At 65.1% G+C, this 57,671-nt stretch carries 39 protein-coding genes and 1 pseudogene (1 of these 40 running past the window's edge); 18 read left to right on the top strand and 22 right to left on the bottom strand.

Annotated features, from left to right (window positions below):
* From FRC98_RS16150 to FRC98_RS21655, 5 genes are all read right to left on the bottom strand, one after another.
* Positions 1-96, bottom strand: the 5' end (the start) of a protein-coding gene (locus FRC98_RS16150) for an efflux RND transporter periplasmic adaptor subunit (RefSeq protein WP_230467706.1). It extends 1,149 nt beyond the left edge of the window; 96 of the gene's 1,245 nt are visible here — the first part of the coding sequence; the start codon lies at positions 94-96; its stop codon lies off the left edge, out of view.
* Between the two features lie 38 nt (positions 97-134).
* Complete coding sequence (locus tag FRC98_RS16145) at positions 135-1,520, bottom strand: TolC family protein (RefSeq protein WP_146982481.1); 1,386 nt, start codon at positions 1,518-1,520, stop codon at positions 135-137.
* A gap of 12 nt (positions 1,521-1,532) precedes the next feature.
* Positions 1,533-2,537, bottom strand: a complete 1,005-nt coding sequence (locus tag FRC98_RS16140) for a M56 family metallopeptidase (protein ID WP_146982480.1) — start codon at positions 2,535-2,537, stop codon at positions 1,533-1,535.
* Positions 2,530-2,952 (bottom strand): BlaI/MecI/CopY family transcriptional regulator, encoded by a 423-nt coding sequence (locus tag FRC98_RS16135; protein WP_146982479.1) that lies wholly within the window; start codon positions 2,950-2,952, stop codon positions 2,530-2,532. Before FRC98_RS16135 ends, FRC98_RS16140 begins: the two co-directional genes overlap by 8 nt.
* Positions 2,953-3,234: 282 nt before the next feature.
* A complete protein-coding gene (locus FRC98_RS21655; RefSeq protein WP_230467690.1) occupies positions 3,235-3,393 on the bottom strand; it encodes a hypothetical protein in 159 nt (52 codons plus the stop codon).
* Positions 3,394-3,610: 217 nt separating this feature from the next.
* On the opposite strand from FRC98_RS21655, the gene FRC98_RS16130 reads away from it, so the two are divergent.
* A complete protein-coding gene (locus FRC98_RS16130; protein ID WP_230467689.1) occupies positions 3,611-4,408 on the top strand; it encodes a M48 family metallopeptidase in 798 nt (265 codons plus the stop codon).
* Positions 4,409-4,505: 97 nt separating this feature from the next.
* Here FRC98_RS16130 and FRC98_RS16125 read toward each other — a convergent pair whose 3' ends face one another.
* Together FRC98_RS16125 and FRC98_RS16120 are read right to left on the bottom strand one after the other, a co-directional pair.
* A complete protein-coding gene (locus FRC98_RS16125; RefSeq protein WP_146982478.1) occupies positions 4,506-6,083 on the bottom strand; it encodes a tetratricopeptide repeat protein in 1,578 nt (525 codons plus the stop codon).
* 317 nt (positions 6,084-6,400) lie between these two features.
* Positions 6,401-6,913 carry a hypothetical protein gene (locus FRC98_RS16120; RefSeq protein WP_146982477.1) on the bottom strand — a complete coding sequence of 171 codons (513 nt, stop codon included), beginning with the start codon at positions 6,911-6,913 and terminating at the stop codon, positions 6,401-6,403.
* 364 nt (positions 6,914-7,277) lie between these two features.
* Here FRC98_RS16120 and FRC98_RS16115 point away from each other — a divergent pair, with 364 nt between their 5' ends.
* On the top strand, positions 7,278-8,297 hold the full coding sequence (locus tag FRC98_RS16115) for an isocitrate/isopropylmalate dehydrogenase family protein (protein WP_146982476.1): 1,020 nt from the start codon (positions 7,278-7,280) through the stop codon (positions 8,295-8,297).
* Positions 8,298-9,096: 799 nt separating this feature from the next.
* On the opposite strand, the gene FRC98_RS16110 is transcribed toward FRC98_RS16115, so the two are convergent.
* Positions 9,097-11,574 (bottom strand): ATP-dependent helicase, encoded by a 2,478-nt coding sequence (locus FRC98_RS16110; RefSeq protein ID WP_230467688.1) that lies wholly within the window; start codon positions 11,572-11,574, stop codon positions 9,097-9,099.
* Positions 11,575-11,924: 350 nt separating this feature from the next.
* Between FRC98_RS16110 and FRC98_RS16105 the strand changes: the two genes are divergently transcribed.
* Positions 11,925-12,725 carry a GNAT family N-acetyltransferase gene (locus FRC98_RS16105; protein ID WP_146982474.1) on the top strand — a complete coding sequence of 267 codons (801 nt, stop codon included), beginning with the start codon at positions 11,925-11,927 and terminating at the stop codon, positions 12,723-12,725.
* Between the two features lie 98 nt (positions 12,726-12,823).
* Here FRC98_RS16105 and FRC98_RS16100 read toward each other — a convergent pair whose 3' ends face one another.
* Positions 12,824-13,234: a TraR/DksA family transcriptional regulator gene (locus FRC98_RS16100; RefSeq protein WP_146982473.1), complete on the bottom strand. Its 411-nt coding sequence runs from the start codon at positions 13,232-13,234 to the stop codon at positions 12,824-12,826.
* A gap of 403 nt (positions 13,235-13,637) precedes the next feature.
* Here FRC98_RS16100 and FRC98_RS16095 point away from each other — a divergent pair, with 403 nt between their 5' ends.
* A complete protein-coding gene (locus tag FRC98_RS16095) occupies positions 13,638-14,042 on the top strand; it encodes a PEGA domain-containing protein (RefSeq protein ID WP_230467687.1) in 405 nt (134 codons plus the stop codon).
* 178 nt (positions 14,043-14,220) lie between these two features.
* Positions 14,221-16,263, top strand: coding sequence for a hypothetical protein (locus FRC98_RS16090; protein ID WP_146982471.1), 2,043 nt, complete (start codon positions 14,221-14,223; stop codon positions 16,261-16,263).
* Positions 16,264-16,360: 97 nt separating this feature from the next.
* Here the strand turns inward: FRC98_RS16090 and FRC98_RS16085 are convergent, their stop codons facing one another.
* From FRC98_RS16085 to cheB, 3 genes are all read right to left on the bottom strand, one after another.
* Positions 16,361-17,803 carry a type 1 periplasmic-binding domain-containing protein gene (locus FRC98_RS16085; protein ID WP_146982470.1) on the bottom strand — a complete coding sequence of 481 codons (1,443 nt, stop codon included), beginning with the start codon at positions 17,801-17,803 and terminating at the stop codon, positions 16,361-16,363.
* A 300-nt stretch (positions 17,804-18,103) separates the two neighbouring features.
* Entirely contained in the window at positions 18,104-19,504 is a 1,401-nt protein-coding gene (locus tag FRC98_RS16080; RefSeq protein ID WP_146982469.1) for a CheR family methyltransferase, read from the bottom strand.
* On the bottom strand, positions 19,501-20,571 hold the full coding sequence (gene cheB, locus FRC98_RS16075) for a chemotaxis-specific protein-glutamate methyltransferase CheB (protein WP_146982468.1): 1,071 nt from the start codon (positions 20,569-20,571) through the stop codon (positions 19,501-19,503). The genes FRC98_RS16080 and cheB overlap by 4 nt, the downstream gene beginning before the upstream one ends.
* Before the next feature lie 371 nt (positions 20,572-20,942).
* Here cheB and FRC98_RS16070 point away from each other — a divergent pair, with 371 nt between their 5' ends.
* From FRC98_RS16070 to FRC98_RS16060, 3 genes are all read left to right on the top strand, one after another.
* Positions 20,943-21,629 carry a hypothetical protein gene (locus FRC98_RS16070; RefSeq protein WP_146982467.1) on the top strand — a complete coding sequence of 229 codons (687 nt, stop codon included), beginning with the start codon at positions 20,943-20,945 and terminating at the stop codon, positions 21,627-21,629.
* Between the two features lie 57 nt (positions 21,630-21,686).
* Entirely contained in the window at positions 21,687-23,285 is a 1,599-nt protein-coding gene (locus tag FRC98_RS16065) for a vWA domain-containing protein (protein WP_146982466.1), read from the top strand.
* Positions 23,286-23,422: 137 nt separating this feature from the next.
* Positions 23,423-24,988: an aldehyde dehydrogenase family protein gene (locus FRC98_RS16060; RefSeq protein ID WP_146982465.1), complete on the top strand. Its 1,566-nt coding sequence runs from the start codon at positions 23,423-23,425 to the stop codon at positions 24,986-24,988.
* 60 nt (positions 24,989-25,048) lie between these two features.
* On the opposite strand, the gene FRC98_RS16055 is transcribed toward FRC98_RS16060, so the two are convergent.
* The 3 genes from FRC98_RS16055 to FRC98_RS16045 all read right to left on the bottom strand — a co-directional run bounded on the left by FRC98_RS16055 (position 25,049) and on the right by FRC98_RS16045 (position 29,716).
* A complete protein-coding gene (locus FRC98_RS16055; protein WP_146982464.1) occupies positions 25,049-25,774 on the bottom strand; it encodes a polyprenol monophosphomannose synthase in 726 nt (241 codons plus the stop codon).
* Positions 25,775-25,826: 52 nt separating this feature from the next.
* Complete coding sequence (locus tag FRC98_RS16050) at positions 25,827-27,218, bottom strand: sigma 54-interacting transcriptional regulator (RefSeq protein WP_146982463.1); 1,392 nt, start codon at positions 27,216-27,218, stop codon at positions 25,827-25,829.
* Between the two features lie 113 nt (positions 27,219-27,331).
* Positions 27,332-29,716, bottom strand: coding sequence for a serine/threonine-protein kinase (locus tag FRC98_RS16045; RefSeq protein ID WP_146982462.1), 2,385 nt, complete (start codon positions 29,714-29,716; stop codon positions 27,332-27,334).
* 125 nt (positions 29,717-29,841) lie between these two features.
* On the opposite strand from FRC98_RS16045, the gene FRC98_RS16040 reads away from it, so the two are divergent.
* The 4 genes from FRC98_RS16040 to FRC98_RS16025 all read left to right on the top strand — a co-directional run bounded on the left by FRC98_RS16040 (position 29,842) and on the right by FRC98_RS16025 (position 33,078).
* Entirely contained in the window at positions 29,842-30,360 is a 519-nt protein-coding gene (locus tag FRC98_RS16040; RefSeq protein ID WP_230467686.1) for a DUF4442 domain-containing protein, read from the top strand.
* Positions 30,360-30,572 (top strand): hypothetical protein, encoded by a 213-nt coding sequence (locus FRC98_RS16035; protein ID WP_146982460.1) that lies wholly within the window; start codon positions 30,360-30,362, stop codon positions 30,570-30,572. Before FRC98_RS16040 ends, FRC98_RS16035 begins: the two co-directional genes overlap by 1 nt.
* An 82-nt stretch (positions 30,573-30,654) precedes the next feature.
* Positions 30,655-32,205 (top strand): D-alanyl-D-alanine carboxypeptidase/D-alanyl-D-alanine endopeptidase, encoded by a 1,551-nt coding sequence (gene dacB / locus FRC98_RS16030; protein ID WP_146982459.1) that lies wholly within the window; start codon positions 30,655-30,657, stop codon positions 32,203-32,205.
* A 3-nt stretch (positions 32,206-32,208) separates the two neighbouring features.
* Positions 32,209-33,078, top strand: a complete 870-nt coding sequence (locus FRC98_RS16025) for a class II glutamine amidotransferase (protein WP_146982458.1) — start codon at positions 32,209-32,211, stop codon at positions 33,076-33,078.
* Positions 33,079-33,125: 47 nt separating this feature from the next.
* Here FRC98_RS16025 and dnaK read toward each other — a convergent pair.
* The 5 genes and pseudogenes from dnaK to FRC98_RS16000 all read right to left on the bottom strand — a co-directional run.
* A pseudogene (gene dnaK / locus FRC98_RS16020) lies at positions 33,126-34,670 on the bottom strand (molecular chaperone DnaK); the annotation flags it as partial.
* 149 nt (positions 34,671-34,819) lie between these two features.
* Positions 34,820-37,198 (bottom strand): DUF4388 domain-containing protein, encoded by a 2,379-nt coding sequence (locus FRC98_RS16015; protein WP_146982456.1) that lies wholly within the window; start codon positions 37,196-37,198, stop codon positions 34,820-34,822.
* A 77-nt stretch (positions 37,199-37,275) separates the two neighbouring features.
* Positions 37,276-41,328 carry a tetratricopeptide repeat protein gene (locus FRC98_RS16010; protein WP_146982455.1) on the bottom strand — a complete coding sequence of 1,351 codons (4,053 nt, stop codon included), beginning with the start codon at positions 41,326-41,328 and terminating at the stop codon, positions 37,276-37,278.
* 230 nt (positions 41,329-41,558) lie between these two features.
* Positions 41,559-43,805: a helicase-associated domain-containing protein gene (locus tag FRC98_RS16005; protein ID WP_230467705.1), complete on the bottom strand. Its 2,247-nt coding sequence runs from the start codon at positions 43,803-43,805 to the stop codon at positions 41,559-41,561.
* Between the two features lie 2 nt (positions 43,806-43,807).
* Positions 43,808-44,032 (bottom strand): hypothetical protein, encoded by a 225-nt coding sequence (locus FRC98_RS16000; RefSeq protein WP_146982453.1) that lies wholly within the window; start codon positions 44,030-44,032, stop codon positions 43,808-43,810.
* A gap of 232 nt (positions 44,033-44,264) precedes the next feature.
* Here FRC98_RS16000 and FRC98_RS15995 point away from each other — a divergent pair, with 232 nt between their 5' ends.
* The 3 genes from FRC98_RS15995 (at position 44,265) to FRC98_RS15985 (ending at position 47,170) form a co-directional block, all read left to right on the top strand.
* Complete coding sequence (locus FRC98_RS15995; RefSeq protein WP_146982452.1) at positions 44,265-45,173, top strand: hydroxymethylglutaryl-CoA lyase; 909 nt, start codon at positions 44,265-44,267, stop codon at positions 45,171-45,173.
* Complete coding sequence (locus FRC98_RS15990; RefSeq protein ID WP_146982451.1) at positions 45,170-46,201, top strand: polyprenyl synthetase family protein; 1,032 nt, start codon at positions 45,170-45,172, stop codon at positions 46,199-46,201. The genes FRC98_RS15995 and FRC98_RS15990 overlap by 4 nt, the downstream gene beginning before the upstream one ends.
* Before the next feature lie 78 nt (positions 46,202-46,279).
* A complete protein-coding gene (locus FRC98_RS15985; protein ID WP_146982450.1) occupies positions 46,280-47,170 on the top strand; it encodes a tryptophan 2,3-dioxygenase in 891 nt (296 codons plus the stop codon).
* Positions 47,171-47,462: 292 nt separating this feature from the next.
* Here the strand turns inward: FRC98_RS15985 and FRC98_RS15980 are convergent, their stop codons facing one another.
* The gene (locus tag FRC98_RS15980) at positions 47,463-51,410 is read right to left on the bottom strand and encodes a serine/threonine-protein kinase (RefSeq protein ID WP_146982449.1); all 3,948 of its coding nucleotides are present in this window, start codon (positions 51,408-51,410) and stop codon (positions 47,463-47,465) included.
* 381 nt (positions 51,411-51,791) lie between these two features.
* Between FRC98_RS15980 and FRC98_RS21650 the strand changes: the two genes are divergently transcribed.
* From FRC98_RS21650 to FRC98_RS15960, 3 genes are all read left to right on the top strand, one after another.
* Positions 51,792-52,856 (top strand): hypothetical protein, encoded by a 1,065-nt coding sequence (locus FRC98_RS21650; RefSeq protein ID WP_230467685.1) that lies wholly within the window; start codon positions 51,792-51,794, stop codon positions 52,854-52,856.
* A gap of 66 nt (positions 52,857-52,922) precedes the next feature.
* A complete protein-coding gene (locus FRC98_RS15965; protein WP_146982446.1) occupies positions 52,923-54,011 on the top strand; it encodes a thermonuclease family protein in 1,089 nt (362 codons plus the stop codon).
* 405 nt (positions 54,012-54,416) lie between these two features.
* Positions 54,417-55,481 carry a ChaN family lipoprotein gene (locus FRC98_RS15960; protein ID WP_146982445.1) on the top strand — a complete coding sequence of 355 codons (1,065 nt, stop codon included), beginning with the start codon at positions 54,417-54,419 and terminating at the stop codon, positions 55,479-55,481.
* Positions 55,482-55,490: 9 nt separating this feature from the next.
* Here FRC98_RS15960 and pyrG read toward each other — a convergent pair whose 3' ends face one another.
* Positions 55,491-57,128 carry a CTP synthase gene (pyrG, locus tag FRC98_RS15955; RefSeq protein ID WP_146982444.1) on the bottom strand — a complete coding sequence of 546 codons (1,638 nt, stop codon included), beginning with the start codon at positions 57,126-57,128 and terminating at the stop codon, positions 55,491-55,493.
* Positions 57,129-57,671: the final 543 nt, after the last annotated feature.

Genomic DNA, 57,671 nt, shown 5'->3' with positions numbered 1-57,671 from the left:
GTGCTCCTCACCCTCGTGCTCATCGTGGTCGGCGTGGGACTTATGTGATTCCTCGGGGTGCTCCGGGGGGACGGACGTATCGCATCCCGTTCCCATCACCAGAGCACATACTATGAGGGGTAGTAGGTGTGTTTTCATGGGGTATTCTCGGTGTCGTTGGTCCAGATTTCTGTGCCTACGAGTCCTTCAAGCATCGCGGCGCTTTCGTAATAGGTGATGCGCGCATCGATGTACTGACCGGTGGCGTTAAGGAGTCGCTCCCGGGTTTGCGAGACCTGATGCACGTCGACCTCGCCCAACTCGAAGGCGCGCTGCAGCAAGGCGAGGTTCTCCTCGAGTTGAGGAACCACGCTGGTCTCATAAAGCGTGACGCGTTCGGCCGCAGCGTTCATTGCGATGGCCGCTTCGGTCAGCTCCGCGCGCAATCTCGCTGCGGTGGCAGCGCGCTCGCTGTCGGCGATCTGAAGTCTGGCTTGAGCCAGAGCTCGCCCCTCCTGATTTCTGCGCCAGAAGGGAAGGGGAAGGCTCATGTTAATGAGCCACAGGTTGGTGCCCGCCTCCGGGCCGAGTGCGGCCTCGCGACCGAACGAAAGTCCGAGCGTGGGCTCGGGCCAGGCTTCGCGATGCTCGAGCGCCAGACGGCGTTGCTCGGCGAGCACCGCAAGCTCGCGTGTGCGGAGCTCCGGATGATGCTCGGCCATCAACGTGAGTAAGTCGGAGGGATTCGGTGCGGCACGGAGCGGTGGCAGTGTGCCCTCAACAGGGGGGAGTTCGAGTTGCGGCCACCCGATCACGGCGGCAAGGCGAGTGGTGAGCCCCTCCAGCGATCGTCTGGCTTCGATTACGGCCTCGCGCGTCTGCGCCAGGTCCGCTTCGGCCACGAGCAGGATCAGTGGCGATGACTCTCCCGCTTCGACCTGGCGCGCGGCGATATCTCGCATGGACTCGGCAAATTCGACGAAGCGCTCGGCTTGTTCCAGTCGCTCGCGAACAAGCAGAATATCCACAAAGAGTCTGTGCACCTCGACATGCACGCTCCAACGAACCTCTTGGACATCGGCTTCTCGCAGCTTCTGTTGGTCCCGAGCAGCGTCAAGTCGAAGACCGGGTTCGCCGGCGATTTCGAGGCGCTGCTGAATGGAGGCTTCAAACTCAAAAGCGCTCGCGCCAGCCGCGCGGCGTTGCCCCACACCAAAACTCAACTCGGGATTGTCCGGGAAAAGGATCTTCGCTCCGCTCACCTGCGCATCAGCGATGCCCATGCGGGCCAACACGGTTTGGATTGCCGGCGATTCGCTGTCGGCGAAGACGAGCAGCTCCTCAAGTGTCATCGCGGAGGCCGCAGACGGATCAACGGGCTCACCGGTCGGTACGTAGGGCCGGGTAAGCTCGGCCGGGGCGAATTTGCCGGGCTCAGGGAGTTGGGTTTCGGCGTCGATTGTGGCGCACGAAAAGAGTAAAGTACTACCGGCGATAGTAGTAAGGCGCGCAACTTTTTTCGCGAAAGAAAGGTCGAGCATTCAAACCTCAGGTCACTGGTGGAGATGGAGCACGCGCTCAACTTCGAAGTGGAAGTGTTCGAGCAGGCCGAAGCCCTCCAGATGAGGCACGCCGAAGATGGCGAGGGCCGTAAGCAGGAGGATGATATGTCCCAACGTCTTTACAGGTGCAGGCGGTCCGTCGAGTAGAAGTGTGACTCGGAGTCGAAGCGCGATCGCATTGTCACCGCATAAGGCAGCGGCGTTTGGGAGCAGCGCGCCACAGCGAAATCGGGCGGCCTTGACGATGCTCTCGGCAAGCGCCAGGGGTTCTCCGCCGTGATGAACGGCCTCTGTATCGCAGAGCGCCTCTCGAGCGCTGCGCCAACGAGCGAAGTCTGCCTGGAGCAACGATCCCGCTGGATTAACGCTCAGACACAGCCTGATCATGAAGCTGCGCAGAGTATCGAGCCCGGTGATGTGCGCATACTCGTGCAGGAGCGCGGCCCGCAACATCGAGGCGTCCGCGTCTCTGACAAAGCACGCATCCATCACGACGATGGGCCGCAAGAGCCCGAGCGTGAAAATGGGCTCGGTGGAGTGTTCGACTACGGCGATGCGAAGCGAGCGCAAATACGCATCGTTTCTGGCGATCAAGCCAATGCTTTGGCTCAATTCATGCGCATCACCGAGGCGGTGCAACGGTGTTTGTGGCCACTCTCGCCAGAGCCGCACGCCGACGGTCAAAACGATGCCTGCCAGCATGAATCCCAGAAGCATAAACGTGTCGACACAGGTCGTTGCCACATGATCCATCAGACAGGGATCTGCGGCGATGCCCGGTTCACTCTGATGCAATGCAGACGAGGTCAGCCATAAAATCGGCAGAAGAGTTGGCGCAACGAGCCAGCCAAAGGTTGTCTCGGAGCCAAAATTCGCCCAGGACGACGTGCGTCGACGGCTCCAGGCCAGCGCTCCACGGCAGAGGAGCGTTAATAACGGGATCACAACAAAGAAGGTCGTCGCTACTGCCGCCAGCGGGAAATACACTTCATTCATCGTGTTTTCTCCGCTTGCGGATCAAGGCTTCGAGGCGGTCGAGCTCATCGTGGTCAGCCTGGGCGACCCGCTCCACGAGAAGAGCAACGGCCGCTTTCTGTCCAACCGGTGGGAGGCTCTCCAATACTTCTCGCGTCATCGCCTCAATGAACTCGGTACGGCTCATGATCGCGGTGTAGAGGTAGCGTCGTCCTTCTTTGCGGCGCGTTAAAAGATCTTTGTCGTAGAGTCGGCTTATGGTCGTCATGACCGTCGTGTATGCGATCTCGCGCTGGGTCTCGAGGATTCGGTGGACGTCCGCTACAGCGAATTCTTCCCAGCCTTCGTCCCAGACGATCTCCATAATCTCGGCTTCGAGGTCGAAGAGCGAGGTGCGAAGCCCCTGTTGCTCGGGTCGAATTCGGATGCCTTTCACGATGAACTCCAGATCAGGGTACGAGGGGCGGTCACCTGTGCCGCCCCATATCTTACGAGCGGCGATAGTAGATGTCAAATACGATTGACGGTAGTAGATGGGCGTCCGTCTGTTCGCTTGCAATCGAGGGCACGCTCACCAGCGCAGGGACAGAATCTACTCACGGGAAAGACGTTGCACCCGTCAACGCTCTTACGCTTGTGCGACAAAAAAGCGCCGCTTTCGCGGCGCTTTTTGGCGACTGGAGGTTCACCGGATGAAGATCCGTAAGGTGTGGTGAGGCTAGTCCTCGTCAGCCTGCGCCTCTTCGGCCTCGGTGAGCATCGCCTCGACCTCGGCGACGTGTTCGGGCTCCATGCCCTCGATCATCTCGCCAAGGGCGCGGCGGGCTTCAAGCGGGGTCATGCGTTCTTTTGCGAACTCTACGCAGATCAGACACATAGCTCTCTCCGAAGTTGGGCGTTGAGGCGCGTCTCGGTGTGAGGAAGCGCACCTCGGGGTTGCGAGTAAGAAACGCAGGGTAGACGCGGCGGCATTCCACGGCCAGTGGCCTTCGAGGTTGTCGGCGCGCGTTGCTTGATTAAATCTATACGCGCTTGATGCGTCTTTAAATGACTGTGTGGCCCGGGAGCGGGCTTCGATGAGGCTGGAGGAAGCAATGCGACGATGGATGACGATGGTGTTGATGGTGCTCACGCTGGGGTCGGGCGTGAACGCGCTGGGTTGTGCGACCACCCCGGGGCGGGCGGCGGCCGATGCGCTGGTACCGATCAGCGATGAGGTGGCCATGGGCCGCCAGATGGCCGATGAGCTGGAGAAGGAGCTTACGATGCACCCGGACGCCGAGGTGCAGCGCTATGTGCAGCAGCTCGGTGAGCAGGTGGTGCGCGCGGTGCCCAACCGCCCAAGCGGGCTGGCGTTCAGGTTTAAGGTGGTCGACGACCCCTCGCAGATCAACGCGTTTGCGATCCCGGGCGGCGGTATCTACGTCTACTCCGGGCTCTTGCGGGCGATGGAGAGCGAGTCGGAGCTTGTCGCGGTGCTCTCCCATGAGGTGGCGCATGTGACGCGCCGCCATATCGCGCAGCGTCTTGTGACGGCCTATGGCATCGACGCGCTGGCGCAGCTCGCGCTGGGGCAGAACCCCGGGCTGCTCGGTCAGCTGGTGGGGGCGGTGGCCGCCCAGGGCTTTATGCTCAAGTACAGCCGTGATCATGAGCGCGACGCCGATGAGTGGGGGCTGCGTTATATGGTGCGTATGGATTACGACCCGCACGGCTTTGTGACCTTCTTCAGAAAGCTCGAGGGCGACGGGCCGCAGCTTCCCGAGTTTTTGCTCACCCACCCTCACGCCGATGATCGCATTGAGCGCATCGAAGCGCTCATCGCTCAGCTGCCGCAGACGCCGACCCGCGATGGGCGAGAGGCGTTTCAGGCGATGAAGCCGAAGTTCTGATGGCGTCTGCGTACGACGCGTTTTGCTGATCAAAAAAGCCGCCCCTTCGGGCGGCTTTTTTGCGGGTGGCGAGCTGCGACTCAGGCGATTGCCCGTCTCAGTTAGGCGCGTCGAAGCCCAGCTCGGCGAGGATCTCGTCGAGGGTTTCTTGCACGTCTTTTCGGTGCTCCCAGTTTTCGGGGGCGCACTCCAGGGCGGCGGCCAGGTCGCTTGCGGCCTGTTCGTTTTCTTCGGCAGCGATCCACATCGCGGCGCGCTTGAGGTAGGGCGTGGGGTAGTAGGGATCGATCTCGATGGCGCGCTCCCAATCCTCAATGGCGCCTTCCAGGTCGCCGTCGATCATGCGGGCGCCGCCGCGGTTGGCCAGTGCTTCGACATCGTCGGGGGCGAGCTCCAGGGCGGCGTCGTAGTCGGCGATGGCGCCTTTGAAGTCCTGGTCGAGCAGGCGGGCGTGGGCGCGGTTGTAGTAGTGCATCGGCTCGGAGGGCTCAAAACCGATGGCGAGCCCGAAGTCGGCGGCGGCTTTCTGGGGCTCCTCGAGCTGGAGGTAGAGGTAGCCGCGGGCGGCGTAGACGTCGACGAAGTCGGGCTTGATCTGAATGGCCTTCTCGTAGTCTTGCAGCGCGTAGCCCAGCTCGCCTAGCACCCGGCGCACGTTGCCGCGCTGGAAGAGGGCGATGAGGTGGCGGTCGTTGAGCTCCAGCGCGCGGTTGAGGTCGGCCATGGCACCGGAGAAGTTGTTGCTGGCAAAGCGGGCGACGGCGCGGTTGATCCAGAGGTCGGCGTCGTCGTCGACCTGTTCGAGGGCGGCGTCGTAGTCGGCGATGGCGGCTTCGACCTGGCCGAGCGCGTGGTGGGTGAGCGCGCGGTTGATGCGAGCGGCCACCGAGGTCGGGTCGAGCTTAAGGGCGCGATCGAAGTCGTCCTGGGCGCCGCGCAGATCTTCGAGGGCGCCGCGGGCGATGCCTCGCTCGACGAGCGCGTCGATGTCCTCGGGGTTGAGCTCGACGAAGCGGGAGAGGAGGGCCTCGGCCGACTGGACGTCGCCAAGCTGCATGCGCTCATCGGCCAGGTTGCGAAGGGCGTTCGGGTCGTCGCGATCAAAGCCTTCCGGGAGGTCGATGGCGTCGAGGGCGCTGAGCTCGCCCCGGCGCACGCCTTCGTCGAAGCCGGCGACGATGGCGTCCATCTGGGAGCTGACAAAGGCGGTGAAGGCTTCGTGGTGCTCTCGGAGCACGGCCAGCGGCGCATCGACCCGGGACTGCAGCGTGTCGAGATCGGCGTGGAGGTCGATGTCGGTGTCGGCCGCCTTACTAAAGGCGCTCAGCCAGGCTTCGCCCGAGATCTCATCAAGCGCCGGGGCGTCTTCGGCGAGCAGGGCTTTGAGCTCGGGGAAGATCGCGTCGAAGTCGCGCTCATCGGCGCTGACCAGCTCCAGGTGCATCGAGGCGGTCACAAAGGCGCGGGGTGCGCGGCGGGGTGCGGCCACAAAGAGCAGCCAGGTGGCAGTGAGTACGGCGCGGGCGACGTCTTCATCTTCGCGGGCCGCAGCGGGAAGATCGCCGGTGCGCGAGAAGAGTTGAATGGCGGCCACCAGCGCGCGATCGCTGAGCGCGTGCTCCTGCTGGGCGGTCTCAATGAGGTGGGCGATGGCGTCAAAAGGAAGCGTGGTCATCAAAGAGCTCGGGGGTCAGGCGCGGAAAGAGCCCGCGGTGGGCGCGAGGGCATAACGTGCGCGGATCTAACCCGATGTGAAGCTCAGGACAACCATCGCCGCAGGAGCACGGCGCGCCGCGAGGGCTCAGGAGGGCAGCGCCCAGGTCCATACCGAGGTCAGGGCAAGGGTCAGCAAAAGCACCAGTGAGATAAGCAGGCGGACCAACGAGGTTGTTGCCATAGGTGCCTCCAACGTCAAAACAGGGGTGTCTGGCGGCCCGGGGCCGCGGCGCGGCCGCGCAAGATGGCAGTGGCGGGATCTGCGCCGGGCACCCTTTAGAAGTCGATGCGCAGCAGCGGGACGCGCACCGTTTTAGGAAGCTCGTGCTCCAGCATGTAGCGGCGCGCGGCCAGGGCGTCGGCGTTGCGCTCCTCGCGCACGACCAGCTCGACGGCGCCCGCGGCCGTACCGACCAGGATGCCGCCGCCGGCGAAGTAGGCGATGGTCCAGGGCGTATATTCTCGCCCCGAGAGCAGGTAGACGCCCGTGCCCACAAGACCGCCGGTGATGCCGCCCAGAAAGGCGTTTCTGGCGAGCACGCCCATGTAGTTGGGCGACTCCGGCTCGGTGATGATGGTCTGGCGTTCGCGTTCCTGGGTGCCCTCGACCGGGTCAGTTTCGCGTTCGCGTTCCTCGATGACGCGATCTTCGACGCGTTGAACGTCAGCCTCGGGAGTCGTGTCGGCCGCAGCCGGTTCGGCGGCGCGCGCATGTGCGGAGAACGCGGTGATGGCCAGCGCGACAAGGCTCAGCATCACCAGCCATCGGGGTGCCCAGGATAGTGCCATGGTGGACCTCCTTATGCGGCGTGAGACGTTCGGCCCACGAGGCGCACCGCGGACCGGTTCCCCCCGAGTCGAGCCGAGATCACTATTCACACTATGAATGTAATTCCGAGGTGCTCATCACCAAAAAGTTTCCCTTGCAACCGCCGCAGAAGTGCGACCGGGGTGGGCTCAGGAGGCAGGGGGATAAGCTCAGGCGGCGGGCCCCTTTTCGGGGCTATTGACCCCGATGGTGGGGCTCTTCTATGGTGTCGCCGCCGCGCGCCCCTTAAAAGGTGCAAGACGCCTCAGGCGCGCGCGATGAAGCTATCGAATAAGGTCAATGACGCCGCGTAAGAAGCGCGGCGATCACGTAAAGGGAGTTGTCATGAGCCGTAAAGTGTCCCTGATTCGCGGTGACGGGATTGGACCGGAGATCGTCGACGCGACGGTCTCGGTGATCGAGGCCCTCGGGGTCGATCTGGAGTGGGAAGAAGTTCGCGCCGGCTCGGGGGCTTATAAGGATCTGGGCACTCCGCTTCCCGAAGAGACGCTTCTGAGCATCGCCCGCAACCAGTGCGTGCTTAAGGGGCCGCTGGAGACGCCGATCGGCACCGGCTTCCGCAGCATCAACGTGGCGATCCGCAAGCATTTCGATATGTACGCCAACGTGCGCCCGGCCAAGATCTCGCCGGCGATGACCACGCGCTTCTCCGACACCAACGTGGACATGGTGATCGTGCGCGAGAACACCGAAGGCGCCTATGCGGGTATTGAGCACGTGATCCCGCCGAACCGTGCCGCGGCCGAGACGATCATCCTGATCACGCGCTGGGCCTGTGAGCGCATCGTGCGCTACGCCTTCGAGTACGCGCGCCGCGAGGGCCGCTCCAAGGTCACGCTGGTGCATAAGGCCAACATCCTCAAGGAGTCCAACGGGCTGCTGCTGGAGGTCGGCCAGACGATCGCGCGTGAGTACGACGACATCGAGTTCGAAGACATGATCGTCGACAACTGCTGCATGCAGATGGTCATTCGTCCGGAGCGTTTTGACGTGATCGTCACGGAAAACCTCTTTGGCGACATCCTCTCCGACCTGGCCGCCGGCCTTATCGGCGGGCTGGGTCTGACCCCGGGCGCGAACATCGGTGAGGGCGCCGCGATGTTTGAAGCCGTGCACGGTACCGCGCCGGACATCGCCGGTCAGGGCATCGCCAACCCCACCGCGCTGATGCGTTCGGCGGGCATGATGCTGGGTCACCTGGGTTATGTGAACGAAGGGAAGTTGCTGGAGAAGGCCATCACCAAGGCGCTGGCCAGCCCCTCGACGCGTACCGGTGACCTGGGCGGAACGGCCAACACCAAGGCCTACACCCAGGCGCTGATCTCGGCGATTCAGGAAGGTTAAGACCTTTCGGCCGGCGGCATCGTTTGTGCGAGGTCGTTCGTTTAGGTCGCTTTTGAGAGGCGGCTCAGCTTGAGCAGGTCGCTTCTGTGACGCGGCGCAACTTGAGCAGGTCGCTTCTGTGACGCCGCTTTTAAAGGGTCATAAAAAACGCCCACCCGGAGCTCCGGGTGGGCGTTTTTTATGGCGCCAATTCTCATCGATCGGTGACCGTGGGTCGGTCTGGGAGGTGACCGTGGGTCAGCTGAAAAAGTGACCGTGGGTCGGTTTGGGAGGTGACCGTGGGTCGGTTTGGGAGGTGACCGTGGGGCGGCTGAAAAGGTGACCGTGGGTCGGTCTGGGAGGTGACCGTGGGTCGGTCTTTAGGGTGACCGTGGGTCGGTTGGGAGGTGACCGTGGGTCGGTCTTTAGGGTGACCGTGGGTCAGAAAAAGTGACCGTGGGTCGGCTGAAAAGGTGACCGTGGGTCGGTTGGGAGGTGACCGTGGGTCGGTAAAAAAGGTGACTGTGGGTCGGTTGAGAGGTGACCGTGGGTCGGTTTGGGAGGTGACCGTGGGTCGGTTTGGGAGGTGACCGTGGGTCGGTCTGGGAGGTGACCGTGGGTCGGTTGGGAGGTGACCGTGGGTCGGTTTGGGAGGTGACCGTGGGTCAGCTGAAAAGGTGACCGTGGGTCGGCTGAAAAGGTGACCGTGGGTCGGTCTTTAGGGTGACCGTGGGTCAGCTGAAAAAGTGACCGTGGGTCGGTCTTTAGGGTGACCGTGGGTCGGCTGAAAAAGTGACCGTGGGTCACATGCGTGGGTCGATTATCCCAACACTTTCAAGAACTTGCGAATCACCGTCTGCTGACCTACCGCCGGAAAGTCGACGGTCAGTCGGGCTTTGTCGCCGGAGCCCGAGACGCCCACGACCTCGCCAATGCCGAAGCGGGTGTGGCTGACGGTCACGCCGATGAGCTGGTCGTCGCCGGAGGGGGTGTGGGTGACGTCCCACTCCTGCGGGGTCTGCGAGAAGCTCGACTCCCAGTCGGGGGTGTCCTGGGCCAGGTGCTCGTCGGAGGCCGGGGCCTGGTTGAAGTCGTAGGCCGCCGCGCCCTGGGAGGGGATATGCGGCTCGGGGAACTCGCCGTGGGGGGCGCCCAGACGTTTTCGACGGTCGCGGGCGTAGTCGAGCTCTTTTGCGGCGCTGCGCGGGTCGATGATGAGGCGGCTCGGATCGATGTCGAGCAAGAAGCGGCTGGGTTCGGTGTCTTTGAACTGCCCGTAGACGCGCCGCCGGCGCGCGTTGGTCATGTACAGACGATCTTCGGCGCGGGTGATGGCCACGTAGGCCAGCCGGCGCTCCTCGGCGAGCTCCTCGCTGTCGCCGGGGTCGCGCAGGCTGGGGAAGGTCTCTTCTTCGAGGCCGGCGACAAAGACCGTGGGGAACTCCAGGCCTTTGGAGCCGTGAATCGTCATCATGGTCACCGCCTGACCGGGGCCGTCGTCGCCGTCGGTGGATTGCACAAGCGCTGAGCGGTCGAGGAAGGCGCGCAGCCGAAGCGAGGCCGGGGCGGTGGTGAGCAGATCGTCGATGTCGTCGGGCATCGCCTCCTGCACTGAGGCGATGAGCGCGTCGCTGTTGGGATCCTGCTCGAACTCCTCAATGGCGCTTAACAACTCGCCGACGTTGCGGGTGCGATCTTCGGCGCTCTCGGAGTCGGTGCGCTCAAGGTGCTCGAAGTAGGCGATGCGCTCGATGAGGCGCTCAAGCACCGGGGTGAGCTCGTCGTAGTGGAGAAGATCGTCGCGGGTGGCCTCCAAGATCGTCCAAAAATCCTCGATGCCGCGGCGCGAGACGCCGCTGAGCTCCTCGACGCTCTCCACCAGCAGGCGCTCGGTGGCGTTGGAGGGTCGAGGGCGACGCGCGGCGAAGAGGTCGTTCTGGGCGGGGCGATCTTCCAAAGCGAGGAGGAGCGCGCCCTGCAGGCTCTCAACGCCGGGCACAGACGTTGCGGCGGCCAACTTCTCGAGCGTGGTCTTGCCCACGCCGCGGCGCGGGGTGTTGATGACGCGGGCGGTGGCCACATCATCGCGGGGGTTGAGCGCGCAGCGCAGGTACGCCAGCAGATCTTTGATCTCCTCGCGCGCATAAAAGCTCAGGCCCCCGATGATGCGGTAGGGGATGCCCCACTGGCGCAGCTGCTCCTCGAAGAGGCGGCCCTGGGCGTTGGTGCGGTAGAAGATCGCCACGTCGTCGAAGTTGCCGCCCTGGCGCGCCATATCGAAGATCGTCTCGGCCACATAGGCCGCCTCCTCACGATCGTCGGCGCCGGTAAACGCCACGATGGGCTCGCCGCCCTGGCGCTCGGTCCAGAGCTTTTTGGCGTGGCGGCGATCGTTGCGGGCGATGACGTCGTTGGCGGCCTCCAGGATCACGGAGGTGGAGCGGTAGTTTTGCTCGAGTTTGACCCGGGCAGCTTTTTCGTTGGCGTCTTCAAACCCTAAGATGTTGGCCACGGTGGCGCCGCGCCAGCGGTAGATGGCCTGGTCGTCGTCGCCGACCACGGTGAGGTTGTTGTGGGCGACGGTCAGGTGGTCGAGCAGCTCGTACTGAGCGGGGTTGGTGTCCTGGAACTCGTCGACGAGCACGTGCTGCCAGCGCTTGCTGTATTGTTTCGCGAGTTCGGGGTGCTCGCGAAAGAGCACGAGCACGCCCAGGATGAGATCACCAAAATCGACGGCGCCGGCATGGGTGAGGGCGCGCTGGTAGTTGGCATAGAGCTCGGCGTCGGCCTCGGCGCGGGCGTCATGGGCGTGTTCGTGGGCCTGGGTGGGTGTCCAGCCGCGGTTTTTGCAGGCGTCGATGTAGCTCTGCAGACGGCGCACGTCGGCGCGGGCGCGCTCATCGCCGGCTTCATCGAGGATGCGGGTGATCAGCCGGCGCTGGTCGGCGTCGTCGTAGATCGAGAAGTTCCAGTCCAGGCCGGCCGCCGGGGCGTGTCGGCGCAGAATCCGCGCGCCCAGGCTGTGGAAGGTGCTGATGGTGACCTGGCCACCCTGGCCCTGGCCGTCGAGGAGCTGGTCGACGCGCTCGCGCATCTCCTGGGCGGCCTTGTTGGTAAAGGTCATCGCCACGATCTGATGCGGTGCGACGCCCTGCTCGGCGATAAGATACGCGATGCGGTGGGTGAGCACGCGGGTCTTGCCGCTGCCCGCGCCGGCGAGCACCAGCAGGGGGCCGGCCGGGTGGGTGACGGCCTGGCGCTGATCGGGGTTGAGGTGTTGAAGCCAGTCCTGAGTCATTGTCATCACATGCAAAAGAACTTCGGGGCTGCAAATTTGTTCCGTTGGTGTTATGACCTGTGGCCTGAGGATTGGCAAGGCGCGCGGGAATGCAACGCCGCGGCGCTTATGTTTACCCGGGGGAAACGCCCCCACAGCAGCGCCCGAGGCGAGTTGTCGTCTTCGGGCGCCCCACGTAAACTTGAGTCTGGTTGTCGACAATCGCCCGCCTGCCCGGCAGCCGGCGCGGTGACGACCACGGACGCGGCCGCCGCCACTGAGGCGCCACGCGCCGCGATTTTTTTCGCCTACACCCCCGTTTCGCTCCCTGCTGGAGTGTGGCGGGGCGGGCGTGCAACCGGAGTGCCCCCATGGCTGTCGAAGAGCTTACCGAGCGCGAAGAGCTGCGAGAGTTTTTGGTGCAGGATCGACTGGCCAACGCTTATTTGCTCGGCAACCTCGATCCCTCTTATTTCCAGTTCTGCCGCTGGTACGGCTCACGCGATGAGCAGGGCAAGATCGCCAACCTGATGCTGGTTTACCGGGGCCTGAGCCTGCCGGTGGTCTTTACCAGCGGGCGTGGCGAGGATCTGCCCGACTTTCTGCAGGCCTGCTACGAGGTGGTGCCGGAGCGTTTTCATTTCCATGTGCTGGAGACGCAGATGGCCGATCTGACCTCGACCTTTGAGGTGGGGCAGGCCGAGGCGATGATCCGCATGGGGCTTGAGCGGGAGCATTTTGAGCCGGGGGTGCGCGATGAGCGCGTGGAGCGTCTGGGCCATCGCGACACCGCCCAGATCATGGCGCTCTATGAGCATTATCCCGACAACTTCTTTGAGCCCTACCAGCTGGAGACGGGGCTTTACTTCGGGATTCGCGATGAGGAGGGCGATCTGGTGAGCATTGCCGGGGTGCATGTGGTCAGTGAGACGCATGATATCGCGGTGATCGGCAACCTGGTGACCCACTCCGAGCGGCGGGGCCAGGGTCTGGCGACGGCGTGTACCGCGCGACTTCTCGAAGAGCTCTTTGAGCGCGTCTCGCTGGTGGCGCTTAACGTGCAGGTGGAGAACGCCCCGGCGATTCGCATGTATGAGAACTTCGGGTTTCGGGCCAACAACCGCTTCTATGAGGGGCGGTGGTCGAAGGCCGCCGAGCGCGCGCGGGCCTGAGCAAAGAAGCAAGCAACAGGTTCGAGGGGTCATGAAAAAAGCCACCATCCGCCGGGCGGATGGTGGCTTTTTGCTGTGCGGGGTGTCGCGCTTAAACCTTACTCCAGTGCCGAGAACATGCCCGGGCGCACGGCGTGCTGGCGGCGCTCTTCGCGCTCCTGGTCTTCTTTGCACTCGATGCAGAGCTCGGCCATGGGGCGGGCGCGCAGGCGCGCCTTTCCGATGGGGTCGCCGCATTCGTCGCAGTAGCCGTATTCGCCGGTGTCCAGACGGAAGATGGCGTCGTTGACCTTGTTGAGGAGGTTGCGCTCGCGGTCCTGGAGGCGAAGTTCGGTGGCGTTGCCCTGCTCGTCGGTGGACTCGTCGATGGAGTCGCGGGGCTCACGGTCGTTGTCGCGCAGCTCGTTGCGGGTGAGGTTGTTGCTGCGCACCAGCTCCTGGCGTTGGGCCTCCAGCGCAAGGCGCATCTCTTCGAGGAACTCTTCGGAGTAGTCGTCGTTCTGGCTCATGGGTGACCTCGTCGTTACGTCGTTGGGGCGGCGCGCCTTCGGCGCTGGCCGTCCAGCTCAGGCCGAATATAGGCAGCAGACGCCGGCAGCGTACTTCAAAGGTGCTCCGGATCCCAGAGGCGGGTGGGGGAGCGGGCAGGGCAATCGCAAAGTTTTATAAGGCTTTTTATGGAGAACTCACCCAATTTGTGGGGAGGGGGCTTGTGCCCCTCCGGAACTCCCAAGGCGGGGACCCACAAGGGGTCCCCCTACGGTGGCGGGTGGTGGGGACCGACTTTGCGATTGCCCCGGGGGGAGCGGGGCGGAAGTTGAAGCCCGGGGCGAATCATGCCACGATGCGCGCCGGTTGTGGGCGAGCCTTCGATTGGTTGTCCCGGATGATGCGAATGCGATGAGGGTTAGCGTGCTGAAGCGTGTGCTACAGACAGGTTTGCTGGCGCTGGTGCTGATGATGAGCAGCGCGTGCGCGTCGACGACGCTGGTGGAATCACAACCGGCCGGGGCGACGCTGATCCTTGATGGCGAGCGCTACGCCGGGCAGACCCCGGTGCAGATTCGCGACCTGCCCTGGGTGTTCAGCTCCCGCACCTATCAGCTCTCGATGGAAGGGTATCACCCGAGAGTGGTAGAGCTTGAGGCCACGGCCAGCTCCAAGAGCTGGGTGACGTGCGTGTGCACCGCGGGCATCATGTGGCCGCTGGTCTTTTTTGGTCGCTATCCCTCCGATGTTGTGGTGCGGCTGAGTCCGATCGAAGCGCCGGCGCGCGCGGAGTTCAAGCCCCAACCCTCGGTGAGCTTTCCCCTCTGAGTTCACCTCGCGCTATGCTTGTTTAAGTCCGCACCCGATGCGGCGCTACCGGTCCACTCGATCCTTTTGAAAAGATTGAGGGTTTCTGGTAGCACTCTTCTGGCCTGTAACGGGCTCCCACCTGCATTTTCCCTCCTGCTGCACTCCTCTTCGCAGCCCTCCAGCACGCGGAAGTTCTATGATCACGATCCCGAAGCGATTGACGCATCTCACGTTTGCGCTGGCGCTCATGGCGCTCTCGCCGGCCTGCTCCGATCCCGATGGTGAGGGGCAGCTGCCCGATACCGATGTGGAGCTGCCGGACGTCGGTGATGCTGGCGATACCGATGCCGACGTGCCGGATGTTGAGCCCGACGTCGACGCGCCGGATGTTGAGCCCGACGTGGAGCCGGATGCTGAGGAGATCGGTTATTGCGACCCGCAGGGCGAGGGCTGGGAGCGCGATGCCGATCAGGACGGGCTCTCCGACTGTGAGGAGCGCGAGCTGTGCACCGATGAGTTCGATCACGACAGTGACGGCGACACGCTCAGCGACCTGGAGGAGCTGCAACTGGGCACCGATCCCTGTTCGGCGGACAGCGACGGCGACGGGGTGAGCGATGAGGAGGAGGAGCTGCTGGAGCTCGACCCGCTCAACGCCTGCACCTTCCCGGCGCAGTATTACCCCGATCCGACGGCCTGCTCCGACGGCGACCTCTGGGCGGTGAGCGCGTGTGATGAGCCGGCCAGTGAGCCGACGGAGTTCTTTGTAAACGGGGTAGGGAACTGGGGGCTGGGTCTTCCGCCGGCCTATTCGAACTACACCAACCTGACGATCGAAGGCGCCAGCGTGGAGAACCGTCACGCCGCGGCGGTCTACGATGACCCGGCCAATGAGATCGCCGGTTTTGTGCTGGCGCAGGCCCCCGACGGCGTCAGCTCGGCGGTGCAGGCAGTGCAGGCCAAGCGACAGCTCTTGAGCGGCGTGGGCAACCTCGTCCAGGAGGTCATCGGCGGGGAGTTCAACACCCACGATTATAATACCGCGGCGGTGAGCCGTTACCTGATCCGTTCGCCGCAGCTGCGCTCGGCGCGCGCGATGCGTGACGCGTTGCTGGTGGCCACCGCGCCCTTTGGTAGCGCGGACATCAGCGGGCTTCCGGCGACCAGCGGTAATACCTACACCGACTACCGTGTCTACCTGACGACGGTGCTTCGCGATGGCCAGCTGATTACGCTTGTGGCGCTGGCGCCGGCCGAGAAGTACGAGCTTCAGGATAAGACGAAGTTCCGCATGGACGACTTGACCAACACCACCGCGCTGGCCACTGCGACGGCCAACGACGTGCTGCGCTGCACGCGTTTTCCGCCGGCCGATGAGATTCCGCAGGTGGAGTTTCTGTGGGTGCTCGACCAGTCGGGCTCCATGACGGATGACTTCGATCGGGTGCGCGATGTGGCCGAAGGGTTCTTTGCGGAGCTGCGCAATACGCCGCTCGATTATCGCCTGGGTGTGACCAACATGTGGGATGGTGGCGAGGGCAAGCTGCGCAGCCCGCCGGCCTGGCACCGCGATCAGGCCAGCTTCCTCAATGAGATTGAGGAGTGGGTTGTGGACTGTCAGGGCTGCTCCGGAAGCTCGGGCGGCTCGGAGTACGGGATTCAGAACGCACGCAGCGCGCTGGAGTACATGAGCACCAACCTGGCGCCGGCCGAGGAGCGTATTCGCCCCAACGCCGAGGTGGTCACAGTGATGATGAGCGATGAGGAGGCTCAGACCTTCCAGGGCACTTCGCTGAGCTCGCCGCAGGGGCAGGCGCTGATGAGTGACTTCATCGGCTACTTCACCGGGCGGACCACGATCTTCTCGATCGTCACCAATGATGGTGAGGCCTACCGTCAGGTCGCGACGGCCACCGGCGGCAACTACTACTCACTCGACTCACCGAACATCGAGGAGTCGATCAACGACATCATTATCGCGGCGACCGGTCGGGCGGCGAACTACGTGTTGTCGGATGTGCCGCTCTCCAGCTCGTTGCGCGTCTTTAAGGACGGGCAGTGGGTGCCGCGCAGCCGGGTCAACGGTTTTGATTATTTTGCGTCGACCAACTCCATCGCGTTCTTCGGGGACTTCCGCCCCAGCGATGATGATCCGGAGGATGCGCCGATCAATTACGTGTCGGTCTCCTACCGTCACTTCCAGGTGAACACCAAGCCCGGGAGCGCCGGCGCGCAGTGATTGTGATGCGTTGAGGATCTGTTGAAGAAGCAAAAAAGCGGCCCCGATTTCGGGGCCGCTTTTTTGTGTCCTGCGGATGTGCGTGATGTCCGTCGCCTCAGATTTCGGCGTCGGGGTGGGCGATGCCGGTGGCGTTGAAGAGGGCGGAGATGAAGGCGTCGCGCGCGATGGTGGCGCGGGCGATGGGGCCGGTGAACCAGGCGTGCGCCAGCGCGTTGAGGTGGGCCTCATCGTCGCCGGGAGCGAACTGTTGAAGCAGGTGGGCGAGCCCGCGGCAGCCCCAGTCGTTGGCAGCGGCGAAGGCGTCCGGTTCGTCGAAGCTGGCGATGAGCTGGCGCACCGCGTCGTCGGGGTGGGAAGCGAAGGGGGCGATGAGCTCGCCGGCGCTCTGTCGGTCGAGATCGCCGAGTTCCACAGCGTGGCGGATCTCCACCAGGGTGTGCACCAGGGCCACGCGCTCTTCGATGGAGGCGGCGCGGTCGGTGGCGAAGCGCTCCAGGCCGCGGGCGATGTGCTCGGGGCTCAACCTGTCGTCGACGGCGACGCTCAGCGGAAGTCCGCTGATGCCGGGGGAGGCAAGGCCACGGTCGAGGAGGGCCTCGTGCTGGCCGACTTCGACGAGGAGCTCGGGGAGGTTGTCGTCTTCGCCCAGCGCGAGCTGGAAGGCGAGCTCGGCGGGGTAGCGGTCGATGAGGGTGGAGGCGTCGAGGAGGAGCTCTTCGTCTTCGAGCTCTTCGCTCTCCCAGGCCAGGAGCGCGGCGCTGGTGGCCAGGGCGGCGGCCATATCGAAGCCGTCGCGATCGCGCACCGTGCGCATCACCGCCAGGGTGTGGACCCAGGAGGTCAGGCCGTAGCAGCTCAAGAAGTCGGCCACGGCGCGGTCGTCGCCCAGCCAGGTGCGCTCCAGCTCGCCGAGCATCAGCTGGCGAGCGAAGCGATGAGGCGCGAGCGAAGCGAGCGCGCCGTCGATGGCGGCGCGTTGCTCCAGGCTGAGCTCATCGTGAAGTTCCTGGCGCCACTCGGTGATCGCATCAAAAAGTTCTGGAGCGTGGGCCAGCGCCGAGGCGCGGGCCACGGTGATGAGCTCCTCGGGGCTGGCGAGCTCTTCGAGGGCTTCGAGGAGCTCCTCGGGGTCGACGGCGGCCAGCAGGGAGGCTGCGGCCAGGCCGGTGTCGCTCTCATCGATGAGCTCGACGAGGGCCTCGTGGTACCAGTCGACGCCGGCCAGAAAGAGCGCGCGGGTCACAGTGGGGGCCTGGGCCTCGTCGGTGAGGGCGGCGTCGACGGCGTCTTCCTGGGGGCCGTGCTCATTGGAGGCGATCAGCGCCCAGATCCACGCCGGAGTGTCGGGGGAATTGGCCTTGAGAGCGAGCAGGGCTTTGCCGCAGGCGTCGCGAAGTGGCGTGTGGGCGAGGAGCAGCGCGGCGAGCACCGGGCCATCCTGAGGGCTCTCAAGAAGCGTGGTGAGCTCTTCGGAGGAGAGCTTCGGGGTTTCGCCTTGGAGCAGCGTTGAGACGATCGTGGACAGGGCTCCCGACATGGTGCCTCCGCAGGGTGGAAAGAGGGGGAAGTTAGGCGCGAGCGTGGCGCTCGCCAGGGCCTTCTCTGCCTTTCGCCGGGGAGCTTGTCAAAGGGCGGGGGGGCGGGTCGAAAAAAGGTGGCGCAAGAAAAGCCAGAGCGCCCTGTCATCCCGACAGGGCGCTCTGGCCGAAAGGAGGTGCCATGCGTTAGAGCAGCGTCGCCTGAGATCGCGGACAGGCGGCGCCAGCTCCGACCTCGTTGCCGAGGTATAGAAGGAACCGGGGAGGGGGCGGGTTCATTCCGGCCGCGAGGAAAAAAGTTACAACTCGCTTACCACCGAGAGGGCGCGGTGGGCGTCCTGGTGGGCCTGCTGGCGGGCGTCTTCCAGGGGGCCAATCAGGCGCGGGATGACCCGGGAGTGGCGCAGGGGCTCGGGGCTTGCAGCCAGCCCTTCGAGCGTCTGTCGCCAGGCACGGCGGGCGGCGTCGTGCTCGCCAAAAGTCTCATAGATACGGGCCGCGCCCCAGGCGGCCACCCAGTGAAAGGGCTCCAGAAAGAGGGCTTTCTGGTAGGCTTTGAGCGCGGAGTGGCCGGCGTCGAGCTGGTCGAGCACCTGCCCGAGCAGGCAGTGGCCTTCCACCACAAAAGGATCGTAGCTGGTGGCGGCCTCCAGGCAGGCCATCGCCAGACGAAGTTCCCCCTGGCGCATATGGGCGCCGGCGGTCTCCAGCAGATCGACGACGGTGTCGTTAAGACCGACCTCGCTGGTGGGCTCATCAAGTCCGCTGTATTCGGGGGCGGGGGGCTCGAGAAGATCGTCGAGGGCGCTCTCGCTGAACGTCCAGGCGCCGGGCTCAATGGTCTGGCCGGGTTTGGTCTCGTGGCGCCGGTACAAAAAGCCCTCGCCATGGCGGGTGGCGCGCAGGCGCGGGCTCTCGGTGTTGAGCTGCTCCACGTGGATCTGCTCGGAGGAGCCGAGCATCAGGTAGCCGTCGCAGGCCAGGGCATCGGCCAGATGCCCGACCACCGTGGCGGAGGCCCGGGGGGTGAAGTAGATGAGGACGTTGCGGCAGAGGATCACATCCCAGCGCATATCCGCGCGGCGCGAGCGCGGCGCAGTGTGCAAAAGGTTATGATGATCAAAACGCACCCGCTCCAGATCGGGATGATCGATGGCAAAGGTGTGCTCGTCGATCGGGCGCAGAAAGGTGTCGCGGCGCGTCTCATCGAGGCGGCGCAGGCTCCAGGTGCCGTAGTGGCCGCGGCGCGCCACGCTTAAGAACTCGGTGTTGACGTCGGTGCCCAACACGTCGGCCGGGATGTTCTCTTCGCTGGCGATCATCGCCACGGTGTAGGCTTCTTCGCCGGTGGAGACGCCGGCGCACCAGATCTGCAGAGGGCGCTCGGCGGTGGCCGAGGCGCCGAGGTTGCGCAGGATCGAGCGCAGCGCGAGGAGCTGAGGCTCATCGCGCCAGAAGGCGGTGAGCCCGTTGGTGATCAGGTTGACCAGGCGCTGGGGCTCTGCGGCGGTGGAGGAGAGGTCCTGGAGGGCCTCGACGTAGGTGAGGGGATCGTCGTAGCCGAGCGCTTCGGCGCGGCGCGCGAAGGTCTCGGCGATGCGCGTGGGCGCGGCGCCGCGCAGCGCAAAGCCGGTCCAGCGCTCGAAGAGGTCACAGGCCTGGGTGATGACCTGGCGCCGTTGGTAGCGGCCCTGATTCATCGCGACTCCCGCTGCTCGATGGCCTCGACTTCGCGGATGAGCGCCTCGGCGATCTGGTCGAGCTCCACCACCTTGTCGACCACACCGTGGGCGATGGCCGAGCGGGGCATGCCGTAGACCACCGAGCTGGCTTCGTCCTGCGCCAGCGTGGTGCAGCCGGTGTGGTGCAGGGCGGTGAGCCCGACGGTGCCATCATCGCCCATGCCGCTTAAGATCACGCCGATGGCCCGGGGGGCGGCATGGCGCGCAAGGCTTGTGAGCAGGCGGTCGCCGCTGGGGCAGTGCCCGCCCACCGGGGGGCCTTCGGTGACGCTGAGTTTAAGATCGGGCTCCAGCATCATATGGCGCTCAGTCGGCGCGATGTAGAGGTGGCCGCGTTTCAGGCCGATGCCTTCAAAGGCTTCCACCACCGTGAGCGGACTGTGGTTATCGAGCCAGTGTGCCAGGTGGGTGGAGAAGCCGTGGGTGATGTGCTGGACGACCACCACCGCCGCGGGGAAATCGGCAGGAAGTTGGCCAACGATGCGGGCCAGCGCCTTGGGGCCGCCGGTGGAGGCGACCACCCCGACGACGGCCACCGGGCGGTCGGCGGCGTCGGTTTTTGCGCTCTTTGCGGCGCGCCGAGGCCCCTCGACACGCTGGCGCTTGCGGCCGCGTACATGGCGCACCACCGGAATCTGGGAGAGCAGCCGAATCTTGCGCAAGAGGGCCTCGCGCTCTTCTTCCGGGAAGGGCAGGCTCTGCGGCTTGGGCATCAGATCGAGCGCCCCGGCCGAGAGCGCTTTAAAGGAGAGGTCGACCCCACCGCGGTGCGGATCGGCGGTGACCACCAGGATCGGCGTGGGACAGCGCGCCATGATCGCCTCGGTGGCCGCCAGCCCATCCTGGCGCGGCATGTGGATGTCCATCAGCACAAGATCGGGGCGATGCTCCTCGCAGAGGTTGACCACGTCGACGCCGTTGTCGGTCATGGCCACAATCTCGATGCCCGGCTCGGCGCGGAGCACGTCGACCAGGACTTCGGCGAAGATCGCGCTGTCTTCTGCGATGACGATGCGTAAGCTCATGAAAACTCTATGGATTCTAGCAGTGGGTGCGGGCAGGCAGTGCGGCCGGGGGAGCTTTAGCCGCGCTAAAAGACGTGTGACTATACCCGCTCATTCCGCGCAGGTGAATCACCAAGCCGGGGCAGGCGCAGCCCCGGTGGTTGGCCCGCGCTCCGGGGGCGTCTGGGAGGCGGCCGGCCCCGGCGTTCGGGTCCACCCTTCGGGTTGGATGACAGGGCCGGGGCGAAGGCGTATCATCCGGCCGATGCGGGCTGTGGCCCCCCGAGGTGAACGCCGGTTGTCGACTCGAGAAGAGATCGTTAGATTGCGCCGCCTCTGGCCCCCGCCCCCCGCGGGCGCGGGCACTGGATTTCCCCCGATGGATCTCGTTTATGGCTGACAGTCAACGCTTGCGCTCGGTGCCCGAAGGCATCCAGTTGATCTCGGAGGTCGCCGCCGAGCTCGCCAGGCGCGACGAGGCCCCGGTGACCGTGCTGGGCGTGACGACCTATTTTCCGATGGACGTCGACAGCATCGCCCGGGTGCTCGAAGGCATCGAAGAGCTCGACGGTGTTGAGCGCATTCAGCTCGATAAACTCGCCGCATACGAGATCGCCCGCCCCGAGCGTTTTCTGCCCGGGCCGCTCGATATTGAGGAGCAGGCCCACCTGGAGAAGGCGCCGGCCTTTATGCGCGCGGTCGCAAGCCTCAAGCAGGACGCCGACTGGGTCAAAAAGGTGCGCGAGCAGCACGAGCTTCTGCGCATCGCCTCGGCCGCGCGCGAGCCGCGCGTGGAGCTGGGGTATCTGACCAGCCGCACCGATTTGCCCTCGGCGAAAGTTCAGAGCTTGCTCAACGATTTCGGGGCCGAAGGTTATATCGAGGTCACCGTCGATGAGGACGCCGACGCGCTCTATTATACCTTCCCGAAGCTGAACTACTCGCGCCGGCGCTTCCAGCGCAATATGGCGCTCTTGGAGAGCCTGGAGCCGGCGCCGCCGACGCGCATCTCGATGTGGATCTTCGTAGCGCTCTTCGCGACGATTCTCCTGATTGTGATCATCTTCCTCAGGTTGTGACGCGTCATCGCGCGTGGCCTGCGGGGGAGTTCTTCTAACCTGGCTCAAGGTGCGGCCATGACTCGACCTTTCGACCGATGGATGCGCGGCGCGCTGGCGCTGGGCGCGGCCTGGATGATCGCCGGCTGCGGCGATGATGACGGTACTCCGGCGCCGGAGAACGATGCCGGCGTCAGGGATGTGGGCGGTGGCGCGGATGTGGCGCGCGAGCCCGGGCTGGAACTTCGGCCAAGCGCGCTGCGACTTCTGCCCCCCCGCCCCCTTACGTGTGAGGGCAGCCGAGAGGCGCGTTTTCCCTTTGTGATCTTCAGCCAGGAGGGCCCGGCGGTGGCCGCCGGCGATATGCTCGACGGCGAGATGATCTGGCCCAATGAGACGCTGCGGGCCGGCCACCTCGGCGTTGATGCGGGCTACCTGGCGCAGTCCGGGCCGGCCTGTGAGACGGCCGAGGACTGCGGGGAGGGGCTCAGTTGCACGGCCGCCGAGGTGGGTGACGCCTTTCGCTACTGCGCGCGTCCCACCTCCGTGAGCTTTACCCCCGGCAGCGTGCGTCAGGAGTGGAGCCTGGGGCGAGAGGGCTCGCCGGAGCTTGCGTTGAGCGTGTTGATCCAGAACACCGCCAGCCTGGACGGGCGGATGCCCGTCTCGGCGGGCTCGCTCTATGACGAGAGCGGCGCGCAGGCGCTCAGCGCCAATCCGGGGCGCGCCACCGACGCCGAGCTTCGCCACCGCCAGATGATCCAGGACTTTTTGATCTCGCTGGCCGGTCGTTTCACCGGCGAAAACGCCGCGGTGAGCCTGTGGTTTTACGGCGGCGATGTGGGCGCGCAGACGCGCCCGCTGACGCCCAGCGGAGGCGGGGAGCTTTCCAACTACCTCACCCGCGATCTCGACAGCCTCACCGCGCGTCTCTCTGAGCTTCCCACGCTGATCCCGCGTGAGGCCAACGTCTATCAGGCGATTTTGCGCGTGCTCGACCGCGACCTGGGGCTGGAGGAGTACGACGAGGCCGAGAAGGCGCTCATCGTCTTCACCGACACTCCCAATCAGGTGTTTGACACCGAGGCCGACGCCGAGGTGGTGCGTGCGCGCCTGGAGGCCACCGGGGTGCGCCTGATGATCGTGCACCTGGATCCGGCGCTCGATGCCTCGACCCTGCGCGATCTTCCCAGCCAGTGGGGCGGCAATCAGGCCTGCCGCGAGGATGCGAGCTGCGGCGCGCCCACCTGCGAAGATCAGAGCAGCTGCCAGCCTCATGAGCGCTGCCGCCCGGCGACGGTGTATGCCGAAGAAGAGGGCGGGGCGGTGACGTTGACCGATGCGTCTTACTGCATGCCCGAGCGCGACGCCGACGGGCGTGTGGGTCCGGTGCAGGAGTATGCGGAGCTGGCCTGCGCAAGCGGCGGCCACTACTTCTACGCCGCTGGCGTCGACGACATGGTGGGGGCCTGGAACGTGTTGGCGCCGGCGTTGCAGTCGACCTGGTCGGTGGAGGGCACCCTGCCTGCGCTCGACGCGCTGCAGGGGCCGGGCTTTGGTCGTCTCAGCGGCGGTTTTTCGGCGCGTGTGGGGCCGGTGCATCTGGGCGATCGGCTGCGACCGGCCTTGCAGTCGCGCGTGAGCGCGGACAGTCGCCCGGCGATGCTGCTTCCCTGAGGTTGAGATCAGGAGCGCCCGCAGCCCTTGCTGGACGCGGCGCTCTTTGTGTTTATTAGTTCCGCGCGCTCGCTCGCCATCTCGGGCGCGCGCGTCTTCGACTCCTCTTTATCCGACGTCGCCATCAGGACCCGACTATGTCTGCTCAAGCCGCAAGCGCCGAAGTCTCCGCCGGTGTGATCGAGAAGTTCAGCCCCGTTGATGGAGCCCACCTGGGCAACTTCCCCATCACCTCCGCAGGCGACGTGACCCGGGCGGTTGCGGCGGCCCGCGAGGCTTTTCCGGCCTGGCGCGACCTCACGCTGGACCAGCGCTTTGCCTACCTCGATCGCCTCCGCGATCTTGTCAGCGCCGAGGGCGAGTCCTTTGCGAAGATCATCAGCGACGATACCGGCAAACCTCTGCTCGACTCGCTGCTCACCGAGCTGATGGCGATCCCGCTTTTCATCGATTATTACAAAAAAGAGGCGCCGAAGGCCCTCAAACGCAAAAAACTCTCTCGCCAGCTCTTCTTTCCCACCAAAACCAGCTACGTCGAGTACGCGCCGATGGGGGTGATCGGGGTGATCTCCCCGTGGAACTTCCCCTTTCAGCTCTCGATGATTCCGGTGCTCTCGGCGCTGGTGGCGGGCAACACCGTGGTGCTCAAACCCTCGGAGGTCACCCCGCTTACGGGCGAGCTGATGCGCGAGATTTTTAAGCGCGTGGGCTTCCCCGAGGGCGTGGTCTCGGTGGTGCATGGCGATGGTTCTACCGGCGCGGCGTTGTGCAAAGCCGACATCGACAAGATCTTCTTCACTGGCTCGGTGGCCACCGGCCGCAAGGTGATGGCCGCTGCTGCCGAGAAGCCCATCCCGGTGGAGCTGGAGCTCGGCGGCAAAGACGCCATGATCGTCTGCCACGACGCCAACTTAGAGCGCGCCGCACGCGCGGCGGTCTGGGGCGGCTTCTTGAACTGCGGCCAGATGTGCATCTCGGTGGAGCGCCTTTTTGTGGTCGAGGCGGTCTACGACGAATTTCTGGCGCTGGTGCGCACCGAGATCGAGCGCATGCGCGTGGGCGGCCCCGATGAGGGCTCCGATATGGGGCCGCTGACCTTCAGCGCACAGATGGGCACGGTGGTGCGCCACCTCAACGACGCCCGCGAGCGCGGCGCGACCATCGCCATGGGCGGCCGCCCCATCGAGGGGCCCGGACAGTTCTTTGAGCCCACGCTCGTGCTCGACGTCACCGAAGACATGGAGATCTACCGCGAAGAGACCTTCGGTCCGGTGCTCCCGGTGATTCGTGTGGCTGACGAAGAAGAGGCCCTGCGCATGGCCAACGACCACCAGTATGGCCTGACCGGCAGCGTGTGGACGCGCGATGTGTCGCGTGGTCTGGAGCTCGCCAGCCGCATGGAGTCGGGGCAGTGCTCGGTCAACGATCTGGTGCAGTCGGTGGGCAACCCGGCGCTCCCCTTCGGTGGGGTCAAGCGCAGCGGCTTTGGCCGCTACCACGGCCCCGAAGGCCTCTACGCCTTCATGAACCAGAAGGCGATCATGGTGGACCGGGGTCTGCTCGATGTGGAGCCCTTCTGGTACCCCTACGCGCCCAAATACGAGGCGATGCTGGGCACCTTCCGCAACCTGATGGGCGGCAAGATGGTGGGCGCGCTGACCAACTTCTACGACATGCACAAGATCACCAAACGCCGCGGCTAAAGCCGCGACGGTGGTAAACAAAAAAGACCTGCCGGGGGCAGGTCTTTTTTTGTCGTATGCTCAGCGCTTGAGGCGAATCTTCCAGACCCGCGTGAGCGCCTCGGCCGCGATATCCGGCGTCATCTTGGAGTCGCCCACCTGGCGGTCGGGGAAGATGATGGGCACCTCCACAATGCGAAAGCCCTTCTGATGCGCGCGGTATTTGAGTTCGATCTGAAAGACGTAGCCCGACGCCTCAATGCGGTCGAGATCGATGGTCTCGAGCACCTTGCGGCGCCAGCCCACAAAGCCGGCGGTCAGGTCGCGGATGTCCACCCCGAGTACCAGGCGCGCGTAGAAGCCGCCGCCGCGCGAGAGCAGGCGCCGAAAGAGTCCCCAGTCCTGCGTGGCGCCGCCGGCGACGTAACGCGAGCCGATGGCCACATCGAAGAGGTCGAGCTGTTTGAGGAGCTCCGGCAGGTCTTCGGGGCGGTGGCTGAAGTCGGCGTCCATCTCGACGATCTTCTCAAACCCCTCGGCCAGCGCCCACTTGAAGCCGGCGATATAGGCGCGGCCCAGCCCCTCTTTGGCGGTGCGGTGCATCACGTGAATGCGCTCATCGCCCGCCGCCAGCGCGTCGGCCAGCTCGCCGGTGCCGTCGGGGGAGCCGTCGTCGATGACGAGGATGTGCACCCGGGGGCAGCGGCTTAAGATCGCCTCGGTGATAGGCCCGATGTTGCCGGCCTCATTGTAGGTGGGGATGCAGATCAGGGTGTCGCGCGCAGGCGTCGGTGAGGCTTCAGACATCAACCATCTCAAAGCAGAAGGGGTTAGAGCGGGGCGAAGCGTGATGCGACTCTCAGGAGATCCCGAGATCTTCGCGGGTTAGATCCAGCTTTTTGAGGATGTATTCGACGCTCTTTCGGTGCACGCCGGCGATGCGCGCGGCTTTGGACACGTTGCCGCCGGTGCGCTCCAGGAGCCGTCCCCAGTACTCTTTTTCAAAGTGTTCGATCAGCCGGTTTTTGGCGTCTTTGAAGGGGAGGTTCTCTTGCAGCGCGGTCTCCACCATGGGCAGGCTGGACTCCTCAATGGCCTCGGGCACCTCGGTGGCGGAGGGCTCGCCGGCGTTGAGGTAGCGGGTCTCAATGGCGTCGCCCTGGGTCAGGAGCACGGCGCGCTCAATGAAGTTCTTGAGCTCGCGCACGTTGCCCGGCCAGCGGTGGCGCTTGAGTTTTTCCATCGTCTTATACGCGATGTCGACATCATCGCGGCCGGTCATCTCGTTGGCCTGGCGCAGGAAGTGCTCCACCAGAAGCGGGATGTCATCGGGGCGGTCGCGCAGAGGCGGCAGGTTCACCCGGATCACGGCGAAGCGGTAGTAGAGGTCTTCGCGGAAGTTGCCCTCTTTGACTTCGCTTAAGAGGTTGCGGTTGGTCGCGGCGACGATGCGCACGTCGGTTTTGACGCTCTGGTTGCTGCCGACCGGCTTGATCTCGCGTTTTTCCAGCGCGCGCAGCAGCTTGGGCTGCAGATCGACGGCCAGCTCACCGAGCTCGTCCAGGAAGAGGGTGCCGCCGCGGGCGGCCTCAAAGGCGCCTTTGCGCGAGCCGGTGGCGCCGGTGAACGCGCCTTTGACGTGGCCGAAGAGCTCCGACTCGATGAGCTCGCGGGCGATGGCCGAGCAGTCCAGCACGATGAAGGGGCCATCTTTGCGCGGGCTGTTCATGTGGATCGCTTCGGCGACGAGCTCCTTACCCGTACCCGACTCGCCCTCAATGAGGACGGTGGCGTCGGTGGGGGAGACGCGCTCGAGGATCGAGAAGATCTCGCGCATCGCGCGGCTCTTACCGAGCATGTTCCCAAAACGGTCGCTGCCGGAGAAACGCACCTCGACCTTCTCGTCGGTCAGGCAGAACTGCAGGGTGGTGTCGCCAAGCTGGAAACGCACGCGGTCGGCCAGGAAGATATCGACGGTGCGCAGCCCCTCGACGAAGGTGCCGTTTTTGGAGCCGCGGTCGACCAGGCGGTAGCCGCTCTCGTCGACGACGATCGCCGCATGCACCCGACTCACCGCCGGGTCGTTGAGCGAGATGTCGCAGTCCGGCGAGCTGCCGATCAGAAGTTCGGCGCGCTCAAAGACGCTGGAGAGGCCTTTGTCGGGGCCCTCGATCACTTCAACGCGGAAGCGCTGCAGCTCAAGCTGCTCGGCGCCGTCGTCCAGAAAGATGGTGCGTGTTGCGTCGCTCATATCGAAAGATCCAGGAGACGTGGTGTCGAAAATGGGTCCAGAGGGCCGCTACCATAGCGAGGGGGGCGTCGCGTCACAAGGCGGCGGGCGCTCTTCTTGCGGGCGCGCTGCGCTCAGCGCTCTTCGTCCCAGACGACCAGGTGGGCGCAGTCTTCGCCGGGCTCAATGGTGACGTTGAAGCGCTCTTCGCGGTCGGCCTCGGGGTTGCGCACCGTGACAGTGTGGGGGCCGGGGCTCAAAGGGTGGTTGCGCAGCGTCATATGACGTCCGGAGAGCCACTTGCCGTCGATGGCGATCTCGTTGTGGGCAGGGTAAATGGCCCGGAAGTTGAGGCAACCCCGGGGGCTCTCTTCGAGGTTTATGGGAAGCTCATCGCCTTCAAGGGTGGCTGGGTTGAGATCCAGGCGCAGCGCTTTGTAGCCCGGGGCGCGGGCTTCAACAATGGCGCTGCGTCCGCGGGGAAGTTGCACCCGGCGGGCGCCGGAGCCGAGCACGCGGCCGTTGAGCGAGAGCTCGGCGTCGGGCGGTGAGGGGACCAGGCGCACGCTGACGCCTTTGCGTAGCGCGGCGTTGACCAGCGTGGGGCGGCTGCGATCGTCGGCGACGTTTTCGGTCTTGCCAGGGGTGCGGCCGGAGAGCTCGGCCAGGGCGCGATCCTGGAGGCAGGAGAGGTTGAGCGAGACGATCTCACGCTGGTGACCGTAACTTAAGGTGTAATAGGCGGTGGAGCAGCCCTCGTAGGCCGCTGAGAGGGCCGCCACTTCGCCCTCGCCGAGGGTGAGGGTGACGGGGGCTTCACCCAGGTCCTCGCCATTGGCGCTGACCCTGGCGGCCTGTGGCGTGGTCTCCACGCGGAAGGTGCGGGGCGGGGCGGCGTCGGGCTCAAGCTGCAGGTCACGCTCATTGAGCATCACGTGCTGGCCCGCGGCGAGCTTCACACGCAGATTGCGGGGCTGGTGGCCGTCGAGCAGAAGCTCCACGCGGTAATCCCCGGGCTCAAGCGTGAGCGTCTGCGGGGTGCGGCGTCCGGCGAGCTCTTCGCCATCAAGGCGGATGGTCGCGCCGGGGGGATCGCTCTCCAGGGTGAGGTTGGCGTCGCGCATGGAGGGGAGCACAAAGGCCGCGACAAGGAGTGCAGCGAGCGCCGCGAGACTCAACCCCACCCACACGCCAACCCGTCGCCGCGGGGCCGGCTGCGGCATCGCGTCGTCGGGGTCTGCACCGGCGAGGACGTGGGGCTCGGGAAGCGTCGTGGGCGTGGGTGTGGCGATGGGCTGGCGCGTCGCGGTCTCCGGCGATGCGACCGGTTCAGACTCCGGCGTAAGCAGTCGCGAGGCGGTGGGGGCGTGCGCGATCTCGGCGACCTCCTGCTCGGAGAGCTCGGCCAGCCCCCCGGGCTGCGCTGTGCCAGACTCGGAGGTGGGCGAATCGCCTTTTGTTTGCGCCGGCTGAAGATGGGCAGCCGGAGTGCCGGTGCGCAGCGAAGCATCAGACGCCTCCGAGCCCAGTCGGTCGAGCTCAAGCTCTAAGGCCTCATCGAGGTTGCGCGCTTTGCGCACCGGGGCGGCAGGCTCTTCGGCGAAGATGGCCTTGAGCGCCTGGGCCAGCCCCTGGCTTGTGACCGCCTGACCCACCGCGTAGATGGCGTGCTGAAGATCCACATAGAGATCTTCGATGTTCTGGTAGCGCTCGGCCGGGTCAACGGCCAGCGCGCGCTCAATGATGCCATCGACCTCCCCGGGCACCTCGGGGCGCAGCACTCCGGGCGGATCGAACTCGCAGCGCCGCACAAGCTCCAGACTCTCCAGGTCGGTGCGCCCCTCAAAGGGCCGCCGCCCGGTGAGCATCTCGTAGAGCACCACGCCGCAGGCGAAGATGTCGCTGCGGTGGTCGAGCTCCTGTCCGCGGGTCTGCTCCGGGCTCATGTAGCAGCACTTGCCCTGGATGCGGCCGTTGGCCGTCTGGGAGAGCCGCCCGGCGGCCCGCGCGATGCCAAAATCAATGATCTTGATCTCGCCCTCCCGCGAGATGAGCACGTTGGAGGGGCTCACATCGCGGTGCACGATCGAGAGGGGGCGGCCCTGCTCGTCGGTCTTGCGGTGGGCGTAGCCCAGGCCTTTGCAGATCTCGGCGGCGATGTGCAGGGCGTGCTCCACCGGCAACTGCTCGCCATGTGCGTCCAGCCGTTTTAAGACCTCGCGAAGATCGAGCCCCTCGACGTACTCCATCGCGATAAAATATTCGCCGTCCTGCTCGCCCATATCGAAGACGGGCACAATATTGCCGTGGGTGAGCTGGACGACGATGCGCCCTTCGTCGAGGAATTTGGTGACAAATTCCTCTTCTTCGGCAAGGTGGGGGAGGATGGTCTTGATGATGACGCGCTTCTCGAAGCCGCCGGCGCCGCGGGCGCGCGCCAGGTAGATCTCACCCATGCCCCCTTTGGCCAGGCGGCGGGTGAGCTCGTAGCGACCGAGTTTTCGAAGCGTTGCGCTCATAGCAAAAGACGACCGTGGCAGGTCGGGGGGCTGCTCCCGAAGCGATGCTTCGTGTATAGTCGATGCAGCGTCGAAGGTCGACGTGCTTTCAAAGGGGGAGGGGACCGAACATCAACGAGGACAGGATGCTGTATAAAGATACCATGAATACCAGTGAACGCGCGCCCTGGACCGCCCGCGTGGTGGCCGGAGCGCTGACGACTCGCCCCGTGGCTCAGGCGGTGCTCTGGGCGCGGATGCCGCTTCTGGCGGTGGTCTCACCCTCGGTCGACGTGCTCAACGCGTCGCGCTGCGAGGTGGCCATTCCCTTCGGCTGGCGCAATCGCAACATCTTCGGGACGATGTATTTTGCCGCCTCGATGATGGCCGCCGAGATGACCACCGGGGGGCTGGTCCTCTTTCATAACGCGCTGCGGCCCGAAAAGTTTTCGTACATCGTGCGCCATATCAGCGCCGATTTTGTCAAACCGGCCAAAAGCGCGGTGCGTTTTGAGTGCGTGCAGGGCGAGGAGGTCGCTGCGGCCTTTGAGGAGGCCGCACGCACCGGGGAGCGGGTCAACCGCCTGCTGGAGGTCGTCGGCCGGCGCGCCGACGGGGTGGAGACGGCGCGCGTGAAGGTCGAGTGGTCGATCCGGGCGAGCTGATGATCGTGGCGCAATCGCTGGGATGGGGGATCGTCTCGCTCGTGGTCGGCGTCGCGCTGGGCGTGGGGCTTGTCGTCAACATCTGGCGGGAGCGACGGCTTATCGACCGCGATCGCGAGTGGGCGATCGACGACGCGGCGCGTGCGCTGCGCGAGCCCGAAGACGACACCTCCACGACCGAAGTGCAGGGCGTGCGAGAGGTTCAGGAATAACACCCCGATACTTATGCGCTACCTGTGCGGCGCGTTACGGTGTCGCTTGAAAAGTTTAACAATAACGGGAGCTTAAGGGTCTATGAGGGATCGTCAACAGCAACAGTCATCGCATCGGATGTACCGCCGCGCGCTGCGTCCGGCGAGCTATCTTCTTGTGCTGCTTTTGATCGGGCTGAGCGCCAATGGCGTGGTGGCCCAGGAGGGCCAGGAGAGCTCGGCGCTTGAGATTCCCGAGGTGCCGGAGGTACCGGCCATCGAGGAGGTCGAGCGTCGCGACTACCCCGAGCTGGAGCGCGCCATCGACCGGGTGCTCTCCGATCCGGAGCTGCAGCGTGCCAAAGTGGGGGTGCATGTCGAAGACGCGCAGACTGGCGAGGTGCTCTACTCGCATCTGGCCGACGAGCCTTTGAACCCGGCGAGCAATATTAAGCTGATCACCGCCGCCACCGCGCTCGATGTGCTGGGGCCGCATTATACCTTCAGCACCGAGTTGGCCACGAATATGCGCAGCGAGCGCTCCATCGACGATCTTTTCGTGATCGGGTCGGGGGAGGCGTTTTTGCTCTTTAAAGATGTGCTGGCCTGGGCCGGCGAGCTGCGCCTGCAGGGGATCGACACGATCGCCGGCGACATCATCATCGACGAGTCGGCTTTTGCCGAGGGTTACCTCCCGCCGGGCTATGAGACCCGCGACACCGATGCGTCGTACCGATCCTCGATCGGGGCGTTGTCGGTGAACTTCAACACGGTGACCACCACCGTGACGCCGGGGGCGGTGGGGGAGCCTGGCGAGGTGCGGCTGGATCCGCCCCAGGGGCATATCGAGGTGGTCAATCGCACGCGCACCGTGCGCGGGTCGCTGGCGCGGGTGCAGGTCAGCGCGATCCCCACCGAGGAGGGCACCCGCATTGAGGTCGGGGGCACCATCGGGCAGGGCGCGCAGCCGGTGGCGGTGCGAAAGCGGGTGGACAACCCCACGGAATTCGCCGGCGCGGTGGTCGCGCGCGCCATCAAGATGGTGGGCATCGCCTTTGACGGTGAAGTTCGCCCGGGAGCGGCTCCCGCACCCGAGGTGCGCCAGCGGCTGCACGTGCACAACTCCTCGCCGCTGATCGACACGATCGCGGCGATGAATAAGTGGAGCAACAACTTCATGGCCGAGCAGCTTTTGCTGGCCACCGCCCGCGGACCGGGTGAGCCGGCGACCTGGCCGCAGGCTATCGGTAAAGCGCGCGAGTTTATGGTGAGCGCCGGTTTTGATGCGGAGACGTTCAGCCTGCACAACGGCAGCGGCCTGTATGAAGGCAACGCGGTGAGCGCGCGGCAGTTCGTGTCGCTGCTGCGCTACATGCGCGGGCACGCCTTCGGACCGGAGTTTATCGCGTCGTTGCCGATTGCCGGGGTGGACGGCTCGCTGCGCAACCGGCTGCGCGAGCCGCACGTGGCTGGAAACCTGAGGGCAAAGACCGGTACGCTGAATAACGTGACCGCGCTCAGTGGCTATGTGCAGAGCAGGTCGGGGCGCCAGCTTGCGTTCTCGATCCTCATCAACGATCCGCCGCGACGCGCCTGGGTCTACCGCCCGCATCAGGACCAGATCGCCCAGGCGATCGCCAACTTCGACGAGTGAGTTATGTGCCGGCTCTTTGGCTTTCGTTCGGTGATCACAAGCCAGGTTCACCGCAGCCTGATCAGCGCCGATAACGCCCTGATGCGCCAGAGTGAGCGCCACCCCGATGGTTGGGGGGTGGCGTACTACGTGGAGGGCGTGCCACACGTGGTCAAGAGCGTGAACTCGGCCGTCTCCGACAGCCTTTTTCAGCGCGTCAGCGGTGTGGTGGCCTCCGAGACGGTGGTGGCGCACCTTCGAAAAGCGACCGTGGGTCAGCTTTCTATCCTCAATTCACACCCCTTTCAGTACGGCAGCTGGGTCTTTGCGCATAACGGGCAGATCCCCAACTTCGACGCGCATCGCGAGGCGGTGGTCGTGCGGATCTCACCCATCTTCCGGCGTTTTGTGCTGGGGGATACCGACAGCGAGGTGATCTTTTACCTGCTGCTCTCGAAGATGGCGCAGCGCTTCGACATCCATCGCAGGGGTGCGCCGGTCAGTGAGCTGAGCGCCGCACTCCGAGAGACCGTCGCTGAAATTCATGAGGCCACCGGCTACGACTGCTACACCCGGGCCAAAGAAGATGAGTTTTACCTGAGCATCATCCTCACCAACGGTCAGGTGATGGTCGCCCACCAGGGGGGCAAGGAGCTCTTCTACAGCACGCATAAGACGCTGTGCCCGGATCGCGACGATTGCCCCAGCTTCGCGCCCTGCTGTGAGGCGATTTCGCGCTCGGGTTTTGTGAACCACTTCATCGTCTCCAGCGAGCCCCTGCACGGCGATAATGTGTGGGAGGCGATGGAGCCGGGCCAGATCTTCGGGGTGGACTGGCGTATGCACCTCTATCAAGAAAACGCCGACGCCAGCCCGGCCCGCTTAGGGGCTTGAGCTGGCGTCGCGTGTAAATCTTGAATGAAGTCAGGGGTTTAACGCTTCTTGCTGCGCTGGATGGCGCGCTGCAGCTCCTCATCGGAGAGGCCGGAGTGGCCCTCGACGGTGATGGACTGGCTGACGTTGGTGCGCAGGTCGCGGGCCGAGACGTTGACGATGCCATCGGTGTCGATCTCGAAGGTCACCTCGATGCGCGGGCTTCCCGCCGGGGCGGGTTTGATGCCCGTGAGGTTGAACATGCCCAGGAGCTTGTTGCGGCTGGCCACCTGATGTTCGCCCTGGAGCACGGTGACGGTGACCATGTCCTGGTTGGCTTCGGTGGTGGTGAAGACCTTGGTCTCCATGGTCGGGATGGGCGTGTTCTTCTGGATGATGGGGCTGAAGCGGTCGCCGGTGACCCGAATCCCCAGGCTGAAGGGGGTGATGTCGAGGAGGATCACCTCGCGTACTTCCCCGCCGAGGATACCCGACTGGATGGCCGCGCCGGTGGCGACGACCTCATCGGGGTTGACGCCCTTGTTGGGTTTTTTGCCAAAGATCTCTTCGACCTTCTCCTGGACGAGCGGCATGCGCGTCATGCCGCCGACGAGGAGGATGTCGTCGATGTCGCTGCGATCGACGCCGCCATCTTTGAGCGCGGTCATGCAGGGGGTCTCCAGGCGCTCGACCAGGTCGTAGCAGAGGTCGTTGAGCTGGGAGCGCGACAGGCTCAAGGAGAGGTGGCGCGGGCCGGACTCATCGACCGCCAGGAAGGGCAGGTTGATGTTGGTCTCGCTCAGCGTGGAGAGCTCGCATTTGGCGTTTTCAGCGGCCTCTTTAAGACGCTGCAGGGCCATGTTGTCTTCGCTGACGTCGATGCCCGTCTCGTCCTGGAAGCGCTGCATCAAAAACTCGAGCACCGCGCGGTCGAAGTCTTCGCCGCCCAGGTGGTTGTCGCCGCTGGTGGAGACGACCTCGAAGACGCCGCCGCGCAGCTGCACGACCGAGACGTCGAAGGTGCCGCCGCCCAGGTCGAAGACGACGATGTTGGCGTCGCCGCTGCGCGCAAAGCCGTAGGCCAGGGCCGCGGCGGTGGGCTCGTTGATGATGCGGCGCACGGTCAGCCCGGCGATCTTGCCGGCGTCTTTGGTGGCGCTGCGCTGGGCGTCGTTGAAGTAGGCCGGCACGGTGATCACCGCCTCGGTGATCTCCTCTCCGAAGTAGTCTTCGGCGGTCTGCTTCATTTTGCGAAGCAGCATCGAGGAGATCTCCTGCGGGCTGTAGGCCTGGCCGTTGACCTCAACCCAGGCGTCGCCGTTGGTGTTCTCGACGATGTTGTAGGGCAGGGTCTTGGCGTAGCGCTTGACCACCGGCGAGTTATGCTTGTGACCGATGAGGCGCTTGATGTCGTAGATGGTGCGCTCAGGGTTGATGATGGCCTGGCGCTTGGCCTGCTGACCGACAAATTGCTCGTTGTCTTCGGTAAACCCGACCATCGAGGGGGTTGTGCGCGAGCCCTCGCTGTTGGGCAGCACCAGCGGCTCTCCGCCGTCGATGACCGCTACGCAGGAGTTGGTGGTGCCCAGGTCGATGCCAATGATTTTTCCCATGAACGACAATCCCGGCTAGACGTTTTGGCAAGCTATTTAAAGCGATGGGGAGCCGAGCTGCGCCGGGGAAATCTGGCGAGCGCGGCGGGAAGGAGCAGAACCCCCGCTCGCATACGTGGAAGAGACGATACCATCGTAGGCGCGACGCGCTATTTTTTAAACAGGTTTTTGAAGAACCCTCCACCCTCGCTCTCGCTCTGGGGGTGGCGCCGCTCGTAGAGGCGAATTTCGCGCTCGGCCTCCAGGCTCGCCGGGTTGAGCTTGTAGGCCTGTTTGAAGTGCTCGTAGGCCTTTCGTTCTTTGCCGCGGGCTTTGAGGATGATGCCGGCGAAGAGGTAGGCGTCGGGCATGGCCTGGCGATGACCGGTGCCGATGGCCTTCTGCAACTGCGCGAGCGCGTTGTCGGCCTCGGAGGCGTCGAGCTGGAAGCGGGCGTAGGCCTCAAAGGTCATGTAGAGGCCGTTGTCCGGCTCGCCATGGAGCGCCCGCTGCAGATGGGGCAGGGCCTCGCGGAAGGCGAGCTGCTTGAAGAGGGGGTAGCCGGCATTGAAGGCGTCGCGGGCCGGGTCGGCGGCGGTGGGGATGCCGGCGTTGTTGAGCGGCGCCGGGGTGGGGCGCCGGCTACGGGTGGGGCTTCGACCCAGGCGCTCGAGCTGCTCGCGGCGCCAGCCTGGATCGGAGGATTCATGATCGAGGCCGGCGCCCGAGAGCGAGGAAGTTCGCTTGCGACGCGCCCCGGAGAGCGATGCGGTACGGTCGCGCTGCGGGGTGTCCGAGCCTGGCGTGGGGCGAGTGGGCGTGGGGCGCGCCGCGGCTGTGGGGCGCGTCGCGGTGGTGGCGGCGTCGCCGAGTTGCGACTTCAGATCGGGATGCTGGTTGGTGGGCGTGCGGCCCATCCCGATCGGCGTGGAGTGATGCCGGGCGCGACCGGGGGTCTGGGTGCGCGGGGTAAAGCGGACCTGAGAATCTTCGGCCAGCCCATCGCCACCGGGGTTGAACTGGCCCGGATGCAGGGTGCTCAGGCGCTTTCGGCCGGGCCGGGGACTCTGAGAGGAGGCGGCCGAAGTGGAGCTCGCCGGGCTCGATGTTGTGGGTGCCTTCGATTCGGTTGGCTCGGCCGGAGGGGGCACCGTCTGTTTGTTTTCAACCTTCATCAACTCGGTGTACGCGTTGCGCACGCCAATGAAGATGCGCTGGGCGGTCTCTTTGATCTCGGAAGAGACGTTGCCGCCGTAAACATCGGGGTGATGCTCTTTGACGAGCACATAGAAGCGCTCTTTGACCACCTCGCGCCCGCAGCCCTTCCACAGCCCGAAGATGTCGTAGGGGCTCATGCGCTCAATGGTCTTGAGCTTATCACGCAGCTGCACATCCAGGCTCTGGGTGCGTCCGGTGGCCGGGCGAATGCCCTTAGATGAGGGGGCCTGCACCGATGGCGAGGATGTGGTGCGCTGCGGGCGTGACGACACAGGACGCGCGGTGCTGGTCGCCGTGGCGCTGCCGGAGGCGCTGAGGTGGGCGTATTGGATCTGCACCGGTCGCGGCGTGGGCTCACTTCGGAAGACCCACAGATCGATATCGCGCGCGAAGAGGGCGGCGCGGAAGCCCTCGGTGACGTCGCTGCCCATCAGGCTGAGCAACTCCTCCAGCGATTTCTGGCCGTCGCAGCCGCCCAGCAACTTTGCCAGCACCTTCCAGCGCAATGAGGCGCGGCGTTTCTCCCAGAACTGGGTGAGCACCGGGTAGGAGGCCATCATCGGCATCAGGCTGTCCATGACCTGACGCTGGGGAAGATGCGTGGTGACGCCCTGAATCATCAGGGGAACCAGCGAGGTGCGGCTGCCCTCGAGGTTATCGGTGCGGCTGAAGCTGAACTCACCATCGGGCCAGGCGAAGACGCTGGTCAGCGCGTTGCTGTCGGCCAATGCATTGTTGGCCGGCTCCAGAAAGTGACCGCCTTTGAAGCCGAACTCCCGGGTGATTTTTCCAGATCGCAACGTGAGCTGGCCGGACTCCTGGTGCATGGAGATGCTGTAGAGCAGGCGCGCAAAGGGGATCGAGCTGAGCTGGCCGGCGGAGGGTTTTGGCAGGCGCACCGAGAGCTCGGTGGCGGACTCTCCGCTGTCGCGCGCCTGTTTCTGGCGAGCGCGCTGGCGGGCGCTCAGCGCCTTTTTGAGGGCGTCGACGAGCTCGTCCCAGTCACCCGGGTTGCGAGGAAGGGGCACGACCCCGGCCACGCTCGCAAAGGCCTCGCCCATCTGGGAGAGGGCCGGGGTGAGGCGCGCGGCGAGCACAAAGGCCGGGGTGGCGTCCTGGCTTAAGACGCTGTCGAGGGCGACGAAGTGGGCACTTTGCGAGGGATCGGCCAGGTCCGGACCCACCACCACGACCTGGGCGGGCTTCTGCATCAGCTGGCGCCGGGCGGCATCCCACCCGTTGGCCTGCGAGATGCTGGCCGTCTGGGAGAGCGCTTGCTTGAGCCTCGAGACCACCGAGGCGTCAGCGCTAATGATGAGGAGGTTCTCCATAGGGGGTGTTCAACTGCGTCAGAGAGACCTGCGCTGCGTCAGCGCCGGGGGATGCGGAAGTGCATGCAGAGCGTGGATCAGCCGCCGAGCTCTTCGATCTGCTGGAGCATCTCGCGGCGGGTGGCGTCGGGAACGGTCAGGTTGGCGGTCTCACGAAGGTAGGTCTTGAACGATTCAACGGCCTGCGCGCGCTGGTTGAGCTCGCGGTAGAGGTAGCCCAGGCGGCGGTATATCTCGGGGTTGTCGTAGCCAAAGCGAATGGCCTGCTGCAGGTGGCGCGCGCCTTGCTCACGCTGCCCCTCATAGATCAGGGCCATGCCGTACTGGTACTGAGCCAGCGGACGCTCCGGCGACTTCTCAAGTGCCCCGCTGTAGTGCTCGATGGCGTCGGCATAGTTTTGCTCGCGGAAGTTCGCTTCACCCAGGGCAAAGCGCGCCTCGACCATGTCGGGTTTGAGCTCCAGCGCGCGCATGATGTCGGCCTTGCCGGCGCGAGTGGCGCCGGTGCGGGCGAGCAGAAGACCACGACGCACGTAGATCTCGGGGTTTTTAACGCCGTAGGCCGGGTCGACCGTGGTGGCGCGCTGGTACTGGGTCAGGGCCTGGGTCTCGCTCTCTTCATCTTCGAAGGTGCGGCCCATGAAGTAGTGGAACTCGCCATTGTTGGGCTGGTAGTCGAGCACGTGACCGAAGATGCGCTTGGCGGTGTTGAAGTCCTTCTCGGCCAACGCGGTGCGACCCACGTAGAAGTACGCTTCGTGGTAGCGAGGGTTGAGCTCGTAGGCCTTGTTGAAGTCTTCGCGCGCGGTTTCGAAGTTGCCGCGGTCAAAGTAGATGCGGCCGCGAATGAAGATGTACTCCTCGTTGGAGGGCTCGGCTTCAATGACCTTGTTGATCTCGTCGATGGCGCGGTCGAACTGACCGGCCTGACGGTAGGCGTCGGCAAGGTAGGCCGAGAGGCGAATGTCCTGGATGCCCTCGGCACGGGCACGCTCCAGAAGTTCCAGGGCGCGTTCGCTCTTGCCGTCTTCCAGGAGCAGGCGCGAGAGGTTAATGCGCGCGTTCCAGAAGTTGGGGTCGAGGCGCAGAGCCTCCTCGTTCCACTGGCGGGCAAGCTCTCGGCGCTCGGAGAGGCGGTAGTAGTTGGCCACCTGGGAGGCGATGGCAGCGTCGATGCCTTCGGGGCGCTCGGTGATGGCGCGGACGTGCTCTTCGCCGCGGGCCACGTCGTTGTCGATGCGCCAGGCGAGTTGGGCCAGCGCGGCGTGGGCGGTGAGCAGGCTGGGGTCGATTTCGACGGCACGCTCAAAGGCGCGGCGGGCTTCATAGAAGGTGCCGCGCTGCATGTTGAGGCGTCCCAGGTAGAAGGGGAAGCGGGCGTCTTCGGGGAACTCCTTCTCGCCCTCTTCGAGCTTGAGGATGGCCTCGTTGTACTGCTCCAGACCCATGTGCGAGCGCACGATGCCCAGCATCACTTCAGGGTCTTGCTGGCCGAGGTTCTTGTTGGTGGTGAAGAAGTTGAGCGCCTCCTGATACATCTCGGCGCGCTCGTACTGCTCGGCCAGCGCGCGCAGGCTGTCGACACGGGAGCTGTCGATGTTGAGCGCCTCGGTGAACATGGCGATGGACTCATCGCTCTGCTGCCGCGCCATATGGACCATACCCATAACGTGGTAGGCCTCGCCGCGCTCCGCCGGGGAAGCCGAGGCGCTGAGCTCGCTGATGATCTTCTCGAGGTGCTCGGTGGCGTCGTTGAGGTCGCCGCCCTCGTAGTAGAGCTTGCCGGCGAGGAGGCGCGTGGCGACGTGGTTGGGGTCGGCGTTGCTGGCGCGCTCCAGGGCTTCGAGAGCGGCGGCGTTGTCGTCTTTTCCGGACAGGACGCGGGCATGCCAGTAATGAGGGGCGGCTGCGGCCTCGTTGGCTTTGCTGGCGGCGGTCAGGTGGCGTTCGGCGCGCTCAAGCAGGGAGGCCCGGGCGGTGTCGGATGCGCTTTCTGCATCATTCTGGGCTTCCTCGCCGGCTTCTTCGTTGGCCTCGGCGAGGGCTTCACCTTCTTGCGTTTCGTCCTCGGCGGCGTTGGCTTGTTCTTCAGCCGGGGCGGCGTTTTCGGGGGCCGCGTCTTCGGAGGTTGCATCTTCGGAGGCAGCCGGTGTGGGAGCGCCTTCGTACTGACCGTCGAGGCTGGCGAGAGCGTAGGCGACGCCGGCGCTTAAGTGGGCCCAGTAGGCGGCGTCGGGGTCGGTCAGGGCGGGTTCGGCCAGGGCTTCGGCGGCGTCGGCCTGGGCCAGACGAGCCTCGTTGGCGGCCAGGGCGGCGGCAACCATGGGGTCGGCGCTCTCGGCGGCCAGGGATTCGGCGAGGGTTTCGGCCGAAGCGGCGACGGCGTCGTCCTGGTAGCGGGTCAGGTAGAAGGAGCGTCCGAGCAGCAGCAGCGCGGAGCTCTGCGGATCGAGCTGACCTTTTTCAGCCTGGGCGAAGAGCTCCAGGTATGAGGCGTAGTTGTCTTGGAGGACCAGCTCGGGGTTGAGCGAGGTGATCTTCGGGGCGGTCGGGGCCGGGGCCTGCTGGACGACTTCTTCCTGGGCGAAGAAGGAGGTGTAGATGCCAAAGCCGGCCGCGCCCAGAACGAGCACAGCGAGCACGGGAACGCCGATGGCGGCCATGGCGCCGCGTTTTTTATCGGCGTCGACCGCTTTGGCGACGTTGGCTGCGGCAGGGGCCCCGGGGCTGGCCGGTTGCTCGTCTTTGATGCCGGTGGAGGCGGGGCGGAAAGGATCGTGACCGGAGGCTGCGGGAGCGCCGGCCTGTTGTGGCTGCGGTCGTGAGCTGGGAGCGGCGGGTTGGCGGGGAGGTGGGGCGGCTGCGGCCGGAGCCGGGCCTCCCATCATGTCGTCGCCCCAGTCGGCCTCGTTGACGCCGAGGTCGTCGGCGTCGAAGGAGTCGTTGCCGACGAGCTGGCTATCCCAGTCGTCGCCCTCGGGCTCTTCGTCCAAAAAGGAGAAGCCCTGATCGCCGCCCAGGAAGTCGTCTTCGTCGGCGGGGGCATCGGAGAAGAGGGAGTCGTCGTCGAGCTTCGGAGCCTCGAAAAGATCGTCGCCCTGGTCGAAAGGATCGGGCTCGGGGGCCGGGGCGGCGAAAGGATCGTCGTCGGCAGCCGGAGCGGCGAAAGGATCCTCATCGGGGGCCGGAGCGGCGAAGAGGTCGTCGCTGTCTTCGTCCATGCCCGGCGCCGGGCCGAAGAGATCATCGCTGGGCTCGGCGCCCATGGGAGCAGCGAAGAGGTCGTCGCTATGCGGCCCATTGCTGCTTACCGGAGCAGCGAAGAGATCATCGTCATCGGCCTGGTTGGCGCCGGCGCCCATGGGAGCAGCGAAGAGGTCGTCGTCCTCGGCCGCACCGGCGCCGACGGGAGCAGCGAAGAGGTCGTCGTCCTCGGCCGCACCGGCGCCGACGGGAGCGGCGAAGAGGTCGTCGTCCTCGGCCGCACCGGCGCCCACGGGAGCGGCGAAGAGGTCATCGTCGTCGGTGATGGGAGCGGCGAAGAGATCGTCGTCATCGGCCGAGGTTGGGAGGTTGGCGTTGGCCGAGGTCGGGAGGTTGTTGCCTGCCGAGGTCGGAAGGTTTCCACCTGCCGAGGTCGGGAGATTGTTGCCTGCCGAGGTTGGGAGGTTCGATCCGGCGGAGGTCGGAAGATCGGAGCCGGCAGGTTTGGGCAGGTTGGAGCCCGCCACGCGAGGCAGATCGCTGAGTTTAGGCCGGGGCAGATCGGGGGCGCTGCGCGGCGCGGGCAGATCGGCGGCGTCGCTCTTGGGTTTGGGAAGATCGCCGAGTTTGGGCCGCGGCAGGTCGCTGAGTTTGGGCCGGGGCAGATCGGGGGCGTTGCGCGGGGTGGGGAGCGCCGGGCCGCCTGCCGAGGTCGGAAGATCCTGCACCCCGAGGCCGGCGCGCGTGGTGTTGCCGGCGTCATCGGCGAAGGCCGCGACCTCCGAGATTGGAGTCCAGCTCTCTTTGTCGGTCGAGACCTGCGCATCGGTACCGAGCTTGTTGCCCTTGAGCATCAGCCGGATGGCGTTCTGGTCAAAGGGGCCAAAGACCTTACCGGTGGGGCGTTTGACGTAGTAGCGTTCCATCGCGTGTCGGGGATGCGGCCTCGCGGGGGAGGCGTCCATGTGGGATCGCCGGCTGGATGGGCGCACAGCTCGGGGCGTCTGTGGAGAGTAGCGTCGTCGGGCATGAGAAGACCGGCGGCGCTAAGTCGCTGCGCAGAACATGTTGGCGACCAGAGAGTCTGCGGCCAATGTATCGCGCCCCCCCGGTCGTGGCAAGCAAAGGTGCGCGGTGCAAAAGAGGCTTGTCGGCCTTATTCGTCGCGGTCAAACGGGCTCTTGGCGAGCGTCAGACCGGTTTCTTCGAGGATCTCATCGAGGAGATCGCGGGCGTCGGCGGCGATGACAAAGTGCAGCTGCCCGAGGCGGCGCTCGATGAGGTCGGGGGCTTCTTCCAGGCCGGCGAAGCGGTCGGCGCTGAGGCGGTCTTCGAAACTCAAGACGATGAGCTGCTCGGCGAGGTGGGCGCGGGCGGGGCGGTCGAGCTCAGCCTGCAGGCGGAGCGCCTGACCGGTGGGAAGCCCCCCGGGGCAGCGCGCGTCGAGGAAGGCCACGATCTGGTTTAAGGGCTCGTCGGGGAAGCGCGTGCGGATCTTCTCCATGTTGAGCGCGAAGAAGCGCGAGCGCGGGGACGACTCATCTTCGAGGACGTCGGTCAGGTAGCCGAGCTCGACCTGGGTGACGACGTCGAGCTCGTAAGGGTCGGCCATGACCACCAGCGGGTCGACGAAGTAGAGGGTGCGCGAGGGGGCGCCGGTGGAGCTGAGCGAGAGCGAGGGGTGCGCCTCGGCGGCACGTCGGATGGCGTCGTGCTCGGCGGTGGTGACAAAGGCGTCGCGGGCGCCCAGGCGGATGGCGCGGTGGTTGCTCTCGCGAAGATCGTGTTCGAGCTGCCCGATGATCATATCGAAGCGCTCGGGATCGGGGTGGCGAAGGAGCACGCCCTGGCGGTGGATGGTCAGGCGCTGATGGACGCGCTCCCAGTCGTTGAGCTGGAAGGCCACAGCCTCGGGCACGGGAGTGTGTCCGAAGGTGTTGAGCAGCTTGACGAGCGCTGTGGCGCTGGCGCCCAGCGAATAGCCGCGTTGCACCGACTCTGCAGCGAGCTGGAAGGTGGCGACGCGATCGGAGAGTTTGCGGCGTTCGCCCACCCGGTAGAGCTCATGGAGCACCGAGACCGGGGCGTTATCGAGAAAGACCATCACCTCGAAGTTGGGTTGCACGATCAGGCAGCCGCCCTGCGGGGCGGGGATCTCCGAGCCCTCCAGACCGAGCGCACGGGCACCGCGCGGCGAGAGACGGGCGACGCGCTGGTTGTCGTCGGTGCGCCCGAATTGCATGAGCCCCGACCAGCTTAAGGTACGCTCGATCATCGCGTCGATGAACTGCGCCGGCTCGCACTGGCCGGCCATCTTCGAGAGGGTGCGGTCGAGGTACTGACGGTCGATCTGGGTGCAGAGCTCGGTGATCGCGGCCACCGAGGCCCATTCGCGCACCGAGGCCCGCCGTAGCACCGAGAGCACAAAGCCGCGCGCGCCGATCAGCGGTTCACCGGTGGACTCTCGCTGGGAGAAGTGCTGGTCGTCGGCGCCGCGCAGGGTCATCTCGGCCAGGCGCACGCTCTCGACTTCGTTCCAATAACGCAGGCGCTGGAGCGCCTCGCCAAGGCGGCGATCGCGCTCGGGGCCGGGGGCATGAAAGTGCTCCGCTAAGGCGGCGTCACCGGTGCGGTAACGATCGCCGTCGGGGCCCAGGATGCCCAGCTCACGGCCCAGGGCAGCCAGGAAGGTGAGGTAGTCGAGCTGCTGGGGATCGTGAAGATCAAGGTCGCCGGCGACCTCGCCGAGTTGGCCGGGCATGCTGATGCCGCGGGCAGCGCGCGCCAGAGAGCGGCGGTTGGGGGTGCCGTCTTTGTTGAGCTTGAGCGGGTCGCGACGGATCAGCGAGGCCAGATGCAAAAGGTTGAGCTCCAGATCATCGACGGAGCTGACGGTGGGCTCGATGGTCACATCGTTGAAGGTGGGGACGTCGATGTTGAGGGCATCGGGCGTGGCGTCGAGGTTGGCCAGGGTGGCCGGGGTCAGCGCCAGATCATGCTGCAAAAAGGAGCCGCGCTCGAGCAGCACCTCGATGTCGCAGTCGTGATCGGCGGCAGCCGGAATGGGGATAAGCAGGCCCGCGGCGATAAGGGAGGCCAGGGTGGGCTCGGATTCTCCAAAACCCCGCAGAAGCAGGTCGCGGCGGAGGTTCTCGCCGCGGGCGCGGCCGCCGCGCTCCTGCAAGAGCCAGAAGACCGCGCGCTCAAGCTCGGTGAGTGAGGCGGGATCGAGAGGTCGCAGGCTGGTGTCATCGACGGCCGCGATCAGGGTTTCAGCCTCGGGCTGGCAGCGCCAGGCGCGGGCCAGAAACCGTACGCTGGTGTCGGCGTAACCACGCTCCAGCAGGCTGCGAAGCTCCTCGGCGCCAAGCGGGCCAGAGGTTGAGGGCCGGTCAGGTCGCATGCTCACAGGGCCTCCTGCGTATCAGAGACGAGCTGGGGGCCGAGCACACGGGGGAAGGTCCCCTGGGCGTGGAGGGTCTCGAGCACACCTTCGATCTCGTCGGCGGGCACCAGCAGCGCCAGGTCGCCGATGCGGCGAATATGCAGATCAAGGGGCTCAATCGCCCGCAGAGTCTCTTCAAGGATCGCTGCGTCCTCGCAGAGCATGAGCGCGAGACCATAATTCACAACAAGCAGGTCTTGAGCCAACGTCGCATACCTCAGGCAGGGGTCGGGGGCGGAGCGTTCGCGACGATGCGAGGCTCCGTGGACCATTCGTCCAAGAATAGGAGCAGGGCCGAAGGTGTGTCAACGCGGCAGGGAGGGCTGCGTTGACACTCTTTTGAAGCGGGGGATAAGTTGGCCTCGACCGCAATGTAAGCCCCAGAACGCCCGATCCGATTCGGGCTTGAGGACCTTGATGGACGCAGAGATTCGATTTTTTGAGGTGGGCCCGCGTGACGGGCTGCAGAATGAGTCGCGGGTGCTCTCGTGTGAGGATCGCGCGGCGATGATCGAGGGGCTGGTCGACGCCGGGGTGCGCGACGTGGAGATCGGCAGCTTTGTGCATCCGCGCTGGGTGCCGCAGATGGCGCAGACCGATGAGGTCGCCCGTCAGATTCGTCGGGTGGAGGGGGTGCGCTACTGGGCGCTGGTGCCCAACCTCAAAGGGTTGGAGCGGGCGGCCGCGGCCGATGTGCAGCATGTGGCGGTGTTTATGTCGGCTACCGAGGCGCATAACCAGTCCAACCTCAACCGCTCTCTCGATGAGAGTCTGGCGGCGCTCAAACGCACTACCGAGGCGGCGGTGGCTCAGGGGATGGTGGTGCGAGCTTATATTTCGACCGTTTTTGGTTGCCCTTTTGAGGGGGATGTCGACTTTGAGCGGGTGCTCGAGATTGGCGAGGAGCTTCTGGCCAACGGGGCCGAACATCTCTCGCTGGGCGATACGATTGGCGCGGGTACGCCGCTGCAGGTAGCTGAGGGATGCGCGCAGGCCGTGGAGCGATTTGGCGAGGATCGGGTCGCGCTGCACCTGCACGATACGCAGGGGCTGGCGGTGGCCAACGCGCTGCTTGCTTATCAGGCCGGTGTGCGTCTTTTTGACGGCGCGGTGGGTGGTATGGGCGGCTGCCCTTACGCCCCGGGTGCGGCGGGCAACCTGGCCAGCGAGGATCTCGTCAACTTGATGCTCTCGATGGGCGCGCGGGTCGACGCCGATTTAGGTGGTCTCTGTGAGGTCACCGATTGGCTCTCGCAAGAGGTCGGCCTGAACACCCGCTCGCGCTACTACCCTTACTGGCGGTCTCAACAGGAGCAGGACACGTGACGACGACGGAGCAGGCATTTCGAGAGCTGACGAAGGCCCATATGGGGCAGGTGTTAAGCTGCATCGCCGAGGCGGTGGATGCGGCTGGACTGACCGGATCGACGCTGGGGCAGATGCTCGACTACCATATGGAGACCGGCGGAAAGCGGCTGCGCGCGATGCTCCCGCTGGCGGTTGCCGGGGCGCTCGGTAAGGAGGCCAAGGCGCTGGTGGGGTTCGGGGCGGCCTGTGAGCTGATTCATAACGCCACGCTTGTGCATGACGATCTTCAGGACGGCGATGAGGTGCGGCGCGGGCAGCCCACGGTCTGGAAGAAGTACGGGCAGGCTCAGGCGATCAACCTGGGCGATGCGATGCTTTATCTGGCGCCGATCTGCCTGGAGTCGGTGAAGGCATCGCCGGGGGCACGTCAGCGGGTGTTGGCCCGGGTTTTTCGCGATGTGCTCAAGGTGATCGACGGCCAGGAGCGCGAGTTTGCGCTGCAGGCGCGCTCTTCCGACGACATCGATCAGGAGGCCTACCGGCGTATGGTGCGAGGGAAGACCAGTGGTCTTTTTGCGCTTCCGATGGCCGGTGCCGCCGAGCTTTGTGAGGCGCCTGTTGAGGTGGTCGAGGCTTTGGAGGAGGCCGCCGGGCACCTGGGCGTGCTCTTCCAGATCCAGGACGACATCCTGGATCTTTACGGGGAGAAGGGGCGTGATCAGGCGGGGAGCGATCTGCGCGAGGGCAAAATTTCAGCGCTTGTGGTGGCCTTCTGGCAGCGCGCAAATGACGCGGATCGTCGTCGGTTGATGCAACTTTTGCGCGCCGATCGCCGCGCCAGCAGTGATGCCGAGGTGGGCTGGGCGATCGACGCGTTCCGTGAGCAGGGGGCGCTGTCGGACTGTCTGGCTGAGATCGAAACGCTGCGAGGACAAGCGCTTGCCAGTGCGGCGTTTTCGGCGTATCCCGACCTTCGCCGACTTCTGGAAGGTATGGCACAGATCTTCCTTGCACCGATCGGCGATATTATGGAGTCCGTCGGCTGAGCGTGATGATCGGCCGAGGGGCACCATCTCCCACCTGCGCTTTCTGCGCGAGTTACCCCCCTGCGATGGACTGGCCCCATGAGCGACGAGAAGACCCGCAGCGGCTGCCCTTTTACCGGGGGCACCTCCGGCGGCGATGACCTCCCCCCGGCCGGGGAGCGTCTGACCTACAACTCTTATCTGAAAGTGCCGCAGCTTCTGGAGCTGCAGAACTTTGAGTCGAGTCCGCCGGCGCACGACGAGCTCCTCTTTATCATCATTCACCAGGCCTACGAGCTCTGGTTCAAGCTCATCCTCTTTGAGCTCGATCAGGTGGCCGAGGAGATGGATAATGGCGAGGTCTACGAGGCCTGGCGGCTTCTGCAGCGGGTGTTGCAGATTGAGAAGTTGCTCGTGCAGCAGATCCACGTGCTGGAGACGATGACGCCGAGCGATTTTTTGAAGTTTCGCCAGGCGCTTAATCCGGCCAGCGGGTTTCAGTCGATTCAGTTTCGGGAGGTCGAGTTTTTGACGGGGATCCGGGACACCTCGGTGATGCGGCATATCGATCAGACCGACCAGGATCATCGTCGGCTCAATGCGCGGCTGGCGGAGCCTTCGCTGCGTACGCGCTTCTATCAGCTCTTGCAGCGGGAGGGCTTCGATGTGGCGATCCCCGAGGAGGGGGAGGTGTTGGAGGGAGAGCGCCGCGAGCAGACGATGGCGGCGCTCGAGCCGCTTTACCGCGAGCCCAAAGAGCGCTTTCACCTCTACACGCTGGCCGAGTCGCTGGTGGAGCACGATCAGAACATTCTGCTGTGGCGTTTTCACCACGTGCGTGTGGTCGAGCGTCTTATCGGCACAAAGCCGGGTACGGGAGGCTCCAGTGGGGTGGAGTATCTGAGCTCGACGCTCAAGAAGCGCGCCTACCCGATCTTGTGGGAGGTTCGGGGGCAGCTTTACGACGATGGCATGTACGGGATGAAGTGAGCGTGGCGGGGGGGCTGACTGGGGCGAAACGTGACCCAGGGTCGTTTTTTGGGTGGGTGGAAAAGTGACCCAGGGTCGGTTTGTGAGGTGGGTAGAAACGTGACCCAGGGTCAGTTTTTGAGGGGTGGAAAAGTGACCCAGGGTCGGTTTGTGAGGTGGGTAGAAACGTGACCCAAGGTCGGTTTTTGAGTGGGTGAAAAAGTGACCCAGGGTCGGTTTTTGAGTGGGCGGAAAAGTGACCCAGGGTCAGTTTGTGGCGAGGGTCAGTTTGTGGCGAGGTTGGTCATGGGGTTCAGCGGGTGCTCAGTGAGGCGATGATCTCGGTGAGCGCGCGGCGAAGCTGCTGACGTTCGAGAGTCTCCGGAAGGGTGTCGAGCAGGCGCTGCATGCCTCCGAGACGCTGGTCCAGGCGCAGGTCGGGGGCGTGGGGGACGTGGATATAAGGGCGGAGGCGTGCGAGCGCTTCGCGAAGCAGCGGGCTGTCCTGATCGATGTGGGCGAGCAGGGCGGTGCCCAGGAGGGCAAACATATTGGCGTAGGCATGTCCGGTGCGCTCGGCCTGCCGGGTGGCTTCGGGGATTTCTTCGCGCGCGTCGTCGAAGTCGCCGAGGATCAGCTTGAGTTTGACGATGCTGATGGTGCTCAGACTGATCATCTCACGATGCCCCATCGATCGAGCTTGCTGCTGGGCCTTGATGTAGTGGTTGAGCGCGGCGTCGATGTTGGCCTGCGCTTCCAGGGCCATACCCAGGTAGAAGTTGAGCTGGGGGCCGTAGAGTCCCAGCCCCAGATGTTCCTGAAGACCGATGACGTCGTTGAGAAACTCGATGGCGCGGTCGGGCTGGCCGCCCTCGATGCGAAAGAGCGCGCGGAAGATCGTTGAGAGCGCCCAGCCGTGCCGGTCGTCGAGATCTTCATGGAGCTTGACCGCGTCGTCGGCCAGCTGGCGGGCGCGATCGATGTCGCCGCGAAGCCAGTGCAGTTCGGCCTCCAACAAAAGATCTTTGGCCACACCGTAGAGATGCCCCAGGCGTTCGTGGAGCTCGCGGGCGCGGCGAAGGTGGTCGGCGCTGCGGTCGAGGTGGGTAGAGCGGCGAAAACACAGTGCGAGACTTAAGTTTGCGTTGGCCATGGCGAGCACGTCGCCGTAATGGCGGGCGGCGTTCATCGCCTGGCGGGCCAGGGCTTCGCTGCGCTCCAGGCCGTCGACGATCATGCAGATTTGAGATGCTTCGATCAGCGCCAGCGCGTGAGCGCGGTGATCACCGATGCGTTGAGCGAGGTCGAGGGCTTCGCCGACCAGGCTCCAGGCCTGGCGCAACTCTCCGCTGGCGTAGGCGCAGCGTGAGAGCGCGAGTGTGGCGTCGACCTCGGCGCCCGGATCGCCCTCAAGGTGGGCGGCCTGGCGGACCATCTCAAGATCATGGCGAGCGCGGTCGTAGCGGCCGCGAAAGCGCGCGAGGTCGGCCTGCCCCAGGAGCACGCGGCGCAGCCCGGCGCGATCATCGAGGACGACGCAGAGCTCAGAGGTTCGCGTGAGCAGCGCCTCGGCTTCATCGAGGTGGCCCTGCAGGCGCACGATCTCGGCGAGGTGCTCGCGGGCCTGGGCTTCGTTGGCGACGTGGTCGGCGCTCTCAGCGTGGGAGATCGCCTCGCGCAGGGCGTCTTCCGCCGGACCGAACTCGCCGGCCTGGTGGTAGAGGCGCCCCTGTTGGAGGCGCAGCGCGCTGAGTGAGGCATGGTCGATGTTGCGTGTGCCGATGATCTGCGGCTCCGCCCGTCGCAGCAGGCGCAGCGCCTCGTGTACCCGATGTTCACACTCGGCTTCGGCGGCGGCGCGCAGCCACCAGGGGAGTGCGCGCTCGCGCTGCGCGCTTCGCTCCAGGTGCTCGGCGACCGCCTCGCAGTGCGCGGCGTCCGGCGACGGCTCGGCCTCGATCAGTGCGCGGGCTGCGTGGTTATGAAAGGCGCGCCAGTCGTCGATGCTCTCCACCATGCGCAGCAGCGAGGCGCGGTGCAGGGGTTGAACAAAGGCGTAGTGCGGTGAGTCGTCGGTGTTTCCCTCGCGCCGCAGGAGGCCCACTTCGTGGAACATCTCGAGTAGCGGTCCGATGTGCGTTGCGAGCTCGGGCTGGCCATCGGCGTGAATCGCGCGGGCGAGCGTGGCTGCTTTGAAGCGATCGCCAAAGAGCACCACCCGGTGCAGCAGCGCGCGAAGCCGGGGCTCCTGCGGGTGGTCGCGCAGCAGGCGCTCGGCGCGAGTGATCACAAGCTGTTGAAGATCCGGCGGCACCAGTGAGGAGAGCGCCACCGAGGGATCCTGAAGATCGAAGACGCCGGAGCGCTCCGAGGCCTGCAGCTGCTCGGTCTCGAGCAGATGGCGCACGATGTGAATGAGCAGCGCGGGGTTGCCGCCGGCCAGATCGAGAAGATCGCGCTCCAGGCCCCCGGCCGGTGGGGCGAGGCGATGGAGGAGCTCGCCCATCGTAGCGTCGGGGAGGCGATCGAGGTGATGGTGTGCCACGCGTGCCGCGCCGCTTTGAAGCCAGCGAGCGACGTGGCGCTGCGAGCGCGCGGTGAACACCAGCGCGATGGGGCGGGGCTGCTGGGAGAGGTTCTCGAGGAGCTGATCGATCAGGCGTCGACTGAGCGGGTCGGCGTAGTGAACATCCTCCAGGATCAGCAGCAACGCGCTGCGCTCGCTGAAGCGAAAGAGGGCGTGAATCACCTGGTGCAGCGGGTGAATGACGGCGGTCGCCGCATATGCCGAGGTGTTTTGCGAGCTCGACGCGAGCGCGTCCAGGGCTTCGTGAAGACGCTGCCCAAGCGTGGGCTCGGCGCTGCGTCGGGCGTCGGTGAGGGGCTCAAAGGCGCGGCGAAGCGCCTCCAGCGGAGCGCCGCGTCTGCGGCACTGACCGAAGAGGGGGAGGGCGGGCTGAGTGGCCTGCTGGCGAAGTTGCCAGGTCTCCACCAGCGTGCTCTTGCCCTGCCCGGACTCACCGCTAATGACGAAGAGCCCGCCGTTGAGGGCGGCGGATTCATACCAGCGCTCCAGCGCATCGAGCGCGGCGTGGCGGCCCAGCAGCGGAAGTTGCGCGGCGCGAAGATCGAATTCGGCCAGCGCGGATCGAGGTGTTGGTGCGCTCGGGGCGGCCTCGGGGTGTGGCTCGGGCGAAGGTTGCTCGGGAGCGCGGGGCGCCAGATCGCGCTCGGTGGGGGCGAAAGGATTGAGCGGAAGATCCGGCGGGGCGGGGTTTGTGGGCTCGGTGCCGGGGAGCGACTCGGAGTCCTGCAGGCCCGCCGATGGGGCGCTGCGTGCCAGGCGGGCGAGCGCGGGCTGGGAGCCCGGGGTCTGCTCTCCGGGGCTCTCCCGGGCGAGAAACCAGCTGAGCGCAGAGCGCGCATCGGCAAAGCGGCCGCGAACTTCTTTGCGTGTGGCCCGCTCGATAAAGCGTCCCAGGGCCGTTGTGGCGATCTCTTCGGGGAGGGCGGGCAGAGGTTCTTTGACCTGCTTGAGCAGGATGTCCATCGGGTTGGGGCCATCGAAGGCGGGTTTTCCGATGAGGGCTTCGTAGAGGACCAGTCCCACCGCGTAGACGTCGCCCGGGGGGCCCACAGGCTCGCCATACGCGTGCTCCGGCGACATGTACTGAGGGGTGCCGCAGACCTCGCCGTCGGCGGTCAGGGAGGGGCCGCGGTAGAGGGTCGCGCCCGGGTCGCCGATGAACTTGCTCAGCCCGAAGTCCAACACTTTGATGTCGAGAGGAGCGCCGGGCGGGGTGTCGCAGAGGAAGATGTTTTCGGGTTTGAGGTCCCGGTGCACCAGCTGACGCTCATGGGCCTCCTCCAGGCTTCCCAGAAGTTGTTCGAGGAGCTGGTTTCCCTGCTCCAGACTTACTGGGCCGCGGCGTAAGACCCGCTCGCGCAGGTTTTCGCCGATGAGCAGCTCCATGGCCACGTAGAGCAGCCCGCGCGGGGTCTGGCCGTAGTCAAAGAGCGTGATGGTGTGACGATGGTGCAGGCCACTGGCGTGGAAGACTTCGCGGCGAAAACGCTCGACCTCACGCTCGTTGTGAGCGACCTCGGGATGAAGAAACTTCAGCGCCACATCGCGGGCGATGGCTTCCTGGCGAGCCTGGTAGACGACGCCGTAGCCGCCGCGGCCGAGCTCACGGATGATGCGGTAGCGACCGGCGATGAGGTCCCCGACCTCGGGTAATTGCGCTGGGGCAGGGCTCACGGCGGACTCGACTCGGTGACGCGGAAAAGGGAGGCTAACGCTAAGCTTCTGGATTATGGCCGATCGTCTGTGGCCTCACAAGCAGGCCTGCCGGGAGGGGGGGACGTGGAGCGGGGGCTCGGGTTGGTGGGAGGGTGCGGGCGGTGAGGGGGGCAGAGGGGGGCAGAGGGAAGCGCGGGTAGGGGAAGCAAAGATGAGAAGATGCGGCGGGCTCGAGGTTATTGCGGCGCACGTCGGAGAGGGCTGCGGACGATGAAAAGGCCGGGGTACGCGCCGAGCGGGGCCGTGAGAATCGAGAAACTGTTTTGAAACAGGGCGATTTCGCTGTAGTTGTGAGTGGCTTTGAAAGGTGTATGGCAGAATTATTATCGGAGAATGACGATGACGCGACACTCAAAACGAACGGGTCTGGTGGTGGTAATGATGGCGGCGCTCATCGCGAGCGCGGCTCCGGCCTTTGCTCAGGAGGGCGCTCCGGCTGAGGAGGCACCCGCTGCGGAGGCATCCACGGAGAGCGCCGCGTCGTCAGAAACGAGCGACGAGGAAGAGGTCGCTCAGGCCGATGAAGAGACGAGAGAGGATGGCGAGGCGTCCGAGGAAGATGATGCGGCCGCCGAAGACGGCGAAGACGGCGAAAGCGACGCGTCTTCTGACGAGGGCGAGTCCGAAGAGGGTGCCGACGAAGCGTCTTCCGAAGATGCGGAGACGGAGGAGAGCGCCGACGAAGCATCTTCCGAAGATGCGGAAAGCGACGAAGGCGCTGATGACGCGTCAGAGGAAGAGGGCGAGGAGGAAGATCCCTTCGCGGAGGCCGATCGCCTGCTGGGCTCCGACGGCGAAGAAAACGAAGATCCCTTCGATGAGCCTTTTGAGACGACCTGGGGCAGCCGGGTGGAGATGGGCTGGTTCTTCACGGACTTTGGTAGGTTCAACGAGTATGTGCTTGAGCCCAACGACCGCGCGGTCTTTGACGATGAAGGCGCCACCCATATTGATCTTGCGGTGGAGGTGATGTTCATCCGTGGGTTGCGCCTCTCGGTGACGGGTGGGGCGACATTTAACTGGGCGAGCGATCCTTCGGTGGGAGCCTGGTACATCGGTCTGGAGCCGGCGTACGCGGTGGGTGACAACACCTGGGAGATGGCCGTCGGCCTGAGCGCGATGGTGGGCTCGATGCAGCTCGCCGTTGGTGATGACGAGATGAACACCTCGCTGACCGTGCTGCGTCCCTTCTTTGAGGTCAGCCGGCACTTCCCGGACGCCTACAGCGCGGTGTATCTGCGCGCGGGCTTCAACCAGTGGCACATCCACAATCCCACCTCCGATACGCTTAACCTGGAGGCGGCTGATGGCGAGGAACTCGATTCGTTCTGGCTCAGTGATGGGGGATTCTACCTGGCGATCGGCGGGCGTTTTGGGAAGTTGACCCAGCCCGAGATCGAGTGATGCGGGCGGCCGTCGATCGCGCTTAGCTTTAGGAGCGACAGGCCCGGCGACCCGAACGAGGACGTGATGCGAAGAAGCCCCGCGACGCTAACAGTAGTTTTGTTACTCGCGGGGCTTCTCTGTGTGGGGGCGGGCTGTGATGTGGTGGAGCGGGCGCGCCAGTCGGTGCAGACCTGGCAGAGCTCCGGGAGCGGGAATGCGCCGGGGCCGGCGGGGAGGCTTGAGCCCGCTGGCGAGCTTCAACCCGCGGAGCTTCGGGAGGGCGCGGTGGTCGACGGCGACACCCTGCGCCTGGTCGGCTTTGATAAGAGCGTGCGCGTTCTGTGTCTGGACAGCGAAGAAGCGCTGCGCGGCGAGGAGCTTGAGCGGGCCGAAGCGGACTGGGAGGGGTATCAGGAGGAGCGCAAGGGGGACGGCCCCTTCACGCGCAGCTACGGTACTTTCGTGGGCAATGAGGCCACGACCTGGGCGCGGGAGTTCTTTGAGGGGCGGAGCGAGGTTTTTGTCGAGTACGCCTCCGAGCGTCACACGCGCGATTTTTTCGGGCGGCATCTGGCGCATATCTGGGCCAAAGACTCTGCGGGCAAGTGGATCAACTACGGCGTGGAGGCGGTGCGCGCGGGCTGGTCGCCCTATGCCACCGAGTACGGTCATTGCGACGCTTATCGCGCGCATTTTGAAGAGGCGCAGCGCCAGGCGCAGAAGGCTCAGCGCGGCATCTGGCGCTCGGGTCAACGGGGCTACGATGACTATCCGCAGCGTTTTGAAGAGTGGGCGCCGCGTGCGCGACAGATTTCGCTTTTTCGCGAGCGTCTGGCCGACCACCCCGAGGTGATTGAGCTGGGCACGGATACGGCCATGGCGCGCCTTCGGCTCAAACTTGGGGAGCGGGTGGTGGTGTTCGGGTCTGTCGATCGATATTCGCCGCGCGGGCGGCCGCCCAAGCTCTACCTTCGTCACCGCTACCGCGAGGAGTTGATGGTGCAGGCTCCGGGGCCGGTGCGCTTTTCTGACATGACGAAGTCGGATTTCGAGCAGCGTGAGTTTGTGTACGTGGAGGGGCGGGTGGAGATGTTTCGGGGGGAACCAATTGTGGTGATCGACGCGGGAAGTTTTGTTCGGTCGGGCGATGATCCGCCGGAGCTTTCGCGTTGATCGGTGTGGCGGAGGGTGACCCAGGGTCGGTTTTTAGGGTGACCCAGGGTCGGTTTTTAGGGTGACCCAGGGTCGGTTTTTTGGGTGACCCAGGGTCGGTTTTTGAGGTGACCCAGGGTCGGTTTTTGAGGTGACCCGGGGGCGGTTTTGGAATGACCCACGGTCGGTTTTGAAGTGACCCAGGGTCGCCTCTGATTGGTGGAAAAATGGGAGGGATTGGGCGCGGGAGAGATGCTGGAGCGTCGTCTCGGCGGGGTGAAAGAGCAGGGTGAGCGTGGGCTGAGAGCGACGACCGTGGGTCATTCGCGCAATGACCGAGGGTCGGATAAGGTGCGCATAAATAACGGGTGATCGTGCTTCACGTTGGATGGAGCACGCCAGAGTTGGGAACGACATAGAACGTTGATGAGTGCGTGGCGAGAGGCGGGTATGGCGTTGGATATGCAGGTTGTGACGTTCAGGCTGTTGGCAGGTTTTGGGGTTGCGATGGTGGTAGGATGCGCCGGCGCTCCGACCGCGCCTTCACCGCAGGAGATGCACGAGAAGCCTTCGGCTGACCGGGCCGTCGCCGAACTTGGGCCGGGGATCTGGGAGGTGGCCACTGGCGAGCGCCTGGATGAGCCGGAGCTGATGGCGCGGCTTGTGGAGGCGCGTTACGTGATCGCGGCGGAGTCGCATGACGACCCCTGGCACCACGTTGTGCAGGACCGGATCTACCGCGGAGTAAGCCAGCGGGCCGAAGGCCCGGTGGCGCTGGGCGTGGAGATGGTCGAGGCGCGCTTTCAGCCGGCGCTTGACGCCTACGTCGCCGCCGAGATCGATGAGGCTCAAATGCTTGAAGGCGTGCAGTGGGAGGCGCGCTGGGGCATGGACTGGGCGATGTATGCGCCGATGTGGCGGGTTGCCCGGGAGCTGGGTCAGCCGGTTATTGCGCTCAACGCTCCGAGGGAGCTGGTGCGGGAAGTCGGTCAGGGAGGGCTTGAGGCGCTTGGCGAGGAGGAACGCAGCGCGCTTCCCGAACTCGATCTGAGCGATCAAGATTATCGGGCGTGGCTCGGCGCGATCTTTTCCTCGCATGGCATGGGCGAGGACGAGGAGGCGCTCGACCGATTCTTTGCAGCGCAGGTGCTCTGGGATGAGACGATGGCCGAGAACGCCGTGGCTGCACTGACCCGGATCCCGGAGCTCGAGGCGATGGTGCTTCTGGTGGGGCGCGGGCACGCCGAGCGAGGGTTTGGCATTCCCCCGCGCATCGCGCGCCGAATTGCCGGTCAGGAGGGCGATGCGACGCGGGCTGAGGCTCAGGTGATGGTTGTGGTGCCGGTCAGTGTGGCTGGCGAGTATGGCGAGCGCATGCGCGACTACCGTCGCCTGGATTACCTGCAAGAAAACAACATCGCCGACTTCGTCTGGATCGAAGCCGGCGATGGGGATGCTGCTCAGAGTTCAGATAGCAAACTCGAGGATTGAGCCTTCAGCTTAGCTGTCGGTTTCCTCGCCGCTACGCTGCTGCTGGCTGTCGAGGCAGGCCGAGATGTAGCTCGCGAAGAGGGGGTGGGCCTGGCCCGGGCGGCTCTTAAATTCGGGGTGGGCCTGGCAGCCGATAAACCAGCGCTGGTCGGGGAGCTCAATCATTTCCACGAGCACCCCGTCCGGAGAGGTGCCGCTGAAGACCAGCCCGGCTTCTTCGAGGGCGGGGCGAAGCGCGTTGTTGACCTCGTAGCGATGGCGGTGACGCTCGCTGATAAGCGTGTTGCCATAGATGCGCGCCGAGCGACTGTCGTCTTTGAGCACGCAGTCGTAGGCACCCAGACGCATCGAGGCGCCCTTATCTTTGACGTTTTCCTGCTCGGCCATCAGGGCGATGACCGGTGCGGAGGACTGCGGGTTGAACTCAGTGCTGTTGGCGTCTTTGAGGCCGGCGACGTTGCGGGCGAACTCCACCACCGCGAGCTGCATACCCAGGCAGATGCCGAAGAAGGGGACGTCGTTTTCGCGGGCGTAGCGCACCGCGCGGATCTTACCTTCGGTGCCGCGCTTGCCAAAGCCGCCGGGTACCAGGATGCCGTCGCACTCCCCGAGAAGTTGCTCGGCTTCGAGTTGCTCCAGATCTTCGGAGTCAATGAACTTGAGCTTAACCCGCACCTCGTTGGCGATACCGGCGTGAAAGAGCGCCTCGTTGAGCGATTTGTAGCTGTCGGTCAGGTCGACGTATTTGCCCACGATGCCCACGGTGACTTCCTGGCGGGGGTTGTGGATGCGGTCGACGATCTTGCGCCACTCGGTCAGATCGGTGCCGCGCGACCAGATGTTGAGCGCGGTGGCCAGCTCGTGGTCGATGCCCTCCTCGGCCAGGAGCACCGGGACCTCGTAGATCGACTTGGCGTCGCGGGCGGTGACAACGCGCTCGGTGGGCACATTGCAGAAGAGCGCGATCTTGCGCTTGATGTCGCGCGGAAGGTCGCGGTCGGAGCGGCAGACCAGAAAGTCGGGCTGAATACCGATCTCGCGCAGCGCCTTGACCGAGTGCTGGGTCGGCTTGGTTTTGACCTCGTCGGCCGCCGGCATGTAGGGCACGAGCGTCACGTGCAAAAACACCGCGTTTTCACGCCCGAGCTCAATGCCCAGCTGTCGGATTGCCTCCAGAAAAGGCAGCGATTCGATGTCGCCTACGGTGCCACCGACCTCCACGAACATCAGGTCGCAGTCCTCGGATGCGTCCAGCACCCGGGCTTTGATCTCGTCGGTGATGTGCGGGATGACCTGAACGGTGGCCCCCAGATATTCTCCCCGGCGCTCTTTGGCGATGACCGAGTCGTAGACCTGGCCGGTGGTGAAGTTGTTGCGCCGGGTCATGCGCGTGCTGGTGAAGCGCTCGTAGTGACCAAGGTCCAGGTCGGTCTCCGCGCCGTCGTCGGTGACAAAGACCTCCCCGTGCTGGAAGGGGTTCATCGTCCCGGGGTCGACGTTGATGTAGGGGTCGAGCTTGATGAAGCTCACTCTTAACCCGCGGTTCTCCATCAGCGCGCCCAGGCCTGCGGCGGTGATCCCTTTACCGAGGCTGGAGAGGACGCCGCCGGTGATAAAGACAAACTTCGTGGTGCGCTGCCTGGTCATAACTTCGACTCACTTCGAGGAGGGGGAGGGGGGAGGGCGTAAGGTGGGAGACGCCCGGGAATTCGGGGGAGCGTCGATGGCGCGCACTATAATGAGCGGGTGGGGGGCTGGCAACCTCACCGGATCATCGACGGTGCGCCGGTGTTGCTGTCGGGGGTGGGGCGCAAGAAGGAAGTGCGGGTGGTGGTTGCGGGGACACCGCTACGTCGCATGCGAGAGAGAGAGTAAGCGTTGTGAAGCCTAAAATCGGCACGTGTGACTGATGAGCCTGGGTGACCGTGGGTCACCCCCGAAGATGACCGTGGGTCAAAGAAAGCCCAGCAATTACGCGCCTGGTCGCCACGTCGACGCGACAGAACGCACCTGAAACCGGTCACCTGCTTGCCTACATCTCCCCACCTTTTTTCATCCGCCACGCAACATTCTCATTTTCCCTCCGATAACAACCCAGAGAGGTCCCACACCCACCCTTCCACCTCACTGGAGCCCCCAATGACTCGCCCCCGTCGTCATGTCGCAGGCCAGGTCGCCGCCCTGACTCGC

This window comes from Lujinxingia vulgaris, assembly GCF_007997015.1.
Classification (GTDB): domain Bacteria; phylum Myxococcota_A; class Bradymonadia; order Bradymonadales; family Bradymonadaceae; genus Lujinxingia; species Lujinxingia vulgaris.
This window is presented reverse-complemented; position numbering and strand designations above follow the sequence as displayed.

What these genes read in the sequence shown, in the direction of transcription:
- FRC98_RS16145 (WP_146982481.1), bottom strand. Translation starts at nt 1,520, where the DNA reads ATGCTCGACCTTTCTTTCGCGAAAAAAGTTGCGCGCCTTACTACTATC.
- FRC98_RS16140 (WP_146982480.1), bottom strand. Translation starts at nt 2,537, where the DNA reads ATGAATGAAGTGTATTTCCCGCTGGCGGCAGTAGCGACGACCTTCTTT.
- FRC98_RS21655 (WP_230467690.1), bottom strand. Translation starts at nt 3,393, where the DNA reads ATGTGTCTGATCTGCGTAGAGTTCGCAAAAGAACGCATGACCCCGCTT.
- FRC98_RS16130 (WP_230467689.1), top strand. Translation starts at nt 3,611, where the DNA reads ATGCGACGATGGATGACGATGGTGTTGATGGTGCTCACGCTGGGGTCG.
- FRC98_RS16125 (WP_146982478.1), bottom strand. Translation starts at nt 6,083, where the DNA reads ATGACCACGCTTCCTTTTGACGCCATCGCCCACCTCATTGAGACCGCC.
- FRC98_RS16120 (WP_146982477.1), bottom strand. Translation starts at nt 6,913, where the DNA reads ATGGCACTATCCTGGGCACCCCGATGGCTGGTGATGCTGAGCCTTGTC.
- FRC98_RS16115 (WP_146982476.1), top strand. Translation starts at nt 7,278, where the DNA reads ATGAGCCGTAAAGTGTCCCTGATTCGCGGTGACGGGATTGGACCGGAG.
- FRC98_RS16110 (WP_230467688.1), bottom strand. Translation starts at nt 11,574, where the DNA reads ATGACTCAGGACTGGCTTCAACACCTCAACCCCGATCAGCGCCAGGCC.
- FRC98_RS16105 (WP_146982474.1), top strand. Translation starts at nt 11,925, where the DNA reads ATGGCTGTCGAAGAGCTTACCGAGCGCGAAGAGCTGCGAGAGTTTTTG.
- FRC98_RS16100 (WP_146982473.1), bottom strand. Translation starts at nt 13,234, where the DNA reads ATGAGCCAGAACGACGACTACTCCGAAGAGTTCCTCGAAGAGATGCGC.
- FRC98_RS16090 (WP_146982471.1), top strand. Translation starts at nt 14,221, where the DNA reads ATGATCACGATCCCGAAGCGATTGACGCATCTCACGTTTGCGCTGGCG.
- FRC98_RS16085 (WP_146982470.1), bottom strand. Translation starts at nt 17,803, where the DNA reads ATGTCGGGAGCCCTGTCCACGATCGTCTCAACGCTGCTCCAAGGCGAA.
- FRC98_RS16080 (WP_146982469.1), bottom strand. Translation starts at nt 19,504, where the DNA reads ATGAATCAGGGCCGCTACCAACGGCGCCAGGTCATCACCCAGGCCTGT.
- cheB (WP_146982468.1), bottom strand. Translation starts at nt 20,571, where the DNA reads ATGAGCTTACGCATCGTCATCGCAGAAGACAGCGCGATCTTCGCCGAA.
- FRC98_RS16070 (WP_146982467.1), top strand. Translation starts at nt 20,943, where the DNA reads ATGGCTGACAGTCAACGCTTGCGCTCGGTGCCCGAAGGCATCCAGTTG.
- FRC98_RS16065 (WP_146982466.1), top strand. Translation starts at nt 21,687, where the DNA reads ATGACTCGACCTTTCGACCGATGGATGCGCGGCGCGCTGGCGCTGGGC.
- FRC98_RS16060 (WP_146982465.1), top strand. Translation starts at nt 23,423, where the DNA reads ATGTCTGCTCAAGCCGCAAGCGCCGAAGTCTCCGCCGGTGTGATCGAG.
- FRC98_RS16055 (WP_146982464.1), bottom strand. Translation starts at nt 25,774, where the DNA reads ATGTCTGAAGCCTCACCGACGCCTGCGCGCGACACCCTGATCTGCATC.
- FRC98_RS16050 (WP_146982463.1), bottom strand. Translation starts at nt 27,218, where the DNA reads ATGAGCGACGCAACACGCACCATCTTTCTGGACGACGGCGCCGAGCAG.
- FRC98_RS16045 (WP_146982462.1), bottom strand. Translation starts at nt 29,716, where the DNA reads ATGAGCGCAACGCTTCGAAAACTCGGTCGCTACGAGCTCACCCGCCGC.
- FRC98_RS16040 (WP_230467686.1), top strand. Translation starts at nt 29,842, where the DNA reads ATGCTGTATAAAGATACCATGAATACCAGTGAACGCGCGCCCTGGACC.
- FRC98_RS16035 (WP_146982460.1), top strand. Translation starts at nt 30,360, where the DNA reads ATGATCGTGGCGCAATCGCTGGGATGGGGGATCGTCTCGCTCGTGGTC.
- dacB (WP_146982459.1), top strand. Translation starts at nt 30,655, where the DNA reads ATGAGGGATCGTCAACAGCAACAGTCATCGCATCGGATGTACCGCCGC.
- FRC98_RS16025 (WP_146982458.1), top strand. Translation starts at nt 32,209, where the DNA reads ATGTGCCGGCTCTTTGGCTTTCGTTCGGTGATCACAAGCCAGGTTCAC.
- FRC98_RS16015 (WP_146982456.1), bottom strand. Translation starts at nt 37,198, where the DNA reads ATGGAGAACCTCCTCATCATTAGCGCTGACGCCTCGGTGGTCTCGAGG.
- FRC98_RS16010 (WP_146982455.1), bottom strand. Translation starts at nt 41,328, where the DNA reads ATGGAACGCTACTACGTCAAACGCCCCACCGGTAAGGTCTTTGGCCCC.
- FRC98_RS16005 (WP_230467705.1), bottom strand. Translation starts at nt 43,805, where the DNA reads ATGCGACCTGACCGGCCCTCAACCTCTGGCCCGCTTGGCGCCGAGGAG.
- FRC98_RS15995 (WP_146982452.1), top strand. Translation starts at nt 44,265, where the DNA reads ATGGACGCAGAGATTCGATTTTTTGAGGTGGGCCCGCGTGACGGGCTG.
- FRC98_RS15985 (WP_146982450.1), top strand. Translation starts at nt 46,280, where the DNA reads ATGAGCGACGAGAAGACCCGCAGCGGCTGCCCTTTTACCGGGGGCACC.
- FRC98_RS21650 (WP_230467685.1), top strand. Translation starts at nt 51,792, where the DNA reads ATGACGCGACACTCAAAACGAACGGGTCTGGTGGTGGTAATGATGGCG.
- FRC98_RS15965 (WP_146982446.1), top strand. Translation starts at nt 52,923, where the DNA reads ATGCGAAGAAGCCCCGCGACGCTAACAGTAGTTTTGTTACTCGCGGGG.
- FRC98_RS15960 (WP_146982445.1), top strand. Translation starts at nt 54,417, where the DNA reads ATGAGTGCGTGGCGAGAGGCGGGTATGGCGTTGGATATGCAGGTTGTG.
- pyrG (WP_146982444.1), bottom strand. Translation starts at nt 57,128, where the DNA reads ATGACCAGGCAGCGCACCACGAAGTTTGTCTTTATCACCGGCGGCGTC.